The sequence below is a fragment of the Microbulbifer agarilyticus genome, assembly GCF_020171345.1.
Taxonomy (GTDB): domain Bacteria; phylum Pseudomonadota; class Gammaproteobacteria; order Pseudomonadales; family Cellvibrionaceae; genus Microbulbifer; species Microbulbifer agarilyticus_D.
Window position 1 is genome coordinate 57,672 of record NZ_JAIUZM010000003.1, and the last position, 57,671, is coordinate 115,342.

Here is a 57,671-nt window from a genome sequence, read left to right on the forward strand (position 1 = left end):
TATTGTTGGCACGAAGGGTATCCGTGCTTATTTCGGTGAGCTGGCAAAACGCAGCCATCTCACTTTGTTGTTTTTGTGTGCAGTTGTGCTGCACGAGCACCCACTCAGGGGCTTCTTAATGGTGACGTTTGGCGGTCGTAAAAGCGTCCTACTTTGCGAATATTTGTAAAGTTGGACGCTTCTATTCCCACGCCAATGTCCCAGTTTCGGTGGGAAGCGCCGAAAACTGGGATCTTCTGGCCTTATTTGAGGGTAAACCCTCCTTCAAGGCCAGATTCCGCATTTGGAGCAATCCACACTCGGAATTCTCCAGGCTCCACTACTTGCTGCATGTCCGCGTTGTGGAATGCCAGCTGGTCCGGGCTGAGGGTAAATTCGACCTGACGTGATTCGCCAGGATTGAGGGTGATACGCTCAAAGCCTTTCAGCTCCCGTACCGGACGCGACACACTGCCCACCAGGTCACGCACATACAGCTGTGCGGTCTCGGTAGCGGTGACTTTGCCGGTGTTGGTCAGCGTGGCGGATACGGTAATCTGGCCATCCGGGTTCATGGTGGTGTCGGACAGCGCGAGATCTTTGTATGCAAACGCGCTGTAGGTCAGGCCGTAGCCAAACGGGAACAGGGGTTTGTGACCGTAATCCAGCAGGTTGGACGAGTTGCCCGGCTGGTGCTGGAACACTTCGCGGCCGATTTTCTCGATGCGGGTGTAGTTTTCATTGGTCGCCGGGCGTCCGGTGGCCAGGTGGTTGTAATAGATAGGAATCTGCCCTGCACCCACCGGCCAGCTGAGCGGCAAGCGCCCGGAAGGCGAGGTCTCACCATAGAGTACGTCCGCCAGGGCCGGGCCCGCCATGGTGCCCGGGTGCCAGGCCATCATGACAGCATCCGCTTGTTCGAGGGTTTTATCTAGCTGCAGCGGGCGGCCAGCGAGTAATACCATGGCTAGGGGCTTGCCGGTTTCGGCGAGCGCGGCGACGAGGTCCGCCTGGGCGCCGGGTAGGCGGATGTCGCCGCGGCTGTGCCCTTCACCGGAAAGGATGGCTTCTTCACCGCCGATAAATAGAATGACATCGGCTTTCTTGGCGGCCTTGAGGGCCGACTTGAACCCGCGGGTGCTGGTATCACGGCTGTAGTCGAGACCAGCGGCGTAGAGGATTTCGCCTTCGTCGCCCACCATCTCACGCAGTGCGGGCAGCAGGGTGTGGGAATACTTTTTATCGCCGTTGTAGATCCAGGTACCCAGCTGGTCGTGAGCTGCTTCCGCCAGTGGTCCGATGACCGCGACCGTTTGGCCCTTTTTCAGTGGCAGCAATTGCTTGTGGTTCTTGAGCAGTACGAAGGTTTCCTTGGCGGCCTCCTTGGCGGCATCGAGGAAATCGTCGTTGCGGATAATCTGTTCACGCTCGGTTTTGGACTTCGCGCGGGGATAGGGGTTGCTCCACAAATCCAGACGCAACTTTACCCGCAGGATGTTGGCGACCGCGGTATCGAGCTGGGCTTCGGAGAACTTCCCTTCGTCCATTAGCTGCGGCAAGAACTGTTCGTAGGTATCGGTATGCATTTCCATATCGATACCGGCATTGGCGGCCAGGGTTGCTGCGTGCTTGGCATCGCGGGCAAAACCGTGCGGGACCATTTCCATCACCGCATTCCAATCGCTGACGACAAAGCCGTCGAAACCCCACTCGTCCCGCAGGATCTGTTTGAACAGGAAGGGACTACCGGTGCCCGGGACGTCGTTCAGGGTACTGTAGGTACTCATGATGCTCTGCATGCCCGCGTCGATACCGGCCTTGAATGGTGGCAGGTAGATGTCGCGCAGCAGACGCTCTGGAATATAGGCGCTATTGTAATCCCGTCCGCCTTCGGCGGCCCCGTAGCCGGCAAAGTGTTTGCCGCAGGCGGCGAGGCTGCTTGGATCGGCGAGGTTAGCGGTCTGGAAACCTTCCACCATGGCGACGCCGAGAATGGAGGTCAGCAGCGGATCTTCCCCTAGTGTTTCGGCGATGCGCCCCCACCGTGGGTCGCGGCTGATATCGATCATCGGGGCGAAGGTCCAGCGGATACCGTCGGCGCTGGCTTCCTGGGCAGCGACGCGGGCACCGTTTTTGATCAGTTCCGGGTTCCAGCTCGCGGCCTGGCCCAGCGGAATCGGGAAAATGGTTTCGTAGCCATGGATAACATCCTGGCCGAAAAGCAGCGGAATACCCAGCGGGCTTTCTTCTACGGCGATGCGCTGGAGTTCGGCGAAGGCATCGTCGTCGACAGCACTGAAACTAACGTTCAGAAAGCCGCCCACGCGGCCTTCGCGGATGGCCTGCTTGATGGCCTTCATATCGGAAGCCCCGTAGGTACCCCAGTCACGCAGGGCCAGCTGGCCAATTTTTTCTTGTGTCGACATCTGTGCGAGCAGGCTTTGCACGCGCGATTCGATGTTGGTCTCGGCCTGTGTCACCTGCGCGGCCGGGGTGACCGCAGGTGTGGCTTGGGTTACGGGCATGACCGCACACACGGACAGCATGCCGGCGAGCACGCCAAGGTAAATCGGATTTTTTTTCATGTTGCTCTCCATCAAGGCATTGGGATAGGTACGGTAAAGTCAGTGCGCTTGCCGGTGAAAAAAGGGCCCCCGGAAGGGGGCCAAGTAAGCAAGCGAGTTCGTCAATTACTGCAGGATCAGAAGTTGTAGTTGGCGCGCAAGCCGTAGAAACGCGGCATGGAAACCGGGCCCTTGATCAGGCCATCGCCACCACCGGCCCAGTAGGTTTGACGCTCGTCGGTCACGTTGTAGGCGAAGGCCTCGACGTTCCACTGGTTGTCCGGTGCTTCCAGCTTCAGTGTGGTGTTCACACTGTGGAAAGCCGGCCGTACATCGCTGAACGCGTCTGGCGTTTCGGTGGCGAAGACTTCGTAGTGCTTATCCACGTTGTGGAAGGTGTGGTAGGACTTGTCGCGCCAGTAGTAGCTCACGTGTGGAACCAGGGCGAAGCCATTGTTGAAGCGGAAGGTGTGGGTGTAGTTCAGCTTCGCAGTCAGCTTTGGCGATGCGGCCAGGTCATTACCCTTGAGGTTGACCTTGAGGGCATCGTTCTCCGGGTTGGTGGCGGTGCCGTGATCGACCTCAAACAGATCGGTGGTGGCAAAGCCCCAGTGGTATACGAAGTCACTGGTGATTTCCGTATCCAGCCAGGTCACGTAACCGTCGAAGCGGCCGTTCTCGATCGGTGCCCAGTCAAACTCGACTTCGAAGCCCTTGATTGCCGCGCGGCCGATATTTTCCGTCTGGAATACGGTCTGGGTTTCGGTGGTGATCTCGCCGGTCAGTTCGCCAGTCTGTTCATCGCGCTCTTCAACGTAGAACGGAAAGATGCCGCGGGCGGAGGCCGCCTGCATATCTTCGTAATCGCTGTAGAAGAGGGTGGCCATCAGGTTCAGGCTGCCGTCCAGGAAGGTGCCTTTGGTGCCCAGCTCATAAGTAGTGACGATTTCCGGATCGTAGGTATTCTGGTGACGCTGTTTAATGACGCGGTCGCCATTGGCGTCGGTCAGGTATTCCGCGGTGCTGGGATCCTGCTCGTACTGCACAAACACGTCGCCGATACCGCCGGATTTGAATCCGTTGGCAACATAGCCAAATACCATCAGGTCGTCATTCAGAATGTAATCCAGGCCGATTCGGTAGTTGGTGAAGTCCCAGCTTCCTTCGGTCTGGTTGTCGCTGACGGCGGTGTAAATGGCTGGATCGTCAAAGTAGTCGGTGGGCAGCTGGTTATACGCGTCGCGATCCCATGCGGGGAAGCAGCGTTCACCGGTCTGCGGATTGATGGTGTCGCCGTTACAGGTCATGTTGCGGCCGCCAACATCCTGTTTGGAGTCTTCGGTGTAGCGCAGACCGAGTGTCAGGTTCAGCTGGTCGGTGAGGGCGTAGGTGCCCTGGGTAAAGAAGGCTTGCGACTTGAGGGTGCGTGCGGGCTGGTTCCAGTAATCCGCATTGTTGCCGCTGTTGATCCAGCCACCCTGCATATTGTTGTCTTCTTCAAAATAGAAGGCGCCTGCGATCCACTGCAAGGGACCAGAGCCGGTGGATTGCAATTGCAGCTCGTGGGATTGGGAGGTGAAGGTGGCATCGCGGAAGAAGATCGACATATCCCAACCGGTGATGCCGCGGTCCTGGTCCGAATGCTGCGAGCGCACCTGCTCGGCCCAGCCGGCGTTATAGACCAGCGCGATTTCCTCGGATACATCCCAGCTCAAGTTGGAGCGTACGGAATCGATACTCAGGTCGAGGAAGCCCGGAACACTGACCGCGACGGTGTAGTCGTCGGCGCCCGGGCCGTAGACACTTTCACAGCCCAGCAGGCCCTTGACTGGGGTGGCAGAGATATTGCCGTCGGCATCCACGTAGTTGCCGTCCCAGTCCTTCTTGATCCGCTTATCTGCCATGTCACAGTTCATGGTGTCGGTGCCGCCGGCGCTGTCATCCTGGAATTGCTCGTAGGTGAGCATCCATGACAGCGACTCAGAGGGCTCCCACAGCGCGCTCACGCGGAAAGCATACTGGTCGGAGTTGTTGTAGAAATCGGCCGGGTCGGCCTTGACCAGCTCCTGCACCTCACCACTGCCCCAGCGCTCACGCTGACGCAGGCTGCGGTCTTCGTCTGCACCCGTGTATACCGGGGCATTCTGGATTTCCTCGGGCAAATAACGCACGTCCCACTGGTTGGGGTCGTAGTAGCCATTCAGGTAGGAATCGCGGGTTTCCTGCATAAAAGAGGCGCGCACGGCGAAGGTGTCGCTAACCGGCAGGTTGACCGTGCCGCGGGTCTGCTGGTGATTCCAGCGGCCGGCCTCTACACCAACGGATGCATCAAACTCGTTGAAATCTGGGCGCTTGGAAATGATGTTCACATTGCCGACCGTGGAGTTGCGGCCAAACAGCGTGCCCTGAGGGCCGCGCATGGCCTCAACGCGCTCGACGTCAAACATCAGTGCCATGGCTCCTTGTGGGCGCGGGGAGTAGATGCCATCGAGGTGGAGGCCCACGGATGGGTCGCCCAGTTCCGTGATATTGGTCGAGCGCACGCCACGCATGGCGACCACGGGAGCTGTCTGGGACGAATCCATGGAGATTTCCATGTTCGGTACCATTTGCGCCATATCTTTAATGTTGGTGAGACCCTCGCGGTCGAGCTTTTCCTGGCTGAACGCGGTAATGGAGATCGGGGTCTCCATCAGGTTGGTTTCACGCTTGGTGGCGGTGACGGTCACTTCTTCCAGGGTATTTGCCGCCAGGGTCGTGTCGGTGTCTTGCTGCTCTTGGGCCAGTGCCAGGCCCGAGTGCACCAAGGCAATGGACAGCGCCAGAGGCTTGTGCAGTAGGTTCATTAGTATTCCTCTCAGTATGTTTATTGTTTTATTGCCGTGTTCTACGCGACGGAGTAACTGTGCCAAATGCTCATGAGCGCGGCGTCCGGGTGGGGGTATTCGAACCCCGAATCCAGCGATTTCTTGCGTTCGACTGGTTCGGGGGTATTCGAACCTCAATAAATTTCATTTAAATCAGTGGCTTATACGGATCTGTGTTTGTCGGCTCGGTGCTATAAAGTGGTTTGCACGAGCGATTTTGGTAAGGCAGAACGGGTGCTCGCGCTTCGTTGATTGAGTGTTTTCTAGGCGGTTTGGGTGCAGGAGGAGCCATTTCGCTGAGAAAGAAATGCGGTTGCTTGTGCCTGGCGGAGCATAATTTGGGCGGGTAACACCGTGTCGCTACGGAGTGTTATCTCTCACGATCCTTATCCGTTATTATTCCTGAGATTCTGTACGAGCAAGGCGCTGCTCTCTGGATGCATCTGTGAATTGGCTGTTGGATAACCAAGAAAAAGTATAAAAGTGAATCAGGTCCTGTTTAATTTCCACGACGTGATACTGCTGATGACGGCAATGCAGTGCCTGTTTTTTGCGGTTCTCCTGTTGGCTACCAATGTGAGTAGACAGGCTAGCACGTACTTTCTTGGGGCCTTCCTATTCGCCCATGCTTTCATCCCGCTCCATGAATTGGTCCTGTGGGGGGCTGAATTCAAGTTCACTGTGCGCGAGCTGTTGCCGCAGATCTATTTCCTGGGTGGTTTCGCCTACTATTTGGATGGCATGTTGCTGTTCTTCTGCGTGAAATCCCTGATCTTCCGCGACTTTTCACTGCGGCCGCGCGATGCGGTACACCTGCTGCCATTTGTTTTTGCACTTCTTTATATGAGTGCGGTTTTCTTCCGCTTGCCGCTGGAGCAGCGCCTGGGTCTCATCAATAGCGAAGATCTGGTGTATGGCTGGCACTATGTGCTGGTGGAGTTCCTGTGCAAGAGTTTGCGGGTAGCCTATTGCGTGTGGTCGCTACTGTTGCTCGTGCAATACACGCAGCGGCTGAAGTCGACCCATTCCAATGTGGAAAAGGTGGATGTCACCTGGATCCGAACTCTGGTGTTTGGTTTTCTGGTGGTGATGGTGATGGAGGCGGCGTTGGGCATTGCCAAGATGTTCAGCCTGTATCAGCCATACGATTTGATTGTGTTCGAGAAAATCGGTCTCACTGGGTATTACACCCTGTTCGTGCTGGTGAACCTGCTCGTATTCACCGGTGTACGTTATTTCGCCAACTTTGAATCGGTGCGCGAGCCTGAGAAGCCGCGCAAGCCGGTTGTGGAGCAGGTCTGCAACCCGGCGCTTGCCGAAGAAATCGACAAGAAGATGCACGCGGAAAAGCTCTATCTGCAACCGGATGTCACCATCGATCTTCTCGCGGAAGCCCTGGAGATCCCGACGCGCGACTTGTCGATGATCATCAACCGGCATTTTGAGGTGAATTTCTACGAGTTCATCAACCGCTACCGTATTGAAGAGGCGATGCGACTCCTGCGCAGTGCCGACGGGCAGGGGAAGACCATCACCGATATCTATCTGGGGGTGGGTTTCAATAGTAAATCGGTGTTCAATACCTTCTTTAAAAAAGCAGCCGGTATGACGCCCTCCCAGTATCGCAGCGCGGAGACGCTTCCCCAGCCGGCCTGATTCGGACTGCCAGCGGTTCTTGCGCCCCGCCGCTGGCGGATATACTTTTGCTTCCTGTTTGCGCGTGATCACCCAGTTTCCTCATGTCCGATATTGCATCCAATCTGACCGAAGTACTGCAAACCGCACTGCGTCGTTACCCGGCCACCGGAGCGCTGTGGCTGGGGTATTCCGGCGGTCTGGATTCTTCGGTGCTATTGCATCTCCTGGCGACGGCGCAGATTCCGTTTACGGCACTGCATATACATCACGGACTCAGCGTACAGGCCGATGCCTGGTTGGCGTATTGTGAAACCGAAGCCGCACAGCTCGGTGTGCCCTTTGTGGCGATGAAAGTGGAGGTGGATGGCAAACGCGGTGGCGTCGAGCAGGGGGCCCGGGATGCGCGTTACGCGGCTTTTACTCACAAGATGGGCGCCGGTGATCAGGTTTTGCTGGCGCAGCACGGTGATGACCAGGCGGAAACCTTTTTGTTGCGCCTGTTGCGCGGCGCCGGCGTATTGGGGCTTGGCGGCATGGCGCAGCAGCGCGGGATTGGTGCCGTGGGTGAAGGGCGGTCGCTCTTGCGTCCTTTATTGGGGGTGAGTCGCGCGGAGTTGGAGCAGTATGCGATAGCCAATCAGTTGCGCTGGATTGAAGACGACAGCAACGCCGATGTTGCTTATGACCGAAACTACCTTAGGAGTCAGGTTGCTCCTTCCTTGAAGGCGCGTTGGCCGCTCAACGCACGGGTGGCCCAGGCTTGCGAGAATTTGCGCGAGGCGGCGGGCTTGCTCGAGGAGCTCGCCGGAGGGGATTTGAGTCGGTGCGGCGTCCGACAGGAGAGCTTTGGTAGTAGTGTTGGCCTTGTGGCATTTCGCGACCTATCGGTTCCCCGTCAAAAAAACCTGTTGCGCGGATGGTTGGCCCGTTTGGGCGCCCAGATGCCAGAGGCTGTCCATCTTGAGCAGGCGTTTTCTCAACTTGAAGCCCGGGAAGACGCAGTGATCGAGGTCTCCCTGGGTGAGCGGGTTCTGCGCCGCTATCGTGATCGCCTGTATCTCACACCACAATTGCCTCGTCTGAAATTAGCGGCGGGAGAGGGTGAATGGTCGTGGGATGGTGTGGTCGCGCTGGCGTTACCCGGTGGCTGGACGCTCAGTCCCAGTCCCGACTGGGCCCCGGGCCAATATTCCGTGCGCTTCCGCCGCCATGGCGAGCGGGCCCAGCCGCGAGAGCGCCGTCACTCCCAGACCCTGAAAAAGCTGCTTCAGGAGTACGGTCTTCCTCCCTGGCTGCGCGATCAGGTACCGTTGGTGTCCCGCGAGGGCACCTTGCTGGCGGTGGGCGACCTTTTCGTTACCGAAGAAGGTCCTCCGAAACCGCCATTCTGGACGTTTTTGGATTGAGCAGAAATCCGCTTTCTGGTAGTCTGGCGTCCCATCTCAAAGGCACCGAGTTGCGCGAGTCTGCGCGCTTGAGCCAGTCCCGCACGCCCGAACTCGTCGGGCATTCAACTGACCAAGGTTTTGCATGACGCGCTACATTTTTGTCACAGGCGGCGTGGTTTCCTCATTGGGGAAAGGTATCGCCTCCGCCTCTCTGGCCGCTATTCTTGAAGCCCGCGGCTTGAAGGTCACTATTCTCAAGCTCGACCCTTATATCAATGTGGATCCGGGTACCATGAGCCCATTCCAGCACGGCGAGGTCTATGTGACCGAAGATGGCGCCGAGACTGACCTGGACCTGGGCCACTATGAGCGTTTCGTTCGCACGCGCATGTCCAAGCGCAACAACTTCACCACTGGCCGGGTATACGAAACCGTGCTGCGCAAAGAGCGCCGCGGCGACTACCTGGGTGGTACCGTACAGGTGATCCCGCACATCACCGACGAAATCAAGCGCCGGGTGATCGAAGGCGGTCGCGATGTGGACGTGGCTATCGTAGAGATCGGCGGTACCGTGGGTGACATCGAGTCCCAGCCGTTCCTCGAGTCCGTGCGTCAGCTGCGCGTGGAAATGGGCATTAATCGCGCCCTGCTGATTCACCTGAGCTATGTGCCGTACCTGGGCACTGCCGGTGAAACCAAAACCAAGCCGACCCAGCACTCCGTAAAAGAGCTGCGCTCTATCGGCCTGCAGCCAGACATTTTGCTGTGCCGTTCCGAGCGCGCCATCGACGACGACTCCCGCCGCAAAATCGCGCTGTTCACCAACGTGGAAGAGCGCGCGGTGGTGCCGCTGCCCGACGCCAAGACCATTTACGGCGTACCACGCATGCTGCACGAGTACGGCCTGGACGAAATTGTCGTAGAGAAGCTCCAGCTCGAGTGTGAAGCCCCGGATCTGTCCGAATGGGACGACGTGGTTGACGGCAAACTGAATCCAGAGCACGAAATCACGATTGCCATGGTTGGCAAATACATGGAGCTACTGGATGCGTACAAGTCTCTGATTGAAGCCTTGATTCACGCCGGTATCAAAACCCGCACCAAGGTCAATATCGACTACATCAACGCGGAAGATGTCGAAGGCGAGAATGGTTTGGACCTGATCAAGGGTGCCGACGCGATTCTGGTACCTGGCGGCTTTGGTGAGCGCGGCCTCGAAGGCAAGCTGGAAGCGGTTCGTTACGCCCGTGAAAACAATATTCCGTTCCTCGGTATTTGTCTTGGCTTGCAGTCTGTGGTGATTGAATACGCGCGCAACGTACTCAATCTGGACGGCGCCAACAGCACCGAATTTGACGGCAAGACGCCACACCCGGTTATCGGCCTGATCACCGAGTGGATCGACAGTGAAGGCAACATTGAGACCCGTGATGAGAAGTCCGATCTGGGCGGCACCATGCGTCTCGGCGGCCAGGAGTGTCGTCTGGCGAAAGATTCCAAAGCCCGCGAAATCTACGGTGAAGATGTCATCGTTGAACGTCACCGTCACCGTTACGAAGTGAACAACAACTACGTCGATCGCCTGCAGCAAGCTGGCCTGAAAATCGGCGGCTGGTCTGCAGATGACACTCTGGTGGAAATGGTTGAACTGCCCGAGCACAACTGGTTTGTAGCCTGTCAGTTCCACCCGGAGTTTACTTCTACCCCGCGTGACGGCCACCCGCTGTTTGAGAGCTTTGTAGCAGCGGCTGTCGAGCACAAGCAGGCTTAAACAAGAAGCATAGGCAGGCGCAGATAATGAAAACCATTGAAGTCGGCAAACTGAAGGTTGCCAACGACAAGCCGTTCACTTTGTTTGGCGGTATGAACGTACTGGAATCTCGCGATATGGCCATGAAAGTGGCCGAGCACTATGTCAACGTTACTGACAAACTGGGTATTCCATACGTATTTAAAGCGTCCTTCGACAAGGCGAATCGCTCTTCCATTCACAGCTACCGTGGCCCGGGACTGGAAGAGGGGCTGAAGATTTTTGAAGAAGTCAAAAAGACCTTCGGTGTGCCACTGATTACCGACGTGCATGAGCCCCATCAGGCGGCTCCGGTTGCCGAAGTTGTGGACGTTATTCAGCTGCCTGCATTCCTCGCACGCCAAACCGATCTGGTTGCTGCCATGGCAGCAACCGGCGCGGTGATTAACGTGAAAAAGCCGCAGTTTATGAGCCCACCGCAAGTAAAAAATGTGGTGGAGAAATTTGCCGAGGGCGGCAACGAAAACATCATTTTGTGTGAGCGCGGTGCCTGTTTCGGCTACGACAACCTCGTGGTGGATATGCTCGGTTTTCGCACCATGATCGATGCCTCTGGCGGCGCACCGTTGATCTTCGATGTTACTCACTCTTTGCAAATGCGCGACCCGGGTGGTGCGGCATCAGGCGGTCGTCGCGCCCAGGTGACCGAGCTGGGCCGTGCGGGGCTGGCCATCGGTATTGCTGGCTTGTTCCTCGAAGCGCACCCGAACCCGGGCAAGGCGCTGTGCGATGGACCAAGCGCGTTGCCTCTTGAAAAGCTCGAGCCTTTCCTGGTGCAAATGAAAGCTGTGGACCAGTTGGTGAAAAACTTCGAGCCGCTCGATACCAAATAACCCGCTACCAGATAGTAGACAAACGAATAACTAAAATGAGCGGCCCAGAGCAGGCGGCCGCCGCACTTAAACTTCACAGAAACACACATTCCGAGTAAATAATTTCCGGAAAAACAAGGAGCCCGTTGTAAACATGAGCAAGATTGTTGCTGTAAAAGCTTTTGAAGTATTGGATAGTCGCGGTAACCCCACCGTTAACGCCGATGTAATTCTCGAGTGCGGCGCGGTAGGTTCTGCCTGTGCACCGTCTGGCGCTTCCACCGGCTCCCGCGAAGCCCTCGAGCTGCGCGATGGCGACAAAAGCCGTTACCTGGGCAAAGGCGTTCTGAAAGCAGTTGAAAACATCAACGGCGAAATCGCCAACCTGCTGGTAGGCATGGATGCAACCGATCAGCGTGCCCTCGACCAGGCCATGATCGACGCCGACGGCACCGAAAACAAATCCAAGCTGGGTGCGAACGCCATCCTGGCCGTGTCCCTGGCCGCAGCCAAAGCTGCCGCTATCTCCAAGGGTATCCCCCTGTATCAGCACATCGCTGAAGTAAACGGCACTGCGGGTGAGTACACCCTGCCGGTACCGATGATGAACATCATCAACGGTGGTGAGCACGCGGACAACAACGTCGACATTCAGGAATTCATGATTCAGCCGGTAAAAGCCAAGTCTTTCGCCGAAGCGCTGCGTCAGGGTGCTGAAATCTTCCACGCCCTGAAAAAAGTTCTGTCCGCTCAGGGCCTGAATACCGCTGTTGGTGACGAAGGTGGCTTCGCCCCGAACCTGCCTTCCAACGAAGGCGCCCTGAAAGTAATTGCTGAAGCCGTAGAAGCCGCAGGCTACAAACTGGGCGATGACATCACCCTGGCTCTGGACTGCGCCTCTTCCGAATTCTACAAAGACGGCAAGTACGACCTGTCTGGCGAAGGTAAAGCATTCGACAGCGCCGGTTTCGCCGATTATCTGGCTGAGCTGTCTGAAAACTACCCGATCATCTCCATCGAAGACGGCATGGACGAAAGCGACTGGGACGGTTGGAAAATCCTCACTGATAAAATCGGCGAGAAAGTACAGCTGGTGGGTGACGACCTGTTCGTAACCAACACCAAAATCCTGAAAGAAGGCATCGAGAAGGGCGTTGGTAACTCCATCCTGATCAAGTTCAACCAGATTGGTTCTCTGTCCGAGACCCTGGACGCGATCAAAATGGCCAAAGACGCAGGCTTCACCGCGGTCATCTCTCACCGTTCCGGTGAAACCGAAGACACCACCATTGCCGACCTGGCCGTTGCTACCGCTGCTGGCCAAATCAAAACCGGCTCCCTGTGCCGCTCCGATCGCGTAGCCAAGTACAACCGTCTGCTGCGTATCGAAGCCGAGCTGGAAGGCAAAGCGCCTTACCGCGGCATTGCCGAGTTCAAGTAATTCGGTAAGCCCGGTAAACTGGTAATTCGAAGCTTCAATTGTTGGAGCTAAGGCGCTGATGTCGGCGGTCCTTCCCGGGACCGTCTGCGGCCAGGACGGCCGCAGCCGAGCCCCCATGGATGGGTTCACGGCGTGTCCCGGGAAGGACCGTCGGCAGCAGTGACGCCACGAAACCCAACTCGTGCGAGCCCCGAAACGCCAGATAGAGAAGAAGACAAATGAAATGGCTGCTGGCAATCCTCACAGTAATGCTGCTGGTCTCCCAATACCGATTGTGGGTGGGCGAGGGCAGTTTTGCGGATGTGACCAGACTGGAACGGCAGCTTGAAGAGCAGCAGCGAAAAAATGCTGCACTTGAGCGGGAAAACCGCCACCTCCTAAGGGAAGTCCGTAGCCTTAAAGAAGGCACCGACGGCGTCGAAGCCAAAGCCCGTTATGACCTCGGCCTTATCAAAGAAGGCGAAACCCTGTTTATTTTTCTCGATCAGGATGAGCACAAAAATCCTGCGCAGTCACAGCGAGAAAAACAATGATCCCCTCAGATAGCCACGCGACCACCGATTACTGGGTCGTAGTGCCTGCCGCTGGCGCCGGCAAACGCATGGGCGCAAAGACACCCAAGCAGTACCTGCCCATTGATGGCAAGCCACTCATCGCCCATACCCTCGAAAACATATTGTCCTGGCCCGGACTGAAAGGCGTTGTTGTTGCGCTTTCCGCAGACGACGCTGTATTCGCAACACTGGATTGTGCGCAGGACGACAAAGTCCAAACCGTTATTGGCGGTGCCGAGCGCGCCGACTCTGTTCTTGCCGCCCTCGAGTACCTCAGTCAGCACCAATCACCGGCCACCTTAGTGTTGGTCCATGATGCCGCACGACCGCTGGTCAGTACTGAAGACATCGACAAACTTCTCGCCGCCGCCCCCATGGCACTGCTTGCCCAGCCCGCCAGCGATACCGTTAAGCTCGCCGGTGAAGCGAATTCTGTAAGGCAAACTCTGCCCAGAGAACAAATCTGGCTGGCGCAGACACCACAGAAAGCACCGCTCGGCACCTTGCTGCAAGCACTGCAACGTGGCCTTGATGAGAACCCAAAGGCAATCACTGACGAAGCCAGCGCACTCGAATTAGCGGGCCATGCCCCCGAGCTGGTAGCGGCCTGCTGTAGCAACTTCAAAATTACCCATCCGTCAGATCTGGTGCTCGCAGAAGCCCTGCTTCGCCACCGGTCCGACGGCGCCTCATCAGGAAACAAACTATGAGCCTCAGAATTGGCCAGGGCATTGATGTACATGCCTTCGGTCCCGGAGATCACGTCGTCCTGGGGGGCGTTCGTATTCCACACGATCAGGGGTTGGTCGCACACTCTGATGGAGATGTGCTGCTGCATGCCCTTGCCGACGCGTTACTGGGCGCACTGGCCCTCGGCGATATCGGCAAGCATTTTCCGGATACGGATGCCGCTTATTCCGGTGCAGACAGCCGCGTGTTACTGCGCCATGTAGTGGGTCTGATTCATCAGCAGGGCTACCGCCTGGTTAATGCCGACGCCACACTGGTTGCCCAGGCTCCCAAAATGGCACCACACATCGATGCCATGCGCGTAAATATCGCTGCAGACTGCGCCGTGGATACCGGTGCAATCAGTGTTAAAGCGACCACCAGCGAAAAGCTCGGCTTTACCGGTCGTAAAGAAGGTATCGCCGCCCAAGCGGTGGTGTTGCTGGAGAAGCTGTGAACGAGTCCGTAAATCATTCTGAAAAAGAAGGTGAGCAAGCCTGGGATCTGAATTGGCCCCGTGCGCTCGGCGGAGCCGCAGTGCAGGCGGACTTTCGCAGTGAGCCGGAAGACTTTGTGGTGGATGAACTGGCGTCCCCTCAGGAGGAGGCTGGTGAGCACGTCTATTTACATATTCGCAAGCGTGGCGCCAATACGGGTTTCGTTGCTCAGCAACTGGCTCAACTCGCCGGCGTGCAAAGTAATGATGTGGGCTACTTTGGCCTGAAAGATCGTCATGCGGTGACTACCCAATGGTTCAGTGTCTGGCTGGCACAGAAGCCAGAGCCCGATTGGATACAACTGAACAATGAGGAAGTTCAGGTGCTGCGGCACTTTCGCGGTGCGCGCAAGCTGCGCCGCGGTGAGCATTTGGCGAACCGTTTCCAGATTCGGCTGCGCAACGTAACCGGTAATTATTCAGCTGCAGAAACCGTACTCTCGCAGATACACCGAGGGGTACCCAATTATTTTGGTGAGCAGCGTTTCGGCCACAACGGCGGTAACCTGAGCCTGGTAGATCGTATCGTGGCGGAGCCGATCGCCGGCAAGCGCAAACGCCTGCCGCGCAACCAGAAAGCGTTTGCCTTGTCCGCAGCGCGCAGTTGGCTTTTTAACCAGGTACTGGCTGCACGGGTAGAACAAGGCACGTGGATGGAAGCCCTGGCAGGGGAGCCGGAAGCGACAGGCAGTGGCCCACTATGGGGGCGCGGAAGGAATACGGCCTCTGGCGAGCAGCTCTCGCTGGAGCAAAACGCGATGGCGCCTTGGCAAACCTGGCAGGACTGGTTGGAGCATGGTGGTTTGAGCCAAGAGCGCAGACCATTAATGTTGATACCCCAAGGGTTTGAGTACCGGTGGGAGGAGCAGGAAACGGGCAGAGATTTAGTCCTTAACTTCGCTTTGCCACCGGGCACATTTGCCACTGCGCTGCTGCGGGAAGTGGCCGAACTGGCCAATCAATCTTCTGTGGCCCTAAAATAAGTAAAAACTAACGACAACAAACTGTGACCGTGGGAGCGAGTGTCTTCCCGGTCAATCGCCGGAAAGCGTGGTTCTTTTTGGGAGGACTGCTCGGGGGCCGGTGATTTGCTTGTAGGGAGACTATCAATCCTTATGGATCGATTTAGACATGAAGGCCTGGGTATGACGTCCCAGCGCACCCGCAACCGTTTGATTCAACGCTTGCGTGACGAGGGGATCAGTAACGAAGAAGTGCTGGATGTTATGGCATCCACGCCCCGTCACCTGTTTTTGGATGAAGCCCTGGCGATTCGCGCCTACGAAGACACTGCATTGCCCATTGGCTATGGGCAGACAATTTCCCAACCCTACATTGTTGCTCGAATGACCGAGCTACTGCTGAGCAGAGCCTCATCGCGGGCACGCGTATTAGAGGTTGGCGCCGGCTCAGGCTACCAAACCGCCATTCTCGCCCGCTTGGTTGAGAAACTGTATTCCGTGGAACGGGTTGAACCCCTGTTGGTCAAAGCTCGTCAGCGGATGCGTGAATTGGGGATATTTAATGTGGAAATGCGCCTGAGCGGTGGCGGTTTCGGTTGGCCGGAACAGGAAACCTTTGATGCCATTCTTTGCGCGGCAGCGCCCGCGACGGTTCCCGACGAATTGCGTGAGCAGCTGGCACCGGGCGGGGTGATGGTCATTCCTGTGGGGAGTGAGCGCCAGTACCTGACGATTGTCACTCGCAGCGAAGACGGAGAGCGCTTTGATGTGGAAAAAGCCGAGCCGGTTCGGTTTGTACCCCTGCTAAGTGGCGTGGTGCGTTAATGGCCACAGGGAACAAGGCGTCGACAAATACCATTTTGCGAAGTCGTTACTGGGGCGTTGGCTTGCGTGGCCTTGCCATGGGTGCCGCGGATGTTGTTCCGGGTGTTTCTGGAGGCACAATTGCCTTTATTACCGGCATTTATCAGGAGCTGCTCGATTCTCTGAGTAAAATTGGTCCGCATACCGTAGTGTCTGTATTCCGGAATGGTATTGCCGCCACCTGGCGAGAAATCAACGGAAGCTTCTTGTTGGCACTCTTCAGCGGCGTTCTTATTAGTATTTTCAGCTTGGCCAAGCTGATCAGTTTTCTGCTCGAAAATTACCCAATTCTCGTTTGGTCGTTCTTCTTTGGTTTGATTCTCGCCTCCGTGGTACCGATCGCCCGCCGGGTAATGCATTGGCAGTGGTCCAGCTGGTTGGCTCTTGTATCTGGGGTTGTCCTGGCCATTTTAGTTAGTGAAATGCGACCGACAGAGATAGTCGCAACGCCGTATACCTTGTTCTTTTCAGGTGCTTTGGCGATCTGTGCGATGATCTTGCCCGGAATCTCCGGTTCTTTCATTCTGCTAATGATCGGTATTTACCCACAGGTGATCAGTGCGGTCCACGAACTGGAGATCGGCGCACTGGTTTGGTTTGCAGCTGGAGCAGGCTGTGGATTGTTATTGTTCAGCCGGGTACTTTCCTGGCTAATGCACCGTTTTCCTTCTGTAACGCTTTCATTTCTTGTCGGTGTGCTGTTGGGGAGCCTGAAAATCGTGTGGCCCTGGAAGCTCGCCAACGGCGCTGTGGGAGAACTGAGAAGTGCCAAGCTGGCGCCAATGTTGTCTAACGTGTGGCCAATGGAGTTTACCGTCGTCACCGGACAGCCTTCTTATTTTGTAGGGGCGGCGGCTGCTGCTCTGGGAGCTGTGATTCTGGTGCTTGCGCTCGAATGGATCCATGGCCGGCATGTAGGAAAAGTTGCACAGGAAAATGGAGAATAACCTACGGTGAAACGGGTCATCCTAGACCCGGTTCAGGTTCGCAGCATACACGGTAGGATGTATCAGCTGTGCGCGACCAGATGATGTCTACGTAAATTAGTTGTAAACAGATTTATTGGCTGTCAAAGGCCACTGATTCAGCGATTTTCTTTAGACGCTTTTTCCATAAATGGACCCCTTTGATGTAAAAAGAGAATAATGAAACGGCGCATTTATCGACATTTTGAGGCCATATCTGCCGGCTTTGGTGGATGCTTTTTGCGTCTTTGTCCCAATTTTCTGGGTCGGCTTGTAGTTGTTTTCTGTGCAGCGCTTCTGCTTGCTTCGTGCGCGAGTAATCTGGCCCCAACTTCCTCCTTGAAGCAACCCCCAAGCCAAAAGATTCGCCACCACACTGTCAGCAAAGGTGAGACCCTTTACTCCATCGCATGGCGTTACGGTAAAGATTTCAAAGAGTTAGCGTCAGTAAATCGTATCCCCGCGCCTTATCGGATATTTCCCGGGCAGCGCCTCGCGCTGACTGGGCGGGCTCCTGTTGTGACTAACCAGCCGGTAGCCAAGACCGTTGCGAAAACAAAGAAAGTGACTCGTCAAGCGCCAGCCAAGGCATCCAAGCCTGTACCGAAGGTTGTGAAAAATTCGTCAATTTCGGACGGTAATAAAAATGTCACAAAATGGCGTTGGCCGGTTCGTGGCAGGGTGCTCTCTCGTTTTCAGGCCAACGACCCCTTGCGCAAGGGTGTTGATATCGCCGGGAAAAAGGGGGAATCTGTTCAGGCAGCGGCGGATGGCACAGTGATTTACGCCGGAAGCGCACTGAGAGGTTACGGTAAGCTTTTGATCATCAAGCACAACGAGGCGTTCCTCAGTGCTTATGCCCACAACGACAAGTTACTTGTTGGCGAGGGCACGAAAGTCAGAGCAGGGCAACGGATAGCGGAATTGGGTTCAAGTGGTACTGACCGCGATATGCTCCACTTTGAAATTCGCAAGAATGGCCAGCCGGTAGACCCATTGGCATACCTGCCATAAGGGGCCTGCCGAAATAAGCGCGATAACCGCTCACCCATACGCTGTTGTGCAATAAAAATGGATTTTTATTTATAACCACTTGAGGTAGTCACCGGGATCGGAAGTAGCTGCCCTGCAGTGACCCTACTCACCAGTGACGGTGAGTTGCCGAGACCGGAGGCTGTCGCAGCTGACAGCGGCCGATTCAGTGATCGAATGCTGTCGCCAGCGACTGATACAGGCAAAGTACAAGGAGTTGGGGAAATGGAAGCACAACGTCATGATCAGATGGATTTTGGTGCTAAGACAGATGTCGCGCCGGAGTCCTTCGATCAGGAAAAAACCTTAACCGAAACCAAAACAAGCCGTACCCGGAGTAAAACGGCAAAAAAAAACTCTGAAACAATCTCCCACAAGACATCGAAGTCCACTTCGAAAACCACATCTACAAAAACAACCATACGAAAGCTCGACGATGCAGCCGGGCAAAAAAACCTCGACGCTACCCAGTTATATCTCAACGAAATCGGATTCTCCCCATTATTAACCGCCGAAGAAGAAGTCTACTATGCGCGTAAAGCGCTACGTGGCGATGCGGCGGCCCGCAAGCGCATGATTGAAAGTAACTTGCGACTGGTTGTGAAAATAGCCCGTCGTTACGTTAGTCGTGGTCTCGCGCTCCTGGACTTAATCGAGGAAGGTAACCTCGGTCTTATCCGTGCGGTGGAGAAGTTTGACCCTGAACGGGGTTTCCGTTTCTCGACTTACGCTACTTGGTGGATTCGCCAAACCATTGAGCGTGCCATCATGAATCAAACGCGGACCATCCGTTTGCCCATTCATGTTGTGAAAGAGCTTAATGTTTACCTCCGTGCCTCTCGGGAACTGGCTCAGAAGCTGGATCATGAGCCAACGGCGGAAGAAATCGCCAATTTACTGGAAAAACCCGTTGAAGACGTAGAGCGTATGCTCGGCCTTAATGAACGCGTTACTTCAGTCGATACGCCAATCGGCCCTTCGTCTGAGAAAACGTTGGTGGACACCATTCCTGACCAGCATGAATCGGATCCTGCGGAATTGCTGCAAGATACCGACTTGTTTGACAGCATTAACCGCTGGTTGGGCGAGTTGCCAGATAAGCAGTGTGAAGTGGTTTCGCGCCGGTTTGGGCTGCGAGGCTACGAAGCCAGTACCCTGGAAGAAGTCGGTCGTGAAATAGGTCTGACCCGCGAGCGTGTACGCCAAATTCAAGTGGATGCGCTTAAGCGTCTACGCGAAGTCATGGAGGGGCAAGGGCTCGACGGTATGTCGCTGTTTGCGAATCTCTGATCAGTACAGATTGAAAATCGCTTAAGTCCAAAAAACCCGCAACTCAGGTTGCGGGTTTTTTTTATGCCTTGAAATCGCTACTTTTGTTTCCAGCGCCCCAGATTGTCCTGATAGTACTCACCTTTCTTGAGTCGGGCTTCTAACTTTTCTGCTGCCCGGGCGGCTACCTGACTGATGTCAATCTTGTTACGCTTGGCGATTGCCGCATACTCGTTTTTACGCTTGCGGTTTACCTCGTTCACCAGTTTTTCCAGCTCTGGCGAACTGTCCTGCACAATAGCGATATAACCGCTGTTTGCCTCCCCAACCAGACCTTGAGTTTGCGCCTGTTTGAGCGTAATAGCACTCGCGGGAAGGGCGAACAGAAAGGCGAAAATTATTAGTGCGCTTGCAAGCAATGGCTTACGTGTGCGCTTCGTCGGCAAGGCGTGTTCTGCGCGAGAAATAAAAGTGTTTAGCATGTTTGTGTATCCTTCAATTATCCAGCTGCGACGTATTTTCTGTCCGCTCTAGAAAATGCCTTCCTTGTCTTCAAACAAGTCGTCCAGTTCTTTGTCAACCTTTACACGAATCTCGTGCTCGATTTTCACATTGAGATTCACGGTAATTGGCTCGCTTGGGGCCTGGACCGCTACGGTGGGGGTACATCCGATCAGGGTCCCACTGAGCGCCAGTGCGCCCCACAGGGCCAGGGGCTTCAAACTGTCTGCTTGGTTCACTACAAACTCCTGCGGCTCTCGGGTAATGACTCTTTCAGCGCTACTTGGATCGCGTAGAGGAAAGAGCCGAAAACGCACCAATTGCTGGCATCCTGCCAAACCGATGGGGGATACACGCAATGGTTGCTGATTACTATAGATAGTTCAGGATTAACCGTTCCTGAACACATGGAACCCGGTGGGGATTTGGCGCCCAATATGGGGGCTGACCTGGATCTGTTCGATTAGGCTTACTCACTGGGCTTGTTGCTCCAACACATCGGTTAAATCACGGCTAGCCTGCAGTGACCGAAGCATGCTGGGGACATTGTTTTCCAGGTTCAGATTAATGATCAGGTCGCGCTTCGCGTCTATCGCCTGGCTGTTCCCTGTTAGCTTCAAGTTGAGCTGCAAATCACCACTCAATGGATATTGAATAGTGCCATGAATGTCCCGGTAGGTGTAATCCTCCAGCGCTCCAGCCACCAGTTTCAATTGTGGGTTGCTGGATAGCATTTGCGGGGAGAATGCGCCGTAGTAGCGCATACGTCCACCCGGTGGCCGGGATTGTAAGCTTCCGCCTTTGACCGTAACGCCCTGGGCATCTGTGGTAATCGGTATCGTTGCATCCAATAGCCCACTTGCGGAAAAATTGGTCGACTCCAGTTCGGTGGTCAGTGCGCGCAGAGAAATACCGGTGAACTGGAAGGTGGATTGTCGCTTTTCCCCACCGAAGTTCCATTTAACCATGTCTGAAGTCAGGGCTCCCTCGAGCAGTTCAGACGAAAAATTCTTCAGTATAAGATCACCAGATGCGCTGATAGTCAGGTCGAAGTGCAGATTGTTAAGGGCGACACCCGCATCAACAGTGTCAGCAGTAACTCGCGCTGGGCCGGTTGTCGCCCATGAGTCACCCTCTCGCTCAAGAGATATTGTGGAATCTATCCCTAGCGCATAGCTGTTATTGTATTGAACAACGGCATCCGATAAAGAGGCCTGGGCGATATCCTGTTGGTTATCTGGCCAATGGAGTTTTGCAGTGCCTTCGAGTTTTCCTCCTATCAGGTTGGCAGGCAGTCCATCTACACCCATTGCCAGTGAGTTACTGCGGCTGAATTTGGTGGAAGGGAGTACAAGTTCCAGCATCCCTTCTTGCTTTTTGCGATTGTGTTGCCAGTTGCTATTAAATTGCAGAGGGCCACTGGTGACGGTGCTGGTCCCGGTTAACTGTTTGTCATTGAACTCAAATTTCCCGTGGGATGCCAATTGTATCGTCAATGCATCTACGGTTTTGATGGCAAGTTGGTCTGCACGATAATTAGAGAAACCGGAAGTTATCGCGCTATTCTGGGCTGCGTTTATCGAAGTTTGGGCCCGTAATGTCGTAAAGTTAAAATCCTCGAGAAACACGATTCCCTCAAGGCTATGTTCTGCAAGTGCCATAGGTGCGAAGCTGACAGCAATTTGTGGTGACTCACAATGCGTTTTTGTCGCATCAATTTCGCAGTGTGCTTCAGGGGAAAATAGCTCAGAGTTGTCAGCGCTTATTTCGCCTGATGTGCTTTTATCTACCGTCATGTTCAGGACGCGGAGATCGACAACGGTCGATGCGCTATCCACATTTCCAGACAATGCTACTTCAGTCTGTAGAGTAAGGTTTTCTATGAGAGTATTTTCTTGCGCAAGACTGAGATTTGAAGCCTTTGCGTCCAGTTGAAATGTACAGGCTTTGGACAGAATGTCTGCACACTTAACTTCCAGCAGCTTGCCTTCGATTTTGGCGTTGGGACGTTCTTTAGACTGCGCAGGGGCCTCCATAGTCACCATAAGTTGGGGCGTACTTACCTGCATTGGGCCTGGAATTTTCTTGGCGCTGAAGGACACTGCTTGATCACGGGGAAGAGTGACTTTTGTCGTGCGCCAATCTTGTAATGCCGCCGGTGTTTTGGATTCCGGTTGTTTCAGTAGGAATTCGGTTTTGTTAGATGATTTCCATTCTACTGACAAATCGCTGATACGTTGCCGTTCGCCAAGAAGTTCGGTGTTCAACTTGGGGAGCGTAAATGTTGTGGACACAGCGTGCGTGCCGGATAGTCGCTTTACCTCATATCCCGCCAAACGTTTTTTAATGGTCGGGTGCTCGAGTACTTCTTGCCAATTCGCCAGATCAAGGTCTGTATCGATCGCAACCAGGGGCAAGCTTTCCACGGACTCCGCAAGGCGGAGTCTGGCATTGAGTAGTGGTACATCTTTATCTGCTTGCGGGCCTTGAACCTGTATTGAGAGCTCACCACGGATCTTTTGTGCTGAAAGTGGCTGCAGGCTATCGAGTTCGACGGAAATCGGTGATCTGGTGTTTGTGGTGATGAGTACTGGAGTACCCATGAGTTTTTTGGGGAGGGGTACCGTCAGGTTTTCAACTTGGATATCGCTGTGAAGATCACTGATACCGTGCAGTCCTTGGATCTCATCATTAATCTGTCCGCGTAGGCTAATCGAAGCTGACCCTCGGCTTTGCGTGAGCAGGGCGAGCCCGCTGTGCCAGTTCTCTGTGGACGAAGAGGGCAGCTGTTGTCCGATATTTGCGGTTAGTGTGGATAACCGCTCTGCGACGAGCTGGGTGTTGCTAGAAAGATCCCACGCTGCAGGAGCGCTGTCGGGGAGTTTTCGTAGGTGGCCTGAAACACTCGCAACCACATCTTGATCATGAGTGAGTTCAAACTGAAATTTTGGGCGGTCGCTAATCGGTCGTATGTCCACTGACAGCAGGCATCCATCGCACTGTGAGTTGCGTATATCCCCCGTAATGGAGCCCTGGCTATTGCGAGAAAATTGTGCAGTAGAGTATCCGGGTAAATGGTCGGGGACCTGAATTGTACGAATTTCGACACTCCGCACAGGTAGCGCTTGTAGCTGTTGAAGCAGGTCGCTGATTATTAGAGCTTCGCGCTCTGTGTCTTCGTCCTGGTCTACTTTTGTGGATTGGGAACGACCGGAATCGGATTCACGGGTAGTAGTGGCCTTTGATTCAGGTTCCTGTCCTGCTGTGCCGGGCGCCGGTCGCGCGGTGGCATCTCCGATCTTCTCGATAGTCAGCTGATCGATGGATACCTCCGCTTTGGGAGCGGCCTCACTGTTGGCAGTGAAAACGTGGGCGATCAGATCGTTGAATGGTTGTATCTGGAGGTTGGCCAGGAGAATTTGCTGGTCTTGTTCCGTTTCTATGACCAATTGCTGGATATTCGCACGCCAGTCGCCATCGTCTCGGGATACCTGAAGCCGCTCAATCGAGGTCACGCGCGCGTTATCGAGTTGCTGATTTATTAACCAGGGCAGCCAGGTGTGTCGAGTGACCCAGGTGGCCACCCCAGTAACAATTCCAGTAACAAGAATCGCCAGGGTAAAAACGACAAAATAGCGTACCAGCACCTTCGCGTTGCGTTGGGGGAGGCGGGATGTCACGCGCGCGAATACCTCAGTTGACCGGTATGGCTATTACAGAGAGACTTGTTCTGAGAATAACGAGAAGGGCAGTTATTGTGAAATTCCAGATGACATTTTTCCTCAAGCGTTGCATGTGCGATGGCGCCCAAGTGCCGAAAACATCGCGAATAGTGCGGGCGGCAACTGCGACAGCCGGTGCATTTCTAAGCACCTTATTGTTTTCCGCCAGTGTTACAGCTTATGACCGTGTTAACGGGCAAGGGTTCGCAAGTCGCTCACCGGTCTTGGCGACGCAGGGCATGGCCGCCACTAGCCACCCCTTAGCGACGCAAGTGGCGCTGGATATTCTGAAAAAGGGTGGCAGTGCCGTGGACGCAGCAATTGCTGCCAATGCCGCTCAGGGGCTGATGGAGCCAACAGGCAACGGAATTGGCGGGGATTTGTTCGCAATTATCTGGAGCGCCAAAGATAAGAAGCTGCACGGGCTAAATGCCAGTGGCCGGTCGCCAAAATCCCTGCCATTTAATTATTTTGCCGATAATAGTCTGGAAAAAATACCATCTCATGGTCCTTTGCCCGTTTCAGTGCCGGGCGCGGTAGATGGCTGGTTCGAGCTGCATGAAAAATTTGGCAAGTTGCCCATGCAGGAACTGCTGGCGCCAACCATTCGATATGCCAATGAAGGGTTTCCGGTTACTCAGCTGGTGGCTTACTACTGGAATCGCTCGGTTCCCAAGCTGGAGAAGTTCCCAGGGTTCCGGGAGACTTATATGCCCGGCGGCAAGGCGCCGCAGGAGGGGGACCTTTTTCGAAATCCCCGCCTTGGCAGCACCCTGCAGAAAATTGCCGATGGTGGTCGCGATGCCTTTTATAAAGGTGATATCGCGCGCGAGATCGACCGCTATATGAAAGCCAATGGTGGTTTCCTGTCTTACGAGGACCTGGCCGGCCACACTTCCGATTGGGTGGAGCCAGTTTCCACCAACTACCGCGGGTACGATGTATGGGAGCTGCCACCGAACGGCCAAGGTATCGCAGCACTGCAAATCCTCAATATTCTGGAAGGCTACGACCTGAAAAAGCTTGGACGTACGAGCCCAGAATACATTCATCTTTTTGCCGAGGCCAAAAAGCTCGCGTTTGAGGATCGCGCCAAATACTACGCCGATCCGGATTTCAACCAGCTACCGGTGCAGGAGCTGATCTCTAAATCCTACGCAGAGAAACGTCGTGCCTTGATTGACCCCAATAAAGCGGCAAAGCGCTACGAGGCAGGAACCGTTGCACTACGACACGGCGATACTATCTACCTCACTACCGCGGACAAAGACGGCAACATGGTGTCTCTGATCCAGAGTAATTATCGGGGTATGGGATCTGGTATGACCCCCGGCGATCTGGGCTTTATCTTGCAGGATCGAGGGGAAATGTTCAGTTTGCAGGAAGGGCATTTCAACCAGTACGAGCCGGGCAAGCGTCCATTCCATACCATTATCCCGGCGTTTGTAACAAAGGATGGCAACCCCTGGTTGAGCTTCGGCGTTATGGGCGGTGCCACCCAGCCACAGATGCATGCGCAGATCGTCATCAATATGCTGGACTTCGGCATGAATGTGCAGGAGGCCGGAGATGCCCCTCGAATTTTGCACAGTGGTTCGAGTCAGCCCACCGATGAACTGATGGAAGACGGTGGCTATCTGAGCCTGGAAGATGGATTTCCAATGGAAACCCGGCGCAAACTTGTCCAGATGGGGCATCAAATCCGCTTTGAAAGCGGCCCCTATGGCGGCTACCAGGCAATCCAGAAGACAGAAAACGGCGTCTACCACGGTGCTTCTGAAAGCCGAAAAGATGGCCAGGCTGCCGGTTACTAATCACAAGTTTATTGATTGCAATGTGGAGGCGGGATAACCGCCTCTCCACAAGATTTACTAGAGACTGTTTAGAATGCAAGACACACAGCCGCAAACAATTTTCCTGAAAGACTATCAGGTGCCGGATTATTTGATTGACCGGACGGAGCTGACGTTTGATCTCGATCCTCACGCCACGCTCGTAAAGTCGCGATTACAGGTCCGGCGTAATCCGGCGGCCGATACTGCCGGAACACTCCCACCGTTGTGGCTCGACGGGGTCGATCTCGAGCTTCTTTCCGTCGCGGTAGATGGCGAGCTGCTGCCGGCGCAGCGCTACAGCGAGCAAGCGGATGGATTGTTGCTGACTGTGGACAAAGAATCGTTTGTACTGGAGGTGCAGACCCGTATTGCACCCGAAAGCAATACTTCGCTGGAGGGCTTATACCTTTCTAACGGTATGTATTGCACCCAGTGCGAGGCGGAAGGGTTCCGCAAGATCACATTTTATCCGGATCGCCCGGATGTTATGAGTGTGTTTACCACCACGATTGTTGCGCCCGCCACTTACCCGGTTCTTCTTTCAAACGGAAACAAGATTGACAGCGGCATGACCGAGGATGGGCGTCTGCGTGTGACCTGGGAAGACCCGTTCGCCAAACCTTCCTATCTATTTGCCCTGGTTGCTGGTGACCTGCAGTTTGTGGAAGATCACTTTACTACGAGCAGTGGCCGCAAAGTGATTTTGCAGCTGTTCACTGAGCCAAAGAATATTGGCAAGACCGCGCACGCCATGGAGTCTCTGAAGAAGTCCATGAAGTGGGATGAAGAAGTCTACGGTCGCGAGTATGACCTGGATATCTTTATGATTGTCGCCGTAGATCATTTCAACATGGGCGCGATGGAAAACAAGGGATTGAACATCTTCAATTCCGCTTGCGTTCTCGCGAGCCCGGAAACAGCGACCGATGCAGCGTTCCAGCGTATCGAAGCGATTGTAGCCCATGAATATTTTCATAACTGGTCCGGGAACCGCGTGACCTGTCGGGACTGGTTCCAGCTCAGCCTGAAAGAGGGGTTTACCGTATTTCGTGACGCGGAGTTTTCCGCAGACATGAATTCCCGTGGGGTGAAGCGGATTGAAGATGTCACATTGCTGCGTACGGCTCAATTTGCCGAAGATGCTGGCCCGATGTCACACCCGGTACGTCCGGATTCCTACATGGAAATCTCCAACTTCTATACCCTGACCGTGTATGAAAAGGGTGCAGAAGTCGTGCGCATGATCCACCGTCTCCTGGGCGCCAAAGCATTCCGTCGCGGCAGTGACCTTTACTTTGAACGGCACGATGGCTGCGCGGTTACCTGCGAAGATTTTGTGGCGGCGATGGAAGACGCCAATGGTGCCGACCTGACCCAGTTCCGCCGTTGGTATAGTCAGGGCGGTACGCCGGTGCTTGATGTTGAGGACAAGTACGACGCGCAAGCACAGGAATACCACTTAACCATTCGTCAGCACACTCCGGATACGCCGGGGCAAACCGACAAACAGCCCTTACATATGCCGGTAGCGGTAAGCCTGTTGGGTGCGGATGGCGCGGAGCTTTCGCTGGACAAAGAGGCAAGCACCGAGCGGGTATTACATCTGACGGAAGCGACGCAGACATTTACCTTCGCAGATATTCCAGAGCGACCCCTGCCATCTTTACTGCGTGGATTCTCCGCCCCGGTAAAACTGCGTTACCGCTACACAAGTGATCAGCTTCTATTCTTGATGCAGCACGATACGGATTCTTTTAATCGCTGGGATGCAAGTCAGCGACTGGCGTTTGATGCGCTTGCACAATTACAGCACGCTTATCGTGCTGGCGGTGATATGCAGGTACCGGAGGCCTTGTTACAAGGCCTATCAGCTGTTTTAGAGGATACCCAGCTGGACCCGGCGTTGGTTGCGAAGATGCTGACGCTGCCAAGTCCACAAGAGCTGGCTGAACACGGTGAAGTCATAGATGCCCAGGCAATCATCGGCGCTCGCGTATTCGTACGCGACTCAATCGCTAAAACTCTGGAATCACAATTCCTTCAACGTTATCAGTCACTGGATCAACGCAAGCCTTATCAACCCGTTGCGGCGGATATTGCCGAGCGTAGCCTCAAGAATACGTGTCTGACGTACCTTTGCGCCTCCGGGAATGCGGATGCATTAGCGTTGGCTGAAAGCCAGTTTAGGCGCGGGGAAAACATGACGGATGTTGCCGCCGCGCTTGCAGCGCTCATTGAATTTGGCCCCGCGGAACAGGCTGAAGAGTATCTTGAATCGTTCTATCAGCAGTGGCAGCAAGATACGCAGGTAGTGGAAACCTGGTTTGGCCTGCAGGCGGGCAGCGCGAATTATGGAACTCTGAGCCGGGTGCGCGGGCTGATGTCTCACCCTGCGTTCGAGTTTACCAATCCGAATAAAGTGCGCGCGGTAGTCGGAGGTTTTGCCATGCGTAACTTTACTCAGTTCCATCGGGAAGACGGAACTGGGTATGCGTTCTTAGCCGAACAGGTGATTGCGCTGGATAAGTTAAATCCACAAATTGCCGCACGGATTGTCACACCACTCACCCGCTGGCGAAAGTACCGTGCACTGGAGGCGGAGCAGATTCGATCCGCATTGCAGAGGGTGTCTGACAGTGGTGAGCTTTCGAGAGACCTCTATGAGGTAGTCAGTAAGGGGTTGGAAAACTAATCTCAGCAAAAAGAAACGGCCTGCGCCCTTACTGAATACGGTGGGGCGCGTGTCGTTCTAAGCCTAACTCCACGATGGTGAGTACGTCATTGTCCAGTGACAGGCGAGTTTGTGAGGTGTAATCGGGGCGGAACTGGGCGATTCGAGCGTCCTGCCGAATCTCGGCGATTACGGCATTGATCACCATAAAATGGCAGAACACGAGCGTCGTCTCTACTGGTCCGGAAGTCTGAGCTGGGCGAGATTCGATCGACTTGAGTGCGCTAATGATACCGTTGCGCCACACATGTTGTGCAACCGTCAAATCGTTCCAGTTGGAATTAATAAACGCCTGAATCCAGTCGCCGCGTTGCGCAAGGGAAACCCCCTCGGGTGATGGAATTTCTATCACATCATTGAGCTGTTCAAGAGGCTTTTGCCAGAGGCTGGCTATGGGTTCTGCGGTCTGACGCGCACGTGACTTGGGGCTACTCATTAGTCTTACCCCTTGCCCACCCGGATATAGAACATTCAGATGACCCGCGAGTTGTTGCGCTTGTTGGTGCCCAAGGGCTGTTAACCCGGGGTCGTCATCGGTGGGTGACTTGGCTGCTTCGCCGTGGCGGATCAGGACAATTTCGTGCAAATTCGGCTACTCCAGTCTGCGCTCTGTGGGCAAATTCTACCTGTATTTGATGCTGCTCGCAGTTCCGCCGCACACTGGGCCCCTATCGCGAATGGCGCTCAGCGCTCAGAGGAATCCCCTTAACTGCTGGTCATCCATCCCTTGCCAGAGAGCTTGCAACTCGGCTAAATCAAGGTCGCGCTTGCTATGTTCGCCAAACTGCTGGGTGTGGCCCTCGTCAAATGCGGGCCAATTATCACCCGGATCCCCCGACTCGGCAAAGTTCAGCCAGGCATTTCGCATTGATTCACTGAGGCGGTGTGGTTCGGTTTCCCCCCCATAAAAGTGGGCGAGATTCCCCGCGCCATGGGTGCCAAATACATACCCGAGCTCGGCGGCGTGGCAGGCGCCGAGTAGCGGCTGTGCAATCAAGGGTTGGGTAAAGTGGTAGTGAAAACGTTTCCCCTGATGGGCATTGAGTAGTCGCAACCCGGGCACGGTAAATACCATATCCGTCAGTATTAGGTTCCAGGCCCGACTCCACAGGGGCCAAGGGTCGTCATGCAGCGCTTCTGCGCGGGCGCGGTAATATTCGAGAAGCTTGGCAATCATTGGGTCTGGAATTTGTTGCTGCAAGTGGTCGCGAATTTGCTGTTCATCCAGCGTGTATGTTTCTGGACGCGCGGCGCTAAACAAATTCCACTCATCGCTATTGCTTCCCACCATCATGGGTATGCTGGCCGCCGCAGGGCTTTGTAGCGCATCGGTGGGCGAGTGCAACAGAAATTCGCCGTCTTGCACTGGCTTGAATGGGAGGTGGCCCCACCTGGCATGCATTGCCTGACTACTAATCAGTGAGGCCTGAGCCTGCAGAAGCTCCTCTGTCGATAAGTCGCTCAGGTTGGTCTTTCCTACGCCTGCTGCGAGGGTGTTTAAATACTGTTCCGCCAGACTATTTGCGTTGTCTGTGTGGTGGAAGACGCCGGGATTGCCACTTTGTACGATGGCTTTATGGAACAGCCTACCGCAAAGCGGCTTATCCCCTTGCGGGCATGCAGAGAACAGCGAAGAAATACTCATTGCGCCTGCGGACTCACCAAATAGAGTCACGTTTTCTGGGTCGCCTCCAAATGCAGCAATGTTTCTGTTTACCCACTCCAGCGCCGCTAGCTGATCCATCAACCCTTCATTACCGGTAGCCGGTATATTGCTCAGATCACATAGCCGCAAGAAACCGAGAGCTCCCAAGCGGTAATTTAACGTGACGACGATGGCGCGACCGCTCGAGGCGAGGTATTTACCGTCGTATAGAGTCTGGCAGCTGGAACCGAGATAAAACGACCCGCCGTGGATCCATACCATAACGGGCAATTTGTCATGGCGTGATTCTGCCGGTGCATAGATATTCAGGTAAAGGCAGTCTTCACAGATGGGTTCCTCGCCATTTGGGCCACGAATTTGAAAGAGCTCCGATGGATTCTGGGGTGCGGGCATGCCGTAGCAGGTTGCTTCTCTGAGGTCGCTCCATGGCTCTACTGGTTGTGGAGGCTGCCAGCGTAGTTCTCCTACTGGCGGTATGGCATAGGGGATTCCCTGGAACTGCTTCACCTGTTGGAGCGGATCAAATTTTCCCTGTATGGATCCGCAGGGCGCATCGACCAGTAGAGAGGATTTTCCGAAATTGACCATTGCCGCTATGTCCCGAGCAAAGAGTGACGTTCAATAAAAACAGCGAATTTATGCGCCCAGGCAGGCAATCGTGGACCAAAGGGATTCGGGCGCAGCTGAAATGCCGGGGGTAAGTATAGAAGCTGTCATATATGGAGGGAGTGTGACCAAACTGTTGCCAGGCGAAATCTGACGAAGACGGTTGCAACCAGTTCGTATTCGGATATGATTGAGCGCTTACTGTCTAGATATCTGTGAATCAGAATCTACACTCGTAACAAGTTTATGAATTCAGTTCTCACCAGAGTTTTCTCTATGTCGGTCAATATGAACGCAAGCAGCATGATGTGCTGGCGAAATCGCGAGCTTTTCGCGGGCTTTGCTGTGTCTGCTGTTCTAGCGCGTCTTGTTTGTGCTTGGCCGGCGTTTATGGCGATTTCTGGTGTGCTATGTGCGAAGTCCGTATATGGCGCCTCCTCCCTGATTGTCCGTACCTGGACCATCAAGGTGTGTAAAGCGCATGGCGGCCGCAAGGTACGTAATTTGTTAACCTGACAGTAATATCAAATTGTGCTGGAGGGTTCTTTCAAGGCCCTCCACGGAAAAACCCGGAAGGCCTTGGCCTCCGGGTTTTTTTTTGCCGTCAATTTGGGAGAAATCGGCATGGACAGGCAGTGGTGGCAATCGCTCTATGGCTTACCGCCTTTGATATGGATCGTACTCGTGGGGAGTTTCTTCGGTCGCGGTACCTACTTCATGGTGTGGCCGTTTCTCGCAGTCATGCTGCATCAACAGTTTGCGCTAAGTCCGGGAGAAATCGGCGCTTTGCTCAGCGTTTCGGCGATGTGCGCAGCAATATTGGGTTTTTATACCGGGGCATTGTCTGATCGCTTCGGCAGAAAGCTTCTGCTTCTTAGCGGCACCTTTATCAACGTTATCGCATTTGTATTTCTTGCCTTGGCGGATAGCGTGATGGCATTTGCCGTCGCAATCACCCTGAGTGCAATTGGCCGATCCGTTTGGGAGCCGCCGGCGATGGCGATGTTTGGGGATTTGATTTCAGATACGAAAGCGCGTGAATTGGCAATGCAGTTCCGTTATTTCCTCATTAACGTTGGCAGTGCATTGGGGCCGATCATTGGTGTATGGATAGGGTTAAGCGGGCAGCAAACGACGTTTGGTATCACCGCGTTCAGTTACCTGAGCTTGTTTATCGCATTTGTTGTGGCTTTTCGTATATATGGTTCTGAAAAGGCGTCCAGTCAAGGGGAAACTTCGAGCGGAAAATTTGCGGATACGCTGCGAGTTCTGGCGCAAGACAAAGTATTTTTGATCACGATTCTGGCCAACGTCATTGCGCTCTTCATTTATGCGCACATGGATTCGAGCTTGATACAGTACTTGACCATAAATGACGCGCCAAAAGTCGTTACGCTGATTTCGAGCATGATTCTGATCAATGCGTCGACCATCGTGTGTTTGCAGTTCCCCCTTCTGCGCCTTATGCGAGAGGTGAACGTAAATCAGCGTATTTTTATCGGGATGATGTTGTTGGCCGTAGGGCAGGTATGGTTTGCCTTGAATCCGATCCACTGGTTTTCCGGATGGCTGGGCGCGATATTTTTGATCAGCGTTGCAGAAGCGATTCTGTTCCCAAATATGAGCGTTCAAGTAGATCGAATGGCACCTGCAAATATGCGCGGGAGCTACTTTGGTGCAACGAGTCTGTACGCCTTTGGTTGGTCCAGTGCGCCGCTAGTTGGCGGTTTGGTGATTCAATTTTTCGGTGGGCCAGTGCTTTATTGGATGACGTTTTCTCTCTGTCTGCTGGTCATGTGGATGTATTGGCGTGCAGGCGAACTGATGCGGCAACCTGTGTGGGCGAAGTATCGTAATGATTCAAAAGACGTAACATCGAAAGTCCCTCCACCCGTGTCGTCCGCAGAACAGGTAGGCGGGCAGAACTCTACGGCCAGTGGCAATGGGAGCCCAGCCCAGACTCCTGTGTAACCAAAAACAACATCATAGGAAAACGTGAAGCGGATTCTGCAAAAGGGAGACACTTTTTATACATTGATGTTGGCGGGGCACCTCTTGAAAGATAGCGCGCCAACGTACTGTTGTTGACACATTGTTCCTCTTGCTGGCGTTACTGTTTACGGTGTGACTATTTTGTCCTGGCTAATATGTGAACTGCTTCAAGCTTGTGGAAGTAGAATCATCCAAATTAATTCGTCTAAATGATCGCTGGGTGACTATGGTTTTTTTCTTGTAAATAAACGAGAACTTGAATTCCGAGAATATGTCATCCATACCATTTAATGGCGCAGTCAAAAAGTGATCGATTGGCGCGAGGTATTGCCGCTACGGTGGTGGCTCACACGCGACATGTGTATTTCTATCGCGAGATAGGGGCAAGGAAAAGGTACGCAGGATGCAGACGCAGGTGGTCGATAAGGCAACTGGTACTCTGAGTTCATTTGAATCAGAAAATGTGGTTCTTGATGCTCCGGGTTTTGTGAAACTTCAGCTTCCGCATGACGAAATATTATCGACCTTCAAGGTCGGCGATGACCTAATCATTCAGTTGTTGTCCGGCGAAATTATCACACTGGCGAACTTCTATCTTGCTGATGATGATGACACCCAAAGTGACCTACTTCTGCAAGACCCAGAGTCAGGTGCTGTATTGCTCGCGCAAAAAGGGGCGGATGGCTCAATTTTCGCGTTGACCCAAATTAGCAGTAGCGCAGATCTAGTGGCTACCGCGCCCGCTCAAAGCGCGGTCATTTGTCCTTGGGTAAAGGCTGGCCTCGCCGCTGCAGGTATTCTGATTGTGGCCGAAGCACTGGACGACGACAGCCGGATTAGCCTACCGCCCATTGACAGTGATGCTGACGCTGACAGCGATGCAGATGCCGACGCAGATGCCGATGCCGATGCCGATGCCGATGCCGATGCGGATGCCGACGCAGATGCGGATGCCGATGCGGATGCCGATGCGGATGCCGACGCAGATGCCGACGCAGATGCCGATGCCGACGCGGATGCCGACGCGGATGCCGATGCGGATGCCGACGCGGACGCCGACGCCGATGCGGATGCCGACGCCGACGCCGATGCCGATGCCGATGCCGATGCCGATGCCGATGCTGATGCTGATGCTGATGCTGATGCTGATGCCGATGCCGATGCGGATGCCGATGCGGATGCCGACGCAGATGCCGACGCAGATGCCGATGCCGATGCCGACGCGGATGCTGATGCAGACGCCGATGCAGACGCCGATGCGGATGCCGACGCCGATGCCGACGCCGATGCAGACGCCGATGCCGACGCGGATGCCGACGCAGATGCCGACGCGGACGCCGACGCAGATGCCGATGCCGATACCGACGCGGATGCCGACGCAGATGCCGATGCGGATGCCGACGCCGACGCTGACGCGGATGCAGATGCCGATGCCGACGCCGATGCGGATGCCGACGCCGACGCTGACGCGGATGCCGATGCCGATGCCGACGCCGATGCCGATGCGGATGCCGATGCCGACGCCGACGCCGATGCGGATGCCGATGCGGATGCCGACGCGGATGCCGATGCGGATGCCGACGCGGATGCCGACGCGGATGCCGACGCCGATGCGGATGCCGATGCCGACGCCGATGCAGACGCCGATGCGGATGCCGACGCCGATGCGGATGCCGATGCGGACGCCGATGCCGATGCCGACGCCGATGCCGATGCCGATGCCGATGCCGATGCCGACGCCGATGCCGATGCCGACGCAGATGCCGATGCGGATGCCGACGCGGATGCCGACGCGGATGCCGACGCCGACGCGGATGCCGACGCCGACGCGGATGCGGATGCCGATGCCGACGCCGACGCCGATGCAGACGCCGATGCGGATACCGACGCGGACGCCGACGCCGATGCCGATGCGGACGCCGATGCCGATGCCGACGCCGATGCGGATGCCGACGCCGATGCCGACGCAGATGCCGACGCCGATGCTGACGCAGATGCCGACGCAGATGCCGATGCGGATGCCGACGCAGATGCCGATGCCGACACGGATGCCGACGCGGATGCCGACGCGGATGCAGATGCCGATGCGGATGCAGATGCTGACGCAGACGCAGACGCAGACGCCGACGCAGACGCAGACGCAGACGCCGACGCAGACGCCGACGCCGACGCCGACGCGGACGCAGACGCCGATGCAGACGCAGACGCCGATGCAGACGCGGATGCCGACGCCGATGCCGATGCTGATTGTGACGCCGACGCCGACGCCGACGCCGACGCCGACGCAGATGCCGACGCAGATGCCGACGCAGATGCCGACGCGGATGCCGATGCCGATGCGGACTCCGATCTCGACCACGCCATTGGCTACGTAGCCTTTAGATTGGAAGATGGCAGGGTCATCAAGGTCGAAGGTTTTGAAGGCGAGTTCGCCGAAATCAAAGATCCGGCGTATCCACAGTCACTCTACGATTGCATCGAGGATGAGTACGGGTCTGCGGTAGACCATGACGGGCCGGGAGATCCTTACATCATCAAGGCTGGTAATGGCCACTACGATCCGGATGGTAATGAGACAACTACGGACGGCTGGCCAACGAATATGTCTGGTAACGTCGGTGGCCCTGGTGTCTTTGATGAAATTAATGTGGCCGATCTGTGTGATGACAGCGAATTGTCATTGGACGAATCCGCTGGTGAGTCCCTCCCTGTGGAAATGGTGCAATTCGACGAAACGTTGGGTCACTTGAATCGGGTACCAGACACGGAGGCCAAAGCGCAGCTTAAAGAAGCATTGCAAAACGTGCTTAGCGATATCATTGAGTTAGCTGAGCACATATCTGGGCAGGCGGACGACCAGCATTTCGCGTTGATGCCTGAAAGTGGATCGGAGTATCCGAACTTACAGGATCTTATTAGCGACTATCTGGAAAGTGACTCGATTGAGGGCATGGGATCAAGTGAGGAGCTCGCCGAAGTATTAGGCGGCTTGCTTGCGGATCAAGATGCGCAAGATATTGCGCCAGCTGATACGGAGGATCCGATGAAAGATATGTGGAATCATTCAGGTAATCACGACCTGTAGTGGTCGTTTGTAAGCCACGTTCTACTCTGAAATTACCGGGCCCAGTGCCCGGTATTTTTTTGACCAGTTTTAGGGAAAAAGAGTTTCTCGCTAGGAAATACAGGGTAGGTTTTTTATTGCTTCATATAAAAGCTTTATTTGGCGCCAGTAGCATCATGCGACGCTCTATTGCTGATTTTTTGAACTAAAATTTTTGCGTAAATATCAATAAATATCTCGCCGATAGTTTTAAGGAAAAAACTGGAAGGCGGCATCAAAAAGTGAAATAAAGTGAAGCAGCGATACGGGCTTATCAGGCAATGGATGGCTGAATGTCATGAATGCCGCCATTTTTTGTCTGTCTCATTTTTCCCTATCTACATGGCGGCTGTACTTATAGTAATAGCACGTGGGGAGCCCTCATTTGCCGAACAGCTAGAGGTCATTAGTCCCTCCCAGATTCAAGGGGAAGTTACCAAAGATCAATTTCACTCTGTTAGACCATTAGTCTCCACGTCTTATTCTGGCCACACACCGTTCGAGTTGAATATCACCGATGCAGTCGTTCAGGCAGTCGATTGGCATCCTGGTGTAGGACAGTCCGTGGGTGAATTGCGTCGCCAGCAGCAAAATATTCGCACTGCTCGGGCGGGTTATTTCCCCCAATTGAGTCTTGGTGTGATCGGCGGATATGATTCAGAGACCGATGGCGATGGTGACGGCCATGCGGTCCAGTTGTATGTGTCGCAGGTAATTTACGACTTTGGAAAAATATCTGGGAGTGTGGGTTCCGCCACCGCAAGTGCGCATGCGTCCCAGGCCCGTGTGCTGCTGCAAATCGATACCGTGGCGCGGGATACGGCTCAGGCAGCGTTGGAGGTTCTTCGGTATCAGACCCTAGTACGTTCCGCAGATGCGCAGGTGGAGGGCGTCTCGAGTATCTCCGATCTGGTAAGAATGCGAAACCAGCGGGGTGCCAGTACCCGCTCAGATGTTTTGCAGGCACAGGCTCGCATCGAATCTGCGCGTGCCAACCGTCAGCAAACCCTGGCCCAGCTCAGTCGCTGGCGAGGTGTATTACAGAACCTTGTTGGTGTGCAGGAACCCATCGTATTACAACCGGGCGTGCCGGGTTCCGTTGTGAATGGATGTATGGTTGACCCGCTAAAAGTGAATACCGCACCAAGTGTGCTTGTTGCGGAGGCCGACCGATCCCAGGCCGTGGCCCAGTTAAAGGAAGCCCGTGCTCAATCTTGGCCAACATTGTCATTGGATGGTAGTGTCAACCGCTATCTCGATCAGCAGTATGTCGACTCTAACGCGCTGAATGATCATGAAAGTGCAATCTTTCTAAACCTTTCCATGCCGATCTATCAGGGCGGACGGATATTCGCCAATCGGGATGCTGCTAATTTTGCTATGCGATCAGCAGAGGCTGCAAAGGATGCCGCTCAGCTGAACGTCTCCAGAGATCTCCGAATTGCACAGAGCCAGAGCGTTGGGCTTGAGCGTAGTCTGAGTATTCTCGATACAAGGCTGCGAGCAATTGAAGAGACCCGAGATCTGTACAGGAAGCAATATTCCGCACTGGGAACTCGAACACTTGTTGAGCTGTTGAACTCAGAGGAAGAGGTGCAACAAGCGCGCGTTGAAAGAGCAAACACTCAGTATGACTTGTATCGACTCAATATCGATTGCCTGTACACCGTAGGCGAAATTCGAGAAGCCTTTGCCTTACAGGGGCGCACTATACAGGGAGTGGAAATCCTGCCATGACAGAAATGCAGCAATCGCCAAAGTCACAGACGAATCGCAACCCTGGTCGAGAAAATACCCGTAACAATCTCCTGGACTACCGGCCGTGGATGCGGGCAATTGTAGCCATCGCGAATCACTACCGGCTCGAGTTTTCCACCGAAAATGTGCGTATTTCCGCGCAGTGGGGAAAAGATGCCTCTGTTGAAAACATGGTGCGCAGCATGGCTCGGCAAGCCGGACTGGTCGCGAAGGTCAGTAATTTTAGTGAAGACATGCTTAGCCCCTGGCGTTTGCCAATAGTTGTTCAGTTAACAGGGGGGCAAGTCGGTGTAATCAATGCCGTTGATCGCGATCGAGTACTCTCGGTTTCATTTAGCGGTGATGCCGGTGCTGCCTCACCGATACATGCGGATAAGTTGATAGCGCATATTGCTTCTGCGGTTGTGCTGAGACCAGCGAGTAATGCACCCGACGCCAGAATCGATGATTATATAAATCCGCACGAAAAACATTGGTTTCGGTCGATTATTTTACGGGATCTGAAGCCTTATGGTCATGTAATGCTTGCGACCACTGTGGCGAATGTACTCGCACTAGCGGGCATATTATTTGCCAAGCAGGTCTATGACCGGGTCATCCCTGCGGAATCTACGGCAACCCTGTATGTTCTATTCAGTGGTGTAGTGGTTGCAGTTCTGTTTGATTTTATCATGCGAATTAACCGTGTCCGAGTAACGGATTTGCTGGGTAAACGGGCAGATGTTCGCGTGTCTGATCTTGTATATGGTCACGCTGTACGTCTGCGTAACAATGCCCGTCCGAAGTCTACCGGAGCTTTTATATCGCAAATTCGAGAGCTTGAGCGTGTGCGCGAAATGGTCACCTCGACGACGATACTCGCTATCGCGGACATGCCATTTTTCTTTTTGTTTTTGTTTTTCATGTGGTACCTGGCGGGTGCGCTCGCGCTGGTTCCATTGGCTGCGCTCGTGGCACTCCTAATTCCTGGGCTACTGGCACAGCCTAAACTTGCGCGTCTCGCTGGCGAGTCGATACGTGAATCATCATTGCGAAATGCAATGTTGGTTGAAACGGTCCAGGGAATGGAAGATATCAAGGCGCTACAGGCAGAACAGCGTTTTCAACAACAGTGGAACCACTACAACGCAGTCACGGCCGAATCCAACTTACGCTTGCGTGGGTTGATTGGAAAACTCGTTACCTGGACTCACAACGTCCAGTCCTCGGTGTTCGCCTTGATCGTCCTGTTCGGTGCCCCCATGGTGATGGCCGGTGATATGACCACAGGCTCTCTGGTTGCGGCGTCCATTCTCGGATCTCGGATGATGGCGCCAATGTCTCAAATAACCCAAGTACTGAGTCGCTGGCAGCAGGCGAAGTATGCGCTGAAGGGGTTGGATCACATCATGAAGTTGCCGGTAGACCAGCCAGTGGGAGCGCACCTTGTACATATGGCGTCTATTCAGGGTAATTACCAACTACGCGATGCAGAGTTTCGATATAGCGATCAGGAAGGGCCTGCGGCATTAAAGATTGATGAATTGCAGATCAAGGCGGGCGAAAAAATTGCGGTGCTTGGCAGAAATGGCGCTGGTAAGTCGACACTCTTACAGGCGCTATCAGGCCAGCTGTTGCCGACATCGGGCGCGGTGAGCCTAGAAGGTGCGAGCCTTGAGCACATTGATCCTGCTGATGCTCGTCGCGATATCGGCCTGTTGACCCAGAATGCACAACTTTTCCACGGTACATTGCGAGAGAATGTAGTACTGGGTGCGCCAGATGCTTCTGATAGAGAGGTTTTAGCCGCGCTGGATATGTCCGGTGCGCTGGAGTTCGTGCGCAAGTTTGCCAAGGGCCTCGACCATCTCATCTTAGAGGGAGGGCTTGGGTTATCCGGTGGGCAGCGTCAATCCTTGCTCCTGGCCCGATTATTTATCCGTAGTCCTCAGGTCATTTTGCTGGATGAACCCACCGCGTCGCTGGATGACCTTACCGAAAAACGATTCATCGAAAAGCTCCAGCGTTGGGGGGACGGTCGTACGCTGATTCTAGCCACGCACCGGAGCAGTACCCTGCAGTTGGTCGATCGAATTCTGGTCGTTGAAAATGGACGGTTGATTATTGATGCGCCGAAGCAAGTCGCATTGGAACAGCTCGCTCAGGCAAGTGCGAAAGCAGGGCCGACTAGTAAAGGTGCACATCGGGGCGGCGAAGTAAAAGACGCGGATGAAAGAGTAAGCTAATGCCTAGTAAAAGCCAGCAAAATAGTGCGTCTGAATCTCCTCCGGAATCCGCGATTAGTCAGCCCGATCCACATACTGAACATTACAATGTGGCAATACTCGAGGCCGATTTCCACACTGCTGGCTGCCATCATAATGAAGAGGCGGATGACGTACGGCTATCTAAGTCCGGACGCATTATCTGGGTATTTTTCTTACTCATAATTTTTCTGATCGTCTGGTCATACTTTGCCAGGGTAGACGAGGTGTCAAGGGGGAGCGGAAAGGTAATTCCTACTTCCAGAGCGCAGGTGATTCAATCTCTGGAGGGGGGGATACTGGCGCGCTTGAACGTGATCGAAGGGGACATTGTCGAGCGTGGAGAAGTACTTGCGCAATTAGACCCGACCAAAATCCGCTCAAATGTCCAGGAAAGTGAAGCGCGCTTCCGGGCCGCTTTGGCCAGCGAAGCTCGCCTGAGCGCAGAGGTTAATGGCGCGGAGCTTGCGTTTCCCGCTGTGCTTGACGAGTATGAAGAGTTGCTCGTCAAGGAGCGAAAGTTATACCACACGCGCCAGAGAAGCCTGAATGATTCACTGAGCAGCCTAGGGGAGTCGCGAGATCTGGTGAAACGTGAGTTGTCGATTACTCGCTCTCTGGTGGAGTCAGGTGCGGCAAGCAATGTTGAAGTATTGCGTCTCAGTCGTCAGAAGTCTGAGTTAGATCTCAAGATAAAAGATGTACGCTCGGAATATATGGTGCGTGCGCGCGAAGAGCTTGCATCGGTGAGCGCTGAGGTTGAGGCACTGCGCTCGGTAATTGAGGGGCGTGCAGACTCGCTCACACGATTGACGCTGAAGTCGCCGGTAAGAGGCATCGTCAAGGATATCGAAATCACCACCATAGGCGGCGTCTTGCCGCCGAGCGGTCGTCTGATGGAGATAGTACCTTTGGATGATCGGTTGCTGGTGGAAGCAAAAATTTCACCGAGGGACATCGCCTTTATCCATCCTGGCCAAGATGCGAAGGTTAAAATCACAGCGTATGACTACTCTGTCTATGGCGGTCTCGACGGCAAAGTGACCACCATCTCTCCCGATACCATTCAGGATGAAGCCCAGCCGGGCGAGTACTTCTATCGTGTTTTGATACTTACAAACGACGATGCGCTAGTGAATAGATCGGGCAAGGAATTCCCGATAGTGCCAGGTATGGTCGCTACGGTAGATGTACGCACCGGATCAAAAACCGTGTTCGACTACCTTGTAAAACCCTTCAATCAAGCGGGCGAGGCGCTGCGCGAAAGGTGATCAAGCAGTCTCTGAATTTACAGAGGGTCGGCGCGCTCGCAACTCTATTGATAACGGTTGCCCTTCTCATGGTTAGTTCTACCGCTAAAGCCAGCGATTCGGCAATCGCTGAAATCAGCGTAAAAACCTATACTCTCGTCGCAGAAATAACCGTCCGTAATCACACGGATCAGCCTATTCAAGGTTATATCCATCGTATAGCTATTCCTGTCGACGACCACATGCAACAGCATGTTCTAGCGGTTCGCCCGGACAGCGTGGCACGAGTTGAGCGAAAGGAGTTTGACCATGATGCCGGTGAATACCTCGAGCTGGAGTGGGATATTTTTGCGAACGAGGAATCCATCAAGCGGGTCTACTTCGATATCCTGGTCGATAGTTACCAAATTCCCGTAGATGAAGTCGAACGGTCACCTAGCACACTGTATAGCGTGCCTGATAAGAGTTATCTCGAGCCTTCAAAATACATAGAGTCGGAAGCGAGTGAGATTGTACGCCTTGCTCGACATATCGAACGTAGCTATTCCGACCCGGAAGCCAGACTACGAGCCGCTTATTTAACACCACAGCAGCTGATTGAATATCGTCGACAACCCACCCGTGGGGCTCTGTATGCGGTGACTGCGCGGCAGGGGGACTGTACGGAGTTCTCCGCACTATTTGTGGCGCTAGCACGAGCGCTTGGCTATCCGGCAAGGATGACGTCAGAATTTCTATTTACCGAAAAGCGTGCGTTTTCTCAGCCGAATCATCATGCGGCCGAAGTGTATTTGAATAACCGCTGGATACCGGTAGATGCAAACCTGGCTTTGGATCCCAGTTTTGGATATGGATTTGGGGAAGGCCAAAACCGCAAGATTGTGCTAAACCGAAACTCTGTATGGGTTTGGTCAAATTTGTTTCCACGTGGTGTGAGTAAGCGTCGAGGTAACGTCGATGTGAGTATGCACTGGCGTATTTTAGACGGTCAAGGAGTTGACTAATGCACGATGCCATCGAAAGTTCAGGGGCAACGGTCAGTGATGACGAATCCGGCCTGGCAGCCGAAGAGAATTCTGTAAGTGTGCCCAACGATCACGTGCAAACAACATTGCCCGTGGAAAAAGTCATTCGGGAGTCTGGGCCAAATGATTTTTCCGCGTCCAAGTTTTTGCAAAGTCAGGATGATGTCGGTATACAGCTATTATGTAACGCGGCGGCGGCGCTTGATCTGGATGTCCAGTATCGCGGCAATCTCATCTTCGAAGTGTTTGGCGAACATCGCCGGTTTGTATTTCGTCAAAATTCACCAGAGAATTCGGCTGTCTATGCGTATTGTGCGCGAGAGAAGCATATTGCCAAACAAATTATGGCGATGCAGGGCGTGCCGGTTCCCCCTGGCAACCTATTCGGCGACTATGAATCGGCGCTTGAGTTTTTCAAACAGTCTGGAGTGATGGTCACAGTGAAGCCGGCCGATGGCGCCGCAGGCCATGGCGTCACAAGCCGGGTTTCGACGGAGTCAGAATTCTCCAAGGCGTGGGGTGTTGCCATAAATGAAAGCCGTGAAGTCATCGTCGAGCAGAATATTTTTGGGGAATATATACGTATCCTTGTGGTAGCTGGCAAGGCGGAAGCTGCCTATGTCCGCGTGCCGGCGAGTGTAATTGGCGATGGACAAAACTCGATCCGCGAACTTGTTGCTGAAAAGAATGCGGTCAGGAAGCGTAATCCTAGTCTTAGAATCGATCCAATAACCCGGTTTGATCTGTTGGAGCGCTGTGGCCTTTCGCTTGACTACGTTCCCGAAGACGGCGAGGCGGTACAGCTCACGAGCGTGGCTAATGCGTCAGCCGGTGCGGAAACCGTGCAGATTTTTGATTATCTGGATCGTGAGGTTCTGGAAATTGCGGAACGCGCAGCTAAATGCTTTCCCGGTCTATTGCTGATTGGCGTTGATCTCATTTATCTCTCCCCAGAGCAGTGGCGGGAAGGCCTGCCTCGTGGGTACATCATTGAGGTGAATTCAAATCCGGCTATATCGGATGCGGTATTTCCGAGTTATGGTCGGCCAATCGATGTACCGGATAAGCTCATTTCCCATATGTTCTCCGAAGCCTATAGGCCATTATCTCGGTCTTCCCCAACCGGTGGTATAGCGCTTGCGGAGTCCTATGGTTACGAACGTTATGACAGAATCTTTGGTAAAGGGAGCGCGCGGCAAATTGCGTTGATAAAGCAGGCGGCGTATGGACTAAATCTAAGGGTTGAGCAGGTTGCAGACGGTCTTTTTCGTCTTGTTGGGTACAATAGTAGCTGTCTGTTTCATCACAGCACACCCGATAAATTGCGCATGATCTCCTGTAAGATTACTCGCAACAGTGAATGGATGGCGTCGCTATTACCGTCAAACACTGAGGGTCCGACAAAGGATGACTCAACACTCAAACATTATCGTCTATTGATTGTGGGAGGTAAGCTGGTTTCTGCCCTGCAGATTCAGTCAAAGCCGGGGCGGTCAGGGGTTGTGCGCAGGGAGGTAGGGGATCTGGTTCACCCCAGTATACAAGTAGTTCTACAGCAGACTTTAGCGTCCCTCTTCGATCCTCCTTTGGTCGGCATCGATTTTGACGCGGAGGACCTGAGCAGTGATCTTTCCTGCCAGCCTTGGAAAGTTAAAGACGCGGTTTGTAATCCAAACCTTTTCTGGCACCACTTTCCGTCTGCGGGGGCAGGGCGCAATGTAGCTCGAGCGCTGGTTGCTTCTGTATTTGATGATCTGAACTGCTCTTCGGTACCGAAAACGTGCGAGCGTTTTGTCATCCGTGGTGATGTACAGGGGGTTGGATTTCGGCGCTGGCTGAAATTGATTGCTATTTTGCATTCGGTAAAGGGATGGGTTAGAAAGCAGCGAGTAGAGGGGGTACCTATTTTGGAAGTGGTAGTGGAAGGTACGCCAGAAGCAATCAGGCGTCTGTACTCTTTGTGCCATCGCGGTCCGAATTCTGCGCGGGTAGAGTCGGTTGACCGGTCAGTACAGTCTTGCTCCGGGAGATCTGAGTTCTCGGTTATCGGTTAAGTTAGGCTATAGGTGATCGTCTGAGTGGTATGTAGTTATCGCTTAGAAAAATTGTGAGTATGCGTCGTATCAGGCGAGTTCTTGTTTTTCGATAAATTCGTTGAGCAAGGTAGCGACGCTTCCAAAATCGGAGTCTCTCCGCGATCCTTTTATCAGAAGTAGGTCATCTGGCCGGACTGCACTCGCCAGGTATCGAGCCATGTCTTTAGCTTTGGAAAAATGCGGGCCCAGTATGTCCTCTGGCAACACATCACGTAGGTAGTGCATTTCTTCTCCATGGGTTATCACCTGTACGGCGCCACTCGCAAGTAATGGCTGCGCCAGACTACGGTGCAATGTGGCGGCCTGTTCGCCAAGGTCCACGATACGCCCTAGTGCCGCTATTTTTCGTCCATCGTTCGGTACGCGCACCTCTGCGAGCACAGAAAAGGCGTTTAGCATCGAGCTGATGGTGGCATTCCAACTGTCATCGATGAGTTGTGCAGTTCCGTCGGCGAGGGCGAGTTCAGCTTGGCTCAGGTGCGCATCATCAAGGGCAAGATTCTCCAGTGAGCGTGCAGCCTTATCCATTGATCGCCCCAGTGCATAGACGGCGCATAGTGCAGCTACTGCGTTTTGGACCATTCCCATGCTCGGGGCAGGCACATATATCTTTTGCACTGTGCGGTGTATTTTCAGAGTGACATGGCTTCCTTTACTATCGGCGTCGATTCCCATGATTCGCACCTCTGCATTCTCGCTGGTACCGAATACGATGACTCGTTTCGCATGTTGTTTGGCTTTTGCCAATACATAGTCAAAGTGCAGTAACTGCTCATTTACAATGGCGATTGAGCGCCCAACAAGGCCTTCAAAAATGCGCGACTTCCAGCGCGCGGTATCCTTGGTGCTTTTCACCCGGCTGCTGGTTTGCGATATACCGATCCCGGTTATAAGCGCAATAGTTGGGCATATACGCCGGGTGATTGGACCTGATCGCATCCACAGCGCGCTTTGTGCAACTTCCATAATGGCAACATCGCGATCGCTACTGAGACTGGCCAGCATACTCGGTGCCCCTACACGGGAATTGTAATTGCCAAGGCTCGCGAGCACGGTCTCCGGCGTGCCCAGCATGTTTGCAAGCATTTTTAGGGTTGAGGATTTCCCTGCGGTGCCGGTAATGGCGATCACATCGCCACGGAACCGGTTTCTCGCCGCAAGCCCAAGTTCGATAATTGCCTGTATTGGGTCTTTTACTTGCAAAACGGGAAGGTTCGTCGGTAATCCACTGACTGGCCGCTCGACGATGACACCTCCCAATAGATTTCCGGCGGTTTTTGCGATATCGGGCAGCCTGTTATGCAAATCCCAGTTCGTATACTTGGTTCGCGAGCTACGTTCGTGGTACGCGCGATCACTGCTCTTGTGTGCGACAAAGAGTACGGGGTTTAGGGACTGTTCTATAAAGCTGCGCCCTGAAACAACACTGCGGACAAACCATCCAGCTGGCGGTGGCACCAGCCATTCTCCTTTGGTAATTTCGGTTAACTGTTGTGCGTTCCAGGTTTGGCCGGGGGTTTCACGGTAGGTACATGCAGGGAATGTGTTGCGATAGTGCGGCGGCTCTCGTCCGTCGGCAGACGCCGCTTGTCTGGTACGCCCTTTGAGCTTTAACGAAATGCTGCTGTCAGGCACCGGTACGGGACGAATATGGGTGTTCGGGCCGATCAGGCCGATTTCCAGACGCAGGTCAACATTGCGGAGTTGCCTGGGTGCCGGTGGGCGTAGGCCATAGTAATCTCGGTAGATCATGCCCGGTTTCCAGCGGCTGGTCGGGAGTTGCCAGTCGCACGGATCGTGATCCATGGATTTCCCCCAGCAGGGCATATCTGTTTCCCGAATGGGCACCGCGCGGATGTCTAGACGGATATTCTCGTTGAGCTGTGTTGCCCGATCCGGGTTCAAAGTCCAGAAGGTCTCAACATACAGTAGCTGCCTGTGCTCAATATTCTTTGGCGTGTAGCGCAGGCCAATGAGCTGCAACGGCCCAAATTCCATCGGCGGGATTATCGCATTGGAAGGTACTTCCCTGGCGGCCCAGTGGGGCGAGATCGGGCGCTGGATTTTCTGGAGCGCAACTGGGTTTAATGCTGCTTTGCGCGCGGGCGGCAAAGCTGGATAGTCCCGCTGTGGTGGGTTAAGTGTAATCTCACCCGAACCATCTTCTAGTGGCTGTAACGCGGTACCCATGTTTATACACAGATCAGCGAATCGGCGGGTTGCCGCCACAGCGTCGTTTCCTGTGCGCTGGTGACTGAAACCGAACCCGGATCCCACCGGGAAAAACCGTACCTTCTCAACCCCTTTATGGCTCAGAGACAACTGAAAGACGCCGCTATCTTTCAGGGATTTACGCACTGCATCGAATAGCAGGTCGCCAGCGTCGTGGATAATCGGGCGATTTTTATAGATTTCGATACCTTGCAGGACATGCGCGCTGGTGCCGAGTATTCCGTCGGCGCCAGCATCAATGATGTGGTGGCCTACTGCATACTCTTCTGCCCGGGGCTCGGCTTCCAGGTTGCCGCCCCAATGTACCGCGACCAGTACCACCTGCGCGTGTTGGCGCGCGCGAAGGATATGTGGCTTTAGCAACTGCGCCCAGGCACTTGGGTTATCCAGCGGCAGATAGGCACTACCGGGTTGTTTTGGGCCGGCGGCGAAGGATTGTTGAGTCGCGTCCAGGGAGAAAATAGCAACATTGAGGTCTTCCAGTGGCAGGATAATCGGCCGCAACGCTGCTTCGAGATTAACTCCGGTACCTGTGTGAGCGATGCCCACGCTGTCTAACCAAAATCCCTGCTCCAGTAATGCCTGTGTGCCATAGTCACCGCTGTGATTATTTGCGGTAGTGACAGCATCGATATTGGCGCGGCACAGCAACTGTAGCATTTCGGGCCGCGCGCGGTAGTAGTAGGGGGCACCCTCAGCTTTGTCGATGCCCTGTTCACCGGTGGTGGCGACGACACATTCTAGGTTAATCACACTTAAATCCGCAGTGGATAGCGCCGGGATGCGCCCGAGTACTTCTTCTTCGCCAAGTGCCTGTGTGCGGTAGTGCTGTCTGCGCGAGAGATTTACATCGCCGGCCCAGGCAAGTATGGGTAGCGTGCTGACACCGGGAAGGACAAGTTTCTGCAGTTGCGGTGCTGGGTAATATTCCTGTGGGCAGCCGCCATCGCGCAAGTATTTCGTGAATGCGACAAAACCCGAAAGGTAGTGCTCGACGTCGTCAATACGCACGCGAAATGCATGGTGACGAATATAAAAGCTACCGACGATTTTTTCTGGGTTCTGGAAGAACATGGCATATTCCGGCCAGAAATAACCATTTAATAGGTACATGGCTCGGGTATGCAGGGCGAAGTAGAATTTCTTCAGGTCCAGTTGATTCAGTAGATACGAGAACTCTTTTTCCTGGCGCAGGCGGGTGACCATCCGCTCCGCAGCCATCATCAACTCAAGCAGAGTGGGAAATGTGGTGATGCGCTCAATAATAAAATCCAGATGCCCAATCACATTTTGTATGCCGAACTGATAGTAGCGAGCCTCTGGACGATACAGGGTGAGCTCATTGACGCAGTAGCTCAGCCAGTGATCGTGGGCTTGCCAGTGGTTGTTCGCAATAAAGTACTCGAAGGCTTTCTCAACAATACTCAACCAGCGCGTATCCTTGGTCAGTCCGTATAGGCGCATGAGACCAAAGGCGGCTTCTCCGTCGTAATAAATGATACGGAAAGCTTCTTTGATGGAGAGACTCGGGTATTGCAATACATGCACGAACTTGCCGGTCTCCGCATCCTGCATGAAGTGGATGCCCCGGGCGAGCTGTTCCAGCAAGTCGCTGTACTTTGTCCGGACTTCACTGCTTCTACTTAACTCGATGTATTTGACCAGGGCGAGTATACATACCGCATTTCCGCCGAGTTTAATCTCACCGTTGGCTTCCACGAGAAATGCGGCTTTTTCGCCTGTGGGAAGCTGTGCTTGTTTAATGAGTTTTTCGGTCAGGCATTTGAGCGCACGATCAATGGCTTGCTTGGTTTTTTCGTCGCGCGTCACCTCCCAGCCTTCGGTCATGGCATAGGTAGAACTGGCGTGGCGGAGAGTGTTGTAGGTGCCGATTGGGCGGTCAAAGCAACAGTGCCAACCGTATTCGAAACGACCATTTTTCAGCACCTGTGAGGCCAGATAACGGCTGCTGGTTTGAATGACGTGCTCGGTAGTGGCTTGGTCCAGTTCGTCGATTATCCTCCGGCCAGCATTACGACCGGGGCCATAGAGCCGCTGGGGAGGGGAACTCTTTTCGACAAATAGCCCTTCGGTGTGCAGGCGGGTAACGGGGACTTCGTCATCGAAGTTCAGGGGCGTATTAGGTCCAAAGCGTATGTCGGTGTAGGCGCGAAATTTACTGTGGTTGACCACGGCGTGTGCGACTTTATTGCCGCCGTACAACATGGCGTTACCATTTAGTTCTTGTTCGAGGAAGGCAACCTTCCAGTCTGCGTCAAGCGCCAGTCCATAGCGGAAGTAACCGCGTTTGGTGTTCTTGAACTCTCTATGTAGCGAACCCCAGTCCATGTACTCTGCATCGGTCACCCAGTCGATGCGCAGCCAGCGTCCATCCATTTTTGCACTGGCAAGCTGCTTGCGTGACTGCGCGGCGAGCTTGAGCCAGAGAGTATTTAGATCGTTGCCGCGCGCGTGGCAGACTCTGGCGCGCTTGCTGCCATCGCTCACGGAAAAGAACAGGGTGTAGGGTGGTTGCAGATGCTTTAGTGCTTGCTCGACACTTGGCCGTGCGCGCGCGAGTAAGTCTGAGAGGATGGACGTCGCCATGTACAGAGCCTTTCCTGTCGTTCGTTATTCTAACGGACAGGGAAGCTCATTCAGTTGGCGTTTGGTATAGCGGTCGCTGCGCTTGTGGATAATGGCGCTAAGCGGGGAGGAATGTCGCGCTTCCCTGGCGGATCAATCCGTATGCCTCAGTATAGTTCTGCGGCAGCGATTTGCCGCCAGATCAGCCTACATCTACCGGGCTTGATGTATCAGGGACGCGCTAGATGGCGTTAAATTTCTGCCGCAAGGCGCGACCCCTGGTCAATCGCTCGTTTGGCATCGAGTTCCACAGCCTCATAGGCCCCGCCAATCAAGTGACTGATTTGGCCTTTGGCCTGCAACGCATCGTGCAGGGTGCGCAGGGGCTCCTGGCCCGCGCAAATAATGATGTTATCTACATCCAGAATTTGTTGCTCGTCACCCAAGCGGATGTGCAGGCCCTGATCGTCAATTTTTTCGTAGGCGACACCCGAAAGGTTTTTCACCTGGCGGTGCTTGAGACTGGTGCGATGGATCCAGCCTGTGGTCTTACCCAGCCCAGCGCCGACTTTGGTTGTTTTGCGCTGCAGTAGATATACCTCGCGAGGGCTGGTGACCGGTTCAATGGGCTTCAGGCCTGCGCGGTGGTCCAGGGTGATATCCACACCCCATTCATCGAAGAATTCTTGTTTGCTACTAGCCACCAGTTCACTGATGTGATCTTCGCTGTGGGTGAGGTATTCCGCTACATCAAAGCCGATGCCACCGGCGCCAATGATGGCCACACGTTTCCCCACCGGCTTTTTGTCCCTAAGCACCTCGAGATAACTGAGTACTTTGGGGTGATCGATACCCTCGATAGGCGGAATGCGCGGAAGAATACCGGTGGAGATGATCACTTCGTCGTAGTCGGCCAGGTCCGCTTCGGTGGCTTTGGTATTGAGTTTTACATCGACGCCCGTGAGCTCAAGCTTGCGCTTGAAGTAGCGCAGGGTTTCTTCAAATTCCGCTTTACCGGGGATCTGTTTGGCGATATTGAACTGACCGCCAACCTTATCGCTGGCTTCGAACAGCGTCACTTGATGTCCACGTTCGGCTGCGACGGTTGAAGCCGCGAGCCCGGCAGGGCCGGCGCCCACGACGGCAATTTTCTTGGGCTTTGCCGTTGGCAGGTAATTGAGTTCGGTTTCATGGCAGGCGCGCGGATTAACCAGGCATGAGGTGAGCTTCAGCTCAAAGGTATGGTCCAGACATGCTTGATTGCAGCCGATGCAGGTATTGATCTCGTCCGCGCGATCCTCTGCGGCCTTGTTGACGAATTCAGGGTCCGCGAGAAAAGGGCGCGCCATGGAGATGATGTCGGCCTCACCGGCGGCGAGTACATCTTCCCCCACTTGCGGCATATTGATTCTATTGCTGGTAACCACCGGTAGGCTCAGGTGCTGTCTGACTTTGGCGGTAATGCCGCTGAAGGCCGCACGGGGAACGCTGGTGGCAATGGTTGGGATTCGCGCTTCGTGCCAGCCAATACCGGTATTGATGATATTGGCACCGGCCTTCTCAATCGCCTGACCCAGGGTTACCACCTCGTCAAAGCTGCTACCGCCCTCTACCAGGTCGAGCATGGAGAGGCGATAGATAATAATGAACTCCTCTCCCAGTGCCTCGCGGATACGGCGCACGATCTCGATAGGCAGGCGCATACGGTTTTCATAGCTACCGCCCCAGCGGTCGTCCCGGTGATTGGTGCGGGTGACGATGAACTGGTTAATAAAGTAACCCTCCGAACCCATCACTTCGATGCCATCGTAGCCGGCACTTTGGGCAAGGGTCGCACAGCGCACATAGTCGTCGATTTGTTGCTCGACCTCCGCATCGCTCAGCGCCTTGGGGGGAAACGGGTTAATCGGCGCTTGGATAGCAGACGGGGCAACGAGATTGGGGTTATAGGCGTAACGGCCGGCGTGCAGTATCTGCATGCAGACCTTGCCGCCTTCATTGTGGACCGCCGCGGTAATGACCTGATGTTCTTCGGCTTCTCCCGGGGTGGTCAATTTGGCGCACCCCTGAAATACCCCGCCTTCTTCATTCGGGGCAATACCGCCGGTGACAATCAGGCCCACACCACCGCGCGCCCGTTCGGCATAGAAGGTGGCCAAGCGCTGGTAGCCTCCAGGATGCTCTTCCAGGTTGGTGTGCATTGAGCCCATCAGCACGCGGTTCTTGAGTGTGGTGAAGCCCAGATCCAGCGGGGCGAGCAGGTGCGGGTAGGCTTGGGTCATCTTATGGGGTTCCTTATATGGAAGCTGGCCAATTACCTGGGAAATTAGCGAGAGAGCTAGCTGGAAACATAGCACCGGGGCTGGAGGGCCGTGAAAATCGGCAGAAAAAGTGTGCTGCTACCGCTCGACAGGGGCTATTGGCGCCTGAACCTCCCTGTTGGAATGTGATTGTGTCGTTATAGATATATTGAATGTAGGGAGATTCACCTAATAAATTAGGTTGATTCCCATGAAGACGGTAACGTGAAATTAAGGACTGTAAAGAAGCGCTCTGGTGTACTTTTCATACAGCACCGAGCGGTGTGCCTCGGATATCAGCAACCGAACAACGTATTTGGCGACAACCGTCGGGAGAAATTCATGGCGACCAACCTCTTTGACTTAGCCGGAAAAATTGCCCTGGTAACCGGTGGCAGTCGTGGCATTGGCGAGGCCATTGCCAAGTTGCTGGCGGAGCAGGGTGCCCATGTGCTGGTATCCAGCCGTAAGATCGATGACTGTCAGGCGGTAGCCGATGCGATTAATGACTCGGGTGGTCAGGCGGTAGCGTTGCCCTGCCATATCGGCAATATGCAAGACATAGAGCAGGTGTTTCAGCATATTCGTGGGCAATACGGCAAGCTCGATATCCTCGTAAATAATGCCGCTACCAATCCCTATTTCGGGCATATTCTTGATACCGATCTTGGTGCATTCCAGAAGACCGTGGATGTAAATATTCGCGGTTATTTTTATATGTCTGTAGAGGCCGGAAAATTGATGCGGGAAACCGGTGGCGGTTGCATCGTAAACACAGCTTCAATCAATGCTCTACAGCCAGGGGTAGGGCAGGGTATTTATTCCATTACCAAGGCCGCCGTGGTGAATATGACTAAGGCTTTTGCCAAGGAATGCGCACAGTTCAATATCCGCGTAAATGCGCTATTGCCGGGTCTTACTAAAACCAAGTTCGCCGGTGCCCTGTTTTCTCACGACGAAATCTATCAAACTGCTATCGGGCATATTCCTATGCACCGACATGCGGAGCCCGAAGAAATGGCCGGCACGGTTTTGTATCTAGTATCCGATGCTGGCAGTTATACCAATGGTGAGTGTGTCGTTGTTGATGGCGGCCTCACCGCCTGTGGAGGATTGTGATCATGGCAGACTTTCAGCGAGATCCATTACTGGATTTTACCGGCAAGGTAGCGTTGATTACCGGAGCAGCCAGTGGTTTTGGGGCGCTGCTGGCCGAGGAACTTGGCCGTCGCGGAGCGCGTCTGGTCCTCGGGGATGTCAATGAAGATGGCTTGCACGCGGTGGTTGAAAAATTGACTGCACAGGATATTGAAGTCCAAGCCGTTACCTGTGATGTATCCTCAGAGACGGACTGTGCAGCGATGGTAGCACTGGCGCGGGAGAATTTCGGGGGACTGGATATAGCGGTGAACAATGCCGGCATAGCACCGCCACAAGTACATTTCGAAGACGTCGATGAAGAGACCTTCGATCGGCAACACCGCGTCAATGTCAAAGGGGTCTTCTTTGGCATGAAGCATCAGCTCAAGCTCATGCGTGGACAGAAACACGGTATTATTTTGAATGTCAGCTCCATGGCAGGCCTTGGTGGAGCGCCGAAGGCGGCAGCCTATTCCGGAGCTAAACATTCGGTGGTGGGGCTGACGCGCACCGCTGCAGTGGAATACGCGCGGCACAATGTGCGGGTGAATGCTATCTGCCCATTTTACACAATGACTCCCATGGTGACGGGGCTGACTCCACCACCGGGTGCCAGTGCTGAACAGCTGCACGGAGTGCTTGCAGCGGGGTGCCCGATGAAACGTCTGGGCAACCCGGAAGAGGTGGTAAATGCAATGGTAATGCTGTGTTCGCCAGCGCTTACCTATGTAACCGGGCAAACACTGGCGGTAGACGGGGGCGTTTCAGCTTATTGATTGGAATGCGCATTCCTCAAGGAAGCAAACGGCAGTGTTGCTTTGCCTTGGTTGCCAAATCCTTGGGTAAACGGCGGTTATTGTCGTCACCCTGTTGCCGCCGCCATTGCGCACACAGTGACATATAGTTGCCAGCCTGTATTTCTGCGCGCATGTGGTACCACTCGTCTAGCACCGACGGGATGGCTGCGGAAGCCGGTGCTGTCCGCGCAAGCTGATCCTCTGCCGATTTTACTTTCTCCGCCTGGCCAGGTGTTACCTGGCCGGGCTCAGCCCCGATATATTGCGCGGGGTGCAACAGTACAATGGCTACTGCCACAACGCCCAATCCCGAGCCAACCTTGGAAAGCATACTCGCCCCACCATGAGCACTACGGTTCTGCTGCTCAGGTTTTACGTTGCGCAGACCTTCCATCACCTTTTCATCGAGATGCGCAGGCACATGAATGGTGTCGATGGCCTGCTGGTAGGAAGATTCCCATTGATTCGTGTTCATGCCTGCGCAATCTCGACAGAAGGTTTGCTGGTTTCGGAGCTGGATGGTTTTAGGCTTTTCTCCGCCCACCGTAGTCCCCAGGTGAAGCGCGGCTTGACGGTTTGTGTCTGTTCCTGCTCTTGCTCTTTAGCGAGTGCCTCTGCTGCGGCCGCCTGCTTAGCGAGTGTGACACTGGAAACCCAGGGCTTGCGTGCACTACCGTGCAAATTGAACTCCAGGGATTTTCCGCCATCTGCCAGTTCCTGACGGCACTCGGCCAGAGAGATTCTCTCAATGTCTGCCACCGTTGCCAGGGAGAGCCCGCACTGGTTGTACAACAGGAAAATATTGCGCTGACGACACGGTAACTGTTGCAGGGCCTTGAGCATGTCGGACTGCTCGAAGGCGTTTTGCAGTGGGTCTTGCTGTGGGTCGGTTTCGCCTACAACTTCGGTACAGCCTGACTTGAGCAGGCGGTTCACACGGATATACAGCCAGTTTTTCAGCTGTTGACGTTCAAGCAGAGGAGGCTCCGAAAGCAAGGAAAGCCAGAAATTTTCCATAAGCAAGTTGCAGCGAGCCAAATCCATCTGTGCACAGTAACGGAACAGCGGCTCCTTGTAGCGACGAAAAATCTCGCGAAATGCCTGACGGTTTCGTGTGTGATAGTACTGTTGAATTAAGTCTTCGTCACTGAGACTACACAATCTGTCCGCAAACATGGGATCTGCCTCCTTGGCCTCAATTCCCATTGTTACTTATTGGTGCGTATATCCTGGGGAATCCTTCCCTGGGCGTCACCGCCGAACCAATAAATAGTGTGTTAACGCTATTTCGCTGAAAAAATTCGAGCGAATACCACTCTTGACTCAGTGTTAACCGTATTGGGTTCGCAACTGCGTCGTCTCATGTGCGACGCTCAATCCGTTGGCGGCTACTTTTTTGGAGCCACCTTTTCTGCAGTACCGTGCACCACTTTTTCTTTACGCTCTGGAGGATCTCGCAGATCATCCCGACTTTTCCGCCAGGAGGCGAGGAAGATCGTTGCGAGTCCTAACAGAATCTCGTCCACATAGGGCACCAGATCCGGAATAATCAGATCAATTATAAAAAGGGCGCATATCCACTTGAATAGCTGCGGGTGCTTCAACTTGCGGGCGTAATTGAGGAACCAGCCCACAAATGCGCTGGGAAGTACACGCTTCATAGATTCAGTGGAGCAGCTTTTAGAACCGTGTTGGGAGTATAGTCGGCAGACGCTCGACAGGTATTTGAGGCAAAGGTTCCGCGACGCGAAAATCTGCCAAAACTGGCATATAAGTCATTTATGATTTGGGGGCCTGAATCGAGTGCGGCACGATAGGAGACCTAAAGTTGAGCAAAATCAGGTATTGGATGAGAGCCGGTAGCGCAGTGGGAGCGGCAGTTGCTCCGGCCCCAATTCGGCGCGCAAGTCTTTGAGTTTGATACCTACGCCAAGCAGGCGAATCGGGTCGCTGCGCTTCTCCCAACATTGCTCGAGGAGTTGCTTGAACTCGCTGATGCGTCCAGCCTTGCTGGCGCGCTCGTGGGTGGACTGGGTAAAGTCGGCATACTTCACTTTTACGATTGCGCCACTGATTTCGTAGCGCTCGCCTAGTTTCTCCATGCGCTCTTGCAGTCGACCGTATAAATTGATCATTTCTTCCTGCCAGGATTCCAAATTGATCAGGTCGTCGCGGAAAGTGCGTTCCACGCTCACGCTTTTACGTGAACCATCGCTGCTGACTTTTCTGTCGTCGATGCCACGACACAGTTGGTACAGTCGGTTGCCAAACTTTCCGTATTTTTGTGCCAGCTCAATTTGGCTATAACGCCGCAAATCGCTGCAGGTGCGTATTCCCTGCCGTTGCATTTTTTCTGCGGTGACTCGTCCTACACCGTGTATCTTTTTGATTGGTAAACGCAGCACAAAGTCTTCAACGGCATTTGGGTGGATGACTGTGAGTCCATCCGGTTTTTGCCAGTCACTGGCGATCTTGGCCAGGAATTTATTCGGTGCTACACCTGCGGAAATGGTAATGCCCAGATCCTGCTGCACCCGCGCGCGAATTTCTTGGGCGATTAAAGTTGCGCTGCCATTACAGTGCGGACTATCGGTGACATCCAGATAGGCTTCATCTAGGGACAGCGGCTCGATAAAGTCGGTGTACGATAGAAAAATTTCCCGTATTTGCGCGCTGACTTCTCGATATTTTTTCATGTTGCCCGGCACTACAATCAGATCAGGACACAGCTTTTTGGCCTGTGCAGTAGGCATGGCCGAGCGCACCCCGAAACTGCGCGCTTCGTAGTTGCAGGTTGAGATAACACCCCTGCGGTCGCTTGACCCGCCCACAGCGATAGGGCGCCCCCGTAAATTGGGGTCGTCACGCATTTCTACCGAGGCATAGAAGCAATCACAGTCACAATGGATGATTTTGCGCATGCTGGGATTATATCCAGTATTTGGGCGCAGCCAACCATAATCTGTGCTGGTAATGGCACAGGGGAGGAGACATGAACTCAATGCCACTGGTACATGCAGCAATGGATGCTCCCCAAGACGCGGGCGTGAAAGCCGTACTGGATGATGTACGTACCCAGTTGGGTGGCGTGCCTAATTTATTCCGCGCCTATGCGAATAATCCGACGTTACTGTCTCAATTGTGGGATCGCTATCAGCACGTGATGCTCACGGGCCATCTATCGCCCAAATTGAAAGAAGCGATGGCGTTGATGATTGCTGCGGACGAGCACTGTGACTACGGCATTGCCCAGCATGTGGCGTGGCTGGAGAAGCTGGGCGTGGCGCCGAAGGAAATCCTGCGCATTCGTACCGACCCCGATCACGCGCACTTTGATAGTAAAGAGCACGCCCTGCTGGAGCTCGCTCGTCATATGAATTCCGCACCACATGATCATGGCGATCTCGCGGTGAAGGCCGCGCGCAAGGCGGGCGCGACCGATGCGGAAATTCTCGAGGCGGTGGCGGTTGCCGGGCTGTCGGCGGAACTGAGCCACGCGGCATCGTTTTTAGGGGTACCTGTCGACTAGCGATGTATAAATTGATTCGTCCGATGAGTAAATGACAGGCACAAAAAAGCCGTCTGCAAAGACGGCTTTTCTATTTCACGGACTGTGGCCGGCTTAGCGCTCCAGATATTGCAGCTTGCCAGTCTTGCCATCCCACTCTGCGGCGTCGGGCAGAGGGTCTTTCTTTTCGGTGATGTTCGGCCACACTTCGGCGAGCTCGGCATTCAACTCGGTGTATTCCTGCTGATCATCCGGTACTTCGTCTTCGGAGAAGATCGCATTGGCCGGGCACTCCGGCTCACACAGGGCGCAGTCGATACACTCGTCCGGGTGAATCACCAGGAAGTTGGGGCCTTCATAAAAGCAGTCTACCGGGCAAACTTCCACACAGTCGGTGTATTTGCACTTGATGCAGTTTTCCCCAATTACGAATGTCATGCTAATCCCTCAATAATCCTGTGGCGTTGCCGCTGCTCGGCCAGCGCCTGCTGAAACCGCGCTTTATTCTGAAGCAGCGGATTTTAGCAATTACTGGCGCGAATTGCAGTGGCTTTTGAGTCAAATTGGTTGGGTGCTTATAACAATTTGCGCAGGGCGTAGAGCTGCTCCAGTGCCTGACGCGGGGTCATATCGTCTGGATCCAAGCCTTCCAGAGCCTCCACGACCGGGTGCGGGGCACTGCCGAACAGGTCTACCTGTGCGGGTGCGGCGGATTTCGGTTTGGCCTTAGGGGCAACTTGCGCTGGCTCGGGAACGATTGGCTCTGCTGGCTGGGCCTTAATAGAAGCCTCAAGAGAAGCCCCCGGGGAAGGCATGGGGCCGGGGCCCGAATCGCGCGTAGTGTGGCCGGCTTCCAGCACGGCCAGGCGCGCCTTGGCTTCATCCAGCACTTCCTGAGGAATGCCGGCTAGTTTGGCCACCTGCAAGCCGTAACTCTTGGACGCCGGGCCTTCCTGAATGCGGTGCAGGAACACGATGGAATCCCCGTGCTCGGTAGCGTTCAGGTGAATATTGGCCACTTCGCCGCACTGTGCGGGGAGTTCGGTCAATTCGAAATAGTGGGTCGCGAACAGGGTAAAGGCACGTACGCGGTCGGCGAGGAAATGCGCACAGGCCCAGGCCAGAGACAGACCGTCGTAGGTGCTGGTACCGCGGCCGATTTCATCCATCAGGATCAGGCTGTGCTCGCTGGCGTTGCGCAGGATGTTCG

40 protein-coding genes (1 of these 40 only partly in view) are annotated in these 57,671 nt (G+C 54.3%); 25 read left to right on the plus strand and 15 right to left on the minus strand.

What is annotated here, in order from left to right; translation table 11 throughout:
* Nucleotides 1-242: 242 nt before the first annotated feature.
* Nucleotides 243-2,564 carry a beta-glucosidase BglX gene (gene bglX, locus LCM31_RS10715; RefSeq protein ID WP_224869976.1) on the minus strand — a complete coding sequence of 774 codons (2,322 nt, stop codon included), beginning with the start codon at nucleotides 2,562-2,564 and terminating at the stop codon, nucleotides 243-245.
* A gap of 116 nt (nucleotides 2,565-2,680) precedes the next feature.
* Nucleotides 2,681-5,389 carry a TonB-dependent receptor gene (locus LCM31_RS10720; RefSeq protein WP_224869978.1) on the minus strand — a complete coding sequence of 903 codons (2,709 nt, stop codon included), beginning with the start codon at nucleotides 5,387-5,389 and terminating at the stop codon, nucleotides 2,681-2,683.
* 504 nt (nucleotides 5,390-5,893) lie between these two features.
* On the opposite strand from LCM31_RS10720, the gene LCM31_RS10725 reads away from it, so the two are divergent.
* From LCM31_RS10725 to rpoS, 13 genes are all read left to right on the plus strand, one after another.
* Nucleotides 5,894-7,066: a helix-turn-helix domain-containing protein gene (locus LCM31_RS10725; protein WP_224869980.1), complete on the plus strand. Its 1,173-nt coding sequence runs from the start codon at nucleotides 5,894-5,896 to the stop codon at nucleotides 7,064-7,066.
* A gap of 83 nt (nucleotides 7,067-7,149) precedes the next feature.
* Nucleotides 7,150-8,454 carry a tRNA lysidine(34) synthetase TilS gene (tilS, locus tag LCM31_RS10730; protein ID WP_224869982.1) on the plus strand — a complete coding sequence of 435 codons (1,305 nt, stop codon included), beginning with the start codon at nucleotides 7,150-7,152 and terminating at the stop codon, nucleotides 8,452-8,454.
* 124 nt (nucleotides 8,455-8,578) lie between these two features.
* Nucleotides 8,579-10,207, plus strand: a complete 1,629-nt coding sequence (locus LCM31_RS10735) for a CTP synthase (RefSeq protein ID WP_224869983.1) — start codon at nucleotides 8,579-8,581, stop codon at nucleotides 10,205-10,207.
* Nucleotides 10,208-10,233: 26 nt separating this feature from the next.
* A complete protein-coding gene (gene kdsA / locus LCM31_RS10740) occupies nucleotides 10,234-11,079 on the plus strand; it encodes a 3-deoxy-8-phosphooctulonate synthase (protein ID WP_224869984.1) in 846 nt (281 codons plus the stop codon).
* A 133-nt stretch (nucleotides 11,080-11,212) separates the two neighbouring features.
* Nucleotides 11,213-12,499 carry a phosphopyruvate hydratase gene (gene eno / locus LCM31_RS10745; protein ID WP_222227680.1) on the plus strand — a complete coding sequence of 429 codons (1,287 nt, stop codon included), beginning with the start codon at nucleotides 11,213-11,215 and terminating at the stop codon, nucleotides 12,497-12,499.
* Nucleotides 12,500-12,717: 218 nt separating this feature from the next.
* Nucleotides 12,718-13,032, plus strand: coding sequence for a septum formation initiator family protein (locus LCM31_RS10750; protein WP_224869985.1), 315 nt, complete (start codon nucleotides 12,718-12,720; stop codon nucleotides 13,030-13,032).
* Nucleotides 13,029-13,763 carry a 2-C-methyl-D-erythritol 4-phosphate cytidylyltransferase gene (gene ispD, locus LCM31_RS10755; RefSeq protein WP_224869986.1) on the plus strand — a complete coding sequence of 245 codons (735 nt, stop codon included), beginning with the start codon at nucleotides 13,029-13,031 and terminating at the stop codon, nucleotides 13,761-13,763. Before LCM31_RS10750 ends, ispD begins: the two co-directional genes overlap by 4 nt.
* Nucleotides 13,760-14,239 (plus strand): 2-C-methyl-D-erythritol 2,4-cyclodiphosphate synthase, encoded by a 480-nt coding sequence (gene ispF, locus LCM31_RS10760; protein WP_224869987.1) that lies wholly within the window; start codon nucleotides 13,760-13,762, stop codon nucleotides 14,237-14,239. Before ispD ends, ispF begins: the two co-directional genes overlap by 4 nt.
* Nucleotides 14,236-15,261, plus strand: coding sequence for a tRNA pseudouridine(13) synthase TruD (truD, locus tag LCM31_RS10765; RefSeq protein ID WP_224869988.1), 1,026 nt, complete (start codon nucleotides 14,236-14,238; stop codon nucleotides 15,259-15,261). Before ispF ends, truD begins: the two co-directional genes overlap by 4 nt.
* 132 nt (nucleotides 15,262-15,393) lie before the next feature.
* Complete coding sequence (locus LCM31_RS10770; protein ID WP_224869989.1) at nucleotides 15,394-16,065, plus strand: protein-L-isoaspartate(D-aspartate) O-methyltransferase; 672 nt, start codon at nucleotides 15,394-15,396, stop codon at nucleotides 16,063-16,065.
* Entirely contained in the window at nucleotides 16,065-17,051 is a 987-nt protein-coding gene (locus LCM31_RS10775) for a DUF368 domain-containing protein (protein ID WP_224869990.1), read from the plus strand. Before LCM31_RS10770 ends, LCM31_RS10775 begins: the two co-directional genes overlap by 1 nt.
* A 198-nt stretch (nucleotides 17,052-17,249) precedes the next feature.
* Nucleotides 17,250-18,083 (plus strand): peptidoglycan DD-metalloendopeptidase family protein, encoded by an 834-nt coding sequence (locus LCM31_RS10780; RefSeq protein WP_224869991.1) that lies wholly within the window; start codon nucleotides 17,250-17,252, stop codon nucleotides 18,081-18,083.
* 243 nt (nucleotides 18,084-18,326) lie between these two features.
* Nucleotides 18,327-19,391: an RNA polymerase sigma factor RpoS gene (rpoS, locus tag LCM31_RS10785; protein WP_224869992.1), complete on the plus strand. Its 1,065-nt coding sequence runs from the start codon at nucleotides 18,327-18,329 to the stop codon at nucleotides 19,389-19,391.
* Between the two features lie 77 nt (nucleotides 19,392-19,468).
* Here the strand turns inward: rpoS and LCM31_RS10790 are convergent, their stop codons facing one another.
* From LCM31_RS10790 to LCM31_RS16410, 3 genes are all read right to left on the minus strand, one after another.
* Nucleotides 19,469-19,852, minus strand: a complete 384-nt coding sequence (locus LCM31_RS10790) for a YdbL family protein (protein WP_224869993.1) — start codon at nucleotides 19,850-19,852, stop codon at nucleotides 19,469-19,471.
* A gap of 48 nt (nucleotides 19,853-19,900) precedes the next feature.
* On the minus strand, nucleotides 19,901-20,110 hold the full coding sequence (locus LCM31_RS10795) for a YnbE family lipoprotein (protein WP_404804390.1): 210 nt from the start codon (nucleotides 20,108-20,110) through the stop codon (nucleotides 19,901-19,903).
* 234 nt (nucleotides 20,111-20,344) lie between these two features.
* Nucleotides 20,345-23,551: an intermembrane phospholipid transport protein YdbH family protein gene (locus tag LCM31_RS16410; protein WP_224869995.1), complete on the minus strand. Its 3,207-nt coding sequence runs from the start codon at nucleotides 23,549-23,551 to the stop codon at nucleotides 20,345-20,347.
* Nucleotides 23,552-23,832: 281 nt separating this feature from the next.
* Here LCM31_RS16410 and ggt point away from each other — a divergent pair, with 281 nt between their 5' ends.
* Complete coding sequence (ggt, locus tag LCM31_RS10805; RefSeq protein WP_224869997.1) at nucleotides 23,833-25,407, plus strand: gamma-glutamyltransferase; 1,575 nt, start codon at nucleotides 23,833-23,835, stop codon at nucleotides 25,405-25,407.
* A 73-nt stretch (nucleotides 25,408-25,480) separates the two neighbouring features.
* A complete protein-coding gene (gene pepN, locus LCM31_RS10810; RefSeq protein ID WP_224869999.1) occupies nucleotides 25,481-28,120 on the plus strand; it encodes an aminopeptidase N in 2,640 nt (879 codons plus the stop codon).
* A 28-nt stretch (nucleotides 28,121-28,148) separates the two neighbouring features.
* Here the strand turns inward: pepN and LCM31_RS10815 are convergent, their stop codons facing one another.
* On the minus strand, nucleotides 28,149-28,745 hold the full coding sequence (locus LCM31_RS10815; RefSeq protein WP_224870001.1) for a histidine phosphatase family protein: 597 nt from the start codon (nucleotides 28,743-28,745) through the stop codon (nucleotides 28,149-28,151).
* A gap of 105 nt (nucleotides 28,746-28,850) precedes the next feature.
* Nucleotides 28,851-30,413, minus strand: a complete 1,563-nt coding sequence (locus LCM31_RS10820; RefSeq protein ID WP_224870002.1) for a carboxylesterase/lipase family protein — start codon at nucleotides 30,411-30,413, stop codon at nucleotides 28,851-28,853.
* Nucleotides 30,414-31,010: 597 nt separating this feature from the next.
* Here LCM31_RS10820 and LCM31_RS10825 point away from each other — a divergent pair.
* From LCM31_RS10825 to LCM31_RS10855, 7 genes are all read left to right on the plus strand, one after another.
* Nucleotides 31,011-32,402 carry an MDR family MFS transporter gene (locus LCM31_RS10825; RefSeq protein WP_224870004.1) on the plus strand — a complete coding sequence of 464 codons (1,392 nt, stop codon included), beginning with the start codon at nucleotides 31,011-31,013 and terminating at the stop codon, nucleotides 32,400-32,402.
* Nucleotides 32,403-32,826: 424 nt separating this feature from the next.
* Nucleotides 32,827-35,508 carry a BapA/Bap/LapF family prefix-like domain-containing protein gene (locus tag LCM31_RS10830; RefSeq protein WP_224870006.1) on the plus strand — a complete coding sequence of 894 codons (2,682 nt, stop codon included), beginning with the start codon at nucleotides 32,827-32,829 and terminating at the stop codon, nucleotides 35,506-35,508.
* A gap of 270 nt (nucleotides 35,509-35,778) precedes the next feature.
* Nucleotides 35,779-37,263 (plus strand): TolC family outer membrane protein, encoded by a 1,485-nt coding sequence (locus LCM31_RS10835; RefSeq protein WP_224870008.1) that lies wholly within the window; start codon nucleotides 35,779-35,781, stop codon nucleotides 37,261-37,263.
* Nucleotides 37,260-39,509: a type I secretion system permease/ATPase gene (locus LCM31_RS10840; RefSeq protein WP_224870009.1), complete on the plus strand. Its 2,250-nt coding sequence runs from the start codon at nucleotides 37,260-37,262 to the stop codon at nucleotides 39,507-39,509. The genes LCM31_RS10835 and LCM31_RS10840 overlap by 4 nt, the downstream gene beginning before the upstream one ends.
* A complete protein-coding gene (locus LCM31_RS10845) occupies nucleotides 39,509-40,798 on the plus strand; it encodes an HlyD family type I secretion periplasmic adaptor subunit (protein WP_224870011.1) in 1,290 nt (429 codons plus the stop codon). Before LCM31_RS10840 ends, LCM31_RS10845 begins: the two co-directional genes overlap by 1 nt.
* Nucleotides 40,795-41,781, plus strand: a complete 987-nt coding sequence (locus LCM31_RS10850; protein ID WP_224870012.1) for a transglutaminase-like domain-containing protein — start codon at nucleotides 40,795-40,797, stop codon at nucleotides 41,779-41,781. The genes LCM31_RS10845 and LCM31_RS10850 overlap by 4 nt, the downstream gene beginning before the upstream one ends.
* Nucleotides 41,781-43,856: an acylphosphatase gene (locus tag LCM31_RS10855; RefSeq protein WP_224870014.1), complete on the plus strand. Its 2,076-nt coding sequence runs from the start codon at nucleotides 41,781-41,783 to the stop codon at nucleotides 43,854-43,856. The genes LCM31_RS10850 and LCM31_RS10855 overlap by 1 nt, the downstream gene beginning before the upstream one ends.
* A gap of 69 nt (nucleotides 43,857-43,925) precedes the next feature.
* Here the strand turns inward: LCM31_RS10855 and LCM31_RS10860 are convergent, their stop codons facing one another.
* Nucleotides 43,926-48,737, minus strand: a complete 4,812-nt coding sequence (locus LCM31_RS10860) for a CapA family protein (RefSeq protein WP_224870016.1) — start codon at nucleotides 48,735-48,737, stop codon at nucleotides 43,926-43,928.
* 230 nt (nucleotides 48,738-48,967) lie between these two features.
* On the minus strand, nucleotides 48,968-50,998 hold the full coding sequence (locus LCM31_RS10865; protein WP_224870018.1) for an NADPH-dependent 2,4-dienoyl-CoA reductase: 2,031 nt from the start codon (nucleotides 50,996-50,998) through the stop codon (nucleotides 48,968-48,970).
* Between the two features lie 360 nt (nucleotides 50,999-51,358).
* Between LCM31_RS10865 and LCM31_RS10870 the strand changes: the two genes are divergently transcribed.
* Both LCM31_RS10870 and LCM31_RS10875 read left to right on the plus strand, forming a co-directional pair.
* Nucleotides 51,359-52,135 carry an SDR family oxidoreductase gene (locus LCM31_RS10870; RefSeq protein ID WP_224870020.1) on the plus strand — a complete coding sequence of 259 codons (777 nt, stop codon included), beginning with the start codon at nucleotides 51,359-51,361 and terminating at the stop codon, nucleotides 52,133-52,135.
* A gap of 2 nt (nucleotides 52,136-52,137) precedes the next feature.
* Nucleotides 52,138-52,932 (plus strand): SDR family NAD(P)-dependent oxidoreductase, encoded by a 795-nt coding sequence (locus tag LCM31_RS10875; protein ID WP_224870022.1) that lies wholly within the window; start codon nucleotides 52,138-52,140, stop codon nucleotides 52,930-52,932.
* A 16-nt stretch (nucleotides 52,933-52,948) separates the two neighbouring features.
* Here LCM31_RS10875 and LCM31_RS10880 read toward each other — a convergent pair whose 3' ends face one another.
* The 4 genes from LCM31_RS10880 to dinB form a co-directional block, all read right to left on the minus strand.
* On the minus strand, nucleotides 52,949-53,428 hold the full coding sequence (locus LCM31_RS10880; RefSeq protein WP_224870024.1) for a hypothetical protein: 480 nt from the start codon (nucleotides 53,426-53,428) through the stop codon (nucleotides 52,949-52,951).
* Entirely contained in the window at nucleotides 53,425-54,129 is a 705-nt protein-coding gene (locus tag LCM31_RS10885) for an RNA polymerase sigma factor (RefSeq protein WP_224870026.1), read from the minus strand. The genes LCM31_RS10880 and LCM31_RS10885 overlap by 4 nt, the downstream gene beginning before the upstream one ends.
* A 212-nt stretch (nucleotides 54,130-54,341) precedes the next feature.
* Nucleotides 54,342-54,614: a DUF6116 family protein gene (locus tag LCM31_RS10890; protein ID WP_224870028.1), complete on the minus strand. Its 273-nt coding sequence runs from the start codon at nucleotides 54,612-54,614 to the stop codon at nucleotides 54,342-54,344.
* Nucleotides 54,615-54,791: 177 nt separating this feature from the next.
* Nucleotides 54,792-55,874, minus strand: coding sequence for a DNA polymerase IV (dinB, locus tag LCM31_RS10895; RefSeq protein ID WP_224870030.1), 1,083 nt, complete (start codon nucleotides 55,872-55,874; stop codon nucleotides 54,792-54,794).
* 71 nt (nucleotides 55,875-55,945) lie between these two features.
* Between dinB and LCM31_RS10900 the strand changes: the two genes are divergently transcribed.
* Entirely contained in the window at nucleotides 55,946-56,482 is a 537-nt protein-coding gene (locus LCM31_RS10900) for a carboxymuconolactone decarboxylase family protein (protein ID WP_224870032.1), read from the plus strand.
* Between the two features lie 93 nt (nucleotides 56,483-56,575).
* Here the strand turns inward: LCM31_RS10900 and fdxA are convergent, their stop codons facing one another.
* Both fdxA and mutS read right to left on the minus strand, forming a co-directional pair.
* Complete coding sequence (gene fdxA / locus LCM31_RS10905; RefSeq protein ID WP_010133230.1) at nucleotides 56,576-56,899, minus strand: ferredoxin FdxA; 324 nt, start codon at nucleotides 56,897-56,899, stop codon at nucleotides 56,576-56,578.
* A 137-nt stretch (nucleotides 56,900-57,036) separates the two neighbouring features.
* Nucleotides 57,037-57,671: the end of a DNA mismatch repair protein MutS gene (mutS, locus tag LCM31_RS10910; RefSeq protein ID WP_224870034.1), read on the minus strand. Its footprint extends 2,050 nt past the window's final position; the window shows 635 of its 2,685 coding nt (coding positions 2,051-2,685); its start codon lies off the right edge, out of view; it ends in the stop codon at nucleotides 57,037-57,039.

Coding starts and splice junctions, on each gene's coding strand:
- LCM31_RS10770 (WP_224869989.1), top strand. CDS start 15,394: ATGGATCGATTTAGACATGAAGGCCTGGGTATGACGTCCCAGCGCACC.
- ggt (WP_224869997.1), top strand. CDS start 23,833: ATGGCCGCCACTAGCCACCCCTTAGCGACGCAAGTGGCGCTGGATATT.
- dinB (WP_224870030.1), bottom strand. CDS start 55,874: ATGCGCAAAATCATCCATTGTGACTGTGATTGCTTCTATGCCTCGGTA.
- LCM31_RS10775 (WP_224869990.1), top strand. CDS start 16,065: ATGGCCACAGGGAACAAGGCGTCGACAAATACCATTTTGCGAAGTCGT.
- tilS (WP_224869982.1), top strand. CDS start 7,150: ATGTCCGATATTGCATCCAATCTGACCGAAGTACTGCAAACCGCACTG.
- LCM31_RS10900 (WP_224870032.1), top strand. CDS start 55,946: ATGAACTCAATGCCACTGGTACATGCAGCAATGGATGCTCCCCAAGAC.
- LCM31_RS10890 (WP_224870028.1), bottom strand. CDS start 54,614: ATGAAGCGTGTACTTCCCAGCGCATTTGTGGGCTGGTTCCTCAATTAC.
- bglX (WP_224869976.1), bottom strand. CDS start 2,564: ATGAAAAAAAATCCGATTTACCTTGGCGTGCTCGCCGGCATGCTGTCC.
- LCM31_RS10840 (WP_224870009.1), top strand. CDS start 37,260: ATGACAGAAATGCAGCAATCGCCAAAGTCACAGACGAATCGCAACCCT.
- LCM31_RS10820 (WP_224870002.1), bottom strand. CDS start 30,413: ATGGTCAATTTCGGAAAATCCTCTCTACTGGTCGATGCGCCCTGCGGA.
- LCM31_RS10830 (WP_224870006.1), top strand. CDS start 32,827: ATGCAGACGCAGGTGGTCGATAAGGCAACTGGTACTCTGAGTTCATTT.
- LCM31_RS10875 (WP_224870022.1), top strand. CDS start 52,138: ATGGCAGACTTTCAGCGAGATCCATTACTGGATTTTACCGGCAAGGTA.
- fdxA (WP_010133230.1), bottom strand. CDS start 56,899: ATGACATTCGTAATTGGGGAAAACTGCATCAAGTGCAAATACACCGAC.
- LCM31_RS10735 (WP_224869983.1), top strand. CDS start 8,579: ATGACGCGCTACATTTTTGTCACAGGCGGCGTGGTTTCCTCATTGGGG.
- LCM31_RS10720 (WP_224869978.1), bottom strand. CDS start 5,389: ATGAACCTACTGCACAAGCCTCTGGCGCTGTCCATTGCCTTGGTGCAC.
- ispF (WP_224869987.1), top strand. CDS start 13,760: ATGAGCCTCAGAATTGGCCAGGGCATTGATGTACATGCCTTCGGTCCC.
- rpoS (WP_224869992.1), top strand. CDS start 18,327: ATGGAAGCACAACGTCATGATCAGATGGATTTTGGTGCTAAGACAGAT.
- LCM31_RS10845 (WP_224870011.1), top strand. CDS start 39,509: ATGCCTAGTAAAAGCCAGCAAAATAGTGCGTCTGAATCTCCTCCGGAA.
- kdsA (WP_224869984.1), top strand. CDS start 10,234: ATGAAAACCATTGAAGTCGGCAAACTGAAGGTTGCCAACGACAAGCCG.
- LCM31_RS10880 (WP_224870024.1), bottom strand. CDS start 53,428: ATGAACACGAATCAATGGGAATCTTCCTACCAGCAGGCCATCGACACC.
- LCM31_RS10860 (WP_224870016.1), bottom strand. CDS start 48,737: ATGGCGACGTCCATCCTCTCAGACTTACTCGCGCGCGCACGGCCAAGT.
- LCM31_RS10780 (WP_224869991.1), top strand. CDS start 17,250: ATGAAACGGCGCATTTATCGACATTTTGAGGCCATATCTGCCGGCTTT.
- ispD (WP_224869986.1), top strand. CDS start 13,029: ATGATCCCCTCAGATAGCCACGCGACCACCGATTACTGGGTCGTAGTG.
- LCM31_RS10870 (WP_224870020.1), top strand. CDS start 51,359: ATGGCGACCAACCTCTTTGACTTAGCCGGAAAAATTGCCCTGGTAACC.
- LCM31_RS10750 (WP_224869985.1), top strand. CDS start 12,718: ATGAAATGGCTGCTGGCAATCCTCACAGTAATGCTGCTGGTCTCCCAA.
- LCM31_RS10855 (WP_224870014.1), top strand. CDS start 41,781: ATGCACGATGCCATCGAAAGTTCAGGGGCAACGGTCAGTGATGACGAA.
- LCM31_RS10865 (WP_224870018.1), bottom strand. CDS start 50,998: ATGACCCAAGCCTACCCGCACCTGCTCGCCCCGCTGGATCTGGGCTTC.
- eno (WP_222227680.1), top strand. CDS start 11,213: ATGAGCAAGATTGTTGCTGTAAAAGCTTTTGAAGTATTGGATAGTCGC.
- LCM31_RS10885 (WP_224870026.1), bottom strand. CDS start 54,129: ATGTTTGCGGACAGATTGTGTAGTCTCAGTGACGAAGACTTAATTCAA.
- pepN (WP_224869999.1), top strand. CDS start 25,481: ATGCAAGACACACAGCCGCAAACAATTTTCCTGAAAGACTATCAGGTG.
- LCM31_RS10790 (WP_224869993.1), bottom strand. CDS start 19,852: ATGCTAAACACTTTTATTTCTCGCGCAGAACACGCCTTGCCGACGAAG.